A 57,671-nucleotide genomic window follows, 5' to 3' on the forward strand; every position below is an offset into this window, starting at 1 on the left:
ATCATTTTAATATGTCGAATCATGAACGCTGGCACCTTTTGTTTTTAAGGTTGTCACCCATCCCACGGTTAATGGTTGAATTTCAACCTCATCACCAGGGGAGAAACAGGCGAAGTTTTGCATATTATGGATGTTAACAACCGTTACTGTTTTTTTATTCTCCAATTCGATTTGATTATGGCATCTGCTAATTCCAGTTTCGTCTGCTTCGCAATCCGTATCTGTTTTAACGGTGCCCTTCAATAAAGTATCCACATTACCCTCGAGTAATTGAGTAATGTACCGTTTTTCTTTACCGTTATTTTGCCAATCATAAGTTTTTTCATCAAAGGAAAAGGAATTTGAATTATTAGAAGATCTATTCGTAAAAATGCTGCCAACTCCTAAAACAACAATAATGATGAATAACGATCCTACTGCCCAAACCGTCTTTTTTCTCAATATCTAGCACTCCCCGTTTATAGATCAGCTTATTTTACATAGGGCTTGCTGAACGAACAAAAAATCCTTATTCCACAAGGGATTTGAGCTACTTTTGTCGAATTTATCTGCAAGGAAAACATAGAAAATTGGCAAAAAACCTTGCAGATGGAGTGAGCGAACGTGTTCGTGCCGAATCGGGATATGGCAGATCTGTTGGAAAATTTCTACTTACCCTTTGGCGGGAAGCTTAATCCTGGGAATCGCTGGGTACAGCTTGCCGCACTCATCCCTTGGGATAAAGTGGAAGAGAAATACTTCCAATCCTTCTCATCGATCGGCATCGGTCAAAAAGCATATTCGGTTCGCATTGCACTCGGTGCCCTCATCATCAAGGAGCGCCTTGGTTTAAGTGATCGGGAGACCACGCTGCAGATCCAGGAAAATCCGTATTTGCAGTTTTTTCTCGGCTACAAGGAGTACGTGGACGCAGAGCCGTTTCATCATTCGCTTATGACGCATTTTCGGGAACGACTCAGCATCGAGATCCTTGCGGAGGTCAATGATTGGATTGCACAAGCGGCATTGAAAGCGGAACAAGAAGAAGCTGCAACATCTAAATCCAAGAAACCATCGAGACGAGACAACGATGACGACGACACCGGCGGTTCTCAGTTGACCATGATGGAGTCAGAGAAAGCTCTCACCATTCCCGAGGAAGTTCATGCCCCGGCTAAGAATCACCGCAACGCGACAAAACGGTTCCATGATTTGCCGCCCGCGTGCGAGCCGACAGCAAACGCCATGAATAAGGGAACCCTCATGCTGGACGCTACATGCGCACCTGCGGACATCAAATATCCAACGGATCTGGGGCTCTTGAATCATGCCCGAGAAATCCTCGAAGATATCATCGATGTGTTGCACCATCCCCATATCGGACAGATGGAAAAACCGCGAACCTACCGCAAGCAAGCCCGAAAAGCGTTCCTGGGCGTCTCCAAACAACGCAAAGCGTCAGGCAAAGTGATTCGAAAAGCCGTTAAGAAGCAACTCGGCTATGTGGGCAGAGATTTGCGAATCATTGAAGAACTCATAAAGCACACGCCGCTTGCGGTACTGTGCAAAAGACAATATCGCTTGCTTCTCGTGATCTCGGAGCTATACCGGCAGCAGCGTGACATGATGGAGAACAAGACGCATACCGTACCGGATCGCATTGTGAGCATCGAACAGCCGCATGTTCGTCCGATCGTCCGCGGCAAAGCCGGCGCTAACGTGGAATTCGGCGCTAAAATCGCCGCCAGTCTGGTTGATGGCTACGCCTGGATCGAAACGGCTGGGTGGGACAGCTTCAACGAGGCGACCACGCTGCAGGATTCGGTGGAAGCGTACAAACAGCGGTTCGGATATTTTCCCGCCGTCATTCTGGCCGACAAGATCTACCGCAATCGCGATAACCTGAACTACTGCAAGGAACGTGGGATTCGTCTTAGCGGACCGAAGCTTGGCAGGCCATCCAAAGAACAACGTGACGCCGATGATCGAAAGCAAGAGAAGCAAGACGCTGCACAGCGCAATGCGATCGAAGGAAAGTTCGGCGAAGGCAAACGCAAGTTGGGTTTGGGCCGAATTTGCGCCCGCGGTGCTCATACAAGTTTAACTGTCATCGCTATCCAGTTTCTGGTTATGAACCTGGAACGGCGACTGCGGGTTCTTTTTTTCTCTTTTTTCAGATTCATTGCGTTCCGTCCGATTTTTTGCATGAAAACTGCAAAGAAAATCACGGTCTAGGCTCATGCGTTGCGAGCAGCTTAAATTGATCTTGTTCAGCAAGCCCTACATAAGCATCGATCTCGTTTTCGGCATTATTTTTTTCTGATCCATCGACCTCTATAAACATTCGTAATGGCAAACAAATGATGGCTTCTTTGGGTTTGGAAATCAGTCCGAAAGTGAAGCAAATCTTCTGCGGACAATCGGATTCGATGACTTCAATGCCTTTGTCATGGATCTTCAGGATATCATAACCTCTTTCTGTTTTCACTTCGATAATTTGGGGTTCATCAGTAAGCTTCACCGTCTTGAAGATCTTATTATCCACTCTAATCGTCGCGTAATAATCCTCGTTCATGTTCGTTACGGCATCATTTGTAAGCCATCTGGCTCCCAATATAAATGTGGCCAGTAGTATAATGCAAACAATTAAGATTAAATCACCCTTTTTAAGCTTATGGTTCATCAGCTTATGGTTCATCTGTTGGTCATCCCCAAAATAATATCTCTTTAAATTGTATCTGAAAGATAGTGTAAAATCTCTGTGGGTGTAGGAATTGGAAAAAGCGGATATAGAAAAAGAGCTTCTCCCTTGGTAAAGTGATGTTTGACGCACAAAACACCAAGAAGGAGGAAGCTCCTGTGAGCCACTTTACCACAATAATGCCGACGATGAAAGAGATTGAGCAATGGATTTTCCGGAAAATGCAGGAGGAATTCGCTCGTGCGATGAAGCAGGTACTGGAGGCGCTGGATCAGCAGATCCTGGAGCAACGGGACCGAGAGCGTTATCGAGTAAAGGACGAGCGTGAAACAAGCGTCAACACAGTGTTCGGGAATGTGCGCTTTAAGCGGAGATTGTACTGTGACCGTAGAAGCGGCAAACACGTGTATCTGCTGGATCAGCTGTTGCAATTCGAAGGGCGCGGGAAAGTCAGTCCGCATTTGGAAGAGACAGCAATCGCATTCGCAAGCCAAGGACCGTCGTACCGGGACAGCGCAAAGCGGCTGGAGCAGCTTTTGGGCTACAATGTGCTGAGCCACCAAGCGATCAGGGAAAAACTGATGGAGCGTGCGCAACAGCCGATGCCAGCGGTGAAACGGCGCGCTGCCCGCGTGCTGTTCGTGGAAGTGGATGGGCTGTACACGAAGCTGCAGCGGAGCAAAAAGCGCGGGATGGAGAACGCAATTGCAGTCGTACACGAAGGCTGGGAGAAGAACGGCAAGCGGGTACAGCTGAAGAACAAACAGCATTACCTGCATACGAGCGGCGGCAACTTCTGGGAAGGGTTCGGGGACTTTCTGGTGGAGCGTTACGAAATCGACGAGAACACGTGGCTTGTGGTGAACGGAGACGGCGCGGCGTGGATCGGGGAATGTACATCCTACTTTCACCAATGTCTGTACATGCTGGACCGCTTTCATGTGGCGCGTGATTTGAAACGCTTTGTTGGTCATTTGCCGCAGGTGTGGGAGACCGTGAGACGGTCTTTGGCCAAACAGGATGCAGCCGCGCTTATGGCGGTCCTGGAAGGCGTGTCGGAGCAAGAGATAGCGGAAGAGAACCGGAAGGATTGGAAGCCGTATAAAAGATTTCTAAAGCGGCATGAGAAGCATTTGGACGACTACCGAAAAACACTCCAGGCGAAGGGGATCGACACAAGCGGTATGCGCCCGATGGGAAGCGCGGAATCGCAGATGCGTATATTCGCCAAGCGGACGAAGCGTGGCGGGTACAGTTGGAGTGAGCGAGGCGTCAGGGCGATGCTGAGGACGATGATGAGGATTCAAGAAGCGGGCACGGTGGTAAGAACGGTTGAAGGACAAGCGAGTAAGCAGGCAACGCCGCAGCAGTCGATAAACATGCGGCAATTGCTCAAGAACGTGACGCAACCGGTCAAGGGTTGTATCGCTGGAATGATTCGCATGCTGCAAGGACCGAAGCAAAGCAGCACAACGGGTATGGCACTCAAAGCACTTCGCGGATAACGGCAAAAAATTCTGACAAATCACTTGTGTTTGATGAAAGAACGAAGCAAAGCGCTTACAAGGAAGAGGTTCCTTCGGGGTTCGCGTTCCAGGCATCTTAAATGACTGCCCACGCTAGCTTGACACTGACTATCTGAAAAATATGTGTTTTCTTTGTAGAAATGATGTGATATCCTGAACAATTTCTAATCATCGAATTTCTGAATAAAAAAACTACACTGGAGCATAATACCTCATGTATTTCAACTAATTGGAATGGAAGGTGAAAAGTTACAAATGTCTCACGAACAGTTTCAACATTGCATCGATGAGTGTCTGCGCTGCATGGTGGCATGTAACCATTGTTACACATCCTGTTTAGAAGAAGACAATATCGGGATGATGAAAGAATGTATACGATTGGATCGGGAGTGTGCTGATATTTGCGCCTTCTCTGCGCAAGCGATGTCCATGAACAGTTCTTATGCGAAACAGATCTGTAAGATCTGTGCGGATGTTTGTGAAGCATGCGGAAACGAATGCAAAAAGCATGGTCCAGAACATTGCCAACAATGTGCCGAAGCATGTTTTAGATGTGCCGAAGCATGCCGTAAAATGGCCGCATAATCATCAAACCCTAAAACCCGTTTCTGTCGGGCTTTAGGGTTTTATTCGTCTGGAATGTTATTGAATTTACATGATAAAAAAATCTACAGCCAGAAAAAAACAAATCGTCGTAAACATCCAAGCGGGATTGGATAGAAGGAACGATTTCTTGTAAAGATCTTCGGGGGCGATTTCACCTTGTAACAAAATAAAGACCAGGAACAGGATTGCGATCGTAAACAAAGAAATAATATTCAACATGGTATGGGTTGAAGATGGAGGGATCATAACCAAAAGCATTGTTCCCATCATTCCGCCCATGACTCCGGATAGTAATCCGTCTATTACCGCCATAAGACCTTTTGGCCATCCAATAAGCGTACCGGTAAGGCCACCTGCTAACATACTAAACAAAGTTGTTATGAAGAAGTCGTCTGAAATTATTACTGCCAGAAGACTGCCCATTCCTAAACCAACAGACATTCCCACTGCCATCGCTGTCATCATGCCGGTCATACTACTTAACCGTGTACGAAAAGAAATGATAAACAAATAAACCCATGCCGTTAGAAGAAAAAACAATGCAATTATTGGGAAGAAGATCAATGCTTATACCCCCTAGGTCTATATTATACTTCATGAATATGGCTTGTTCCGTTAGAATATGCGCTTCACTTATATAATTGCAATAAATAGGGGGAGGGAGTATATTATTTATAATAATGTGGAGGTGGGCAATATGAATTCGGCGACAAATATTATGAATCAAGCAACGGAGAATGACAATAAAGATTGTTGCTCAAATACAGATCGAAAAAGTCATCATTCAGAGGGTACAAAAAACGATTTAACCAACCGTTTGAATCGGATCGAAGGTCAGATTAGAGGAATAAAAGGAATGATTGATCGGGATACCTATTGTGATGATGTACTAAACCAAATTGCTTCGGTACAATCTGCTCTAAACGGTGTTGCAAAATTGTTATTAGAGCATCATATGAAGAGTTGTGTTATTGAGCGGATCCAGGAGGGAGATACTAATGTAGTGAAGGAACTTATGGTGACAGTGAACAAATTAATGAAGTGATGAGTTGGTTGAAGAATAAATCTAACTGAATAAAATAATGGCAATTGATCACACTGTAATCGTATCTATTTCACGAGGAGTATTGATCGATGTATCGATTACAACCACGAACAATTGTCCAAGATATGACGGTAGTTTTTTTCTCTTCCTTAGCAATGATTATCTTCGAGATATTTCTTTCCCGATTCTTTTCTGTCATTTTGGATTATAATTATGTTTTTTTAATTATTTCTTTAGCTACATTAGGGATAGGCGTTGGTGGTTACCTGGCTTATAAATGGAATGAACGATTTCTTGAAATGAACACTTCGATTTTGGGGATATTTTCAGTTTCAATGATACTCGTGGTTTTGGCCATGTATGCATTACCATATCAGGGCATTGTTTTTTATGCATTATGCGCCATACTGCCTTTTATTTTAGGTGGGCTTATTCTGGCTGGCACTATGCAATCCAGCAAGAATCAGGTCCATATTTTATATTTTGTTGATTTAGTTGCTGCAGGAATAGGATCTGCGGGAGCCATATTCTTGATGAATGCAATTAACCCTATTCAAACTATAGTTCTAATAACATTTGTATTGATTCTTGTTTATTTAGTTGTAAGCTATCGTAAAACAGGAAGATGGTCAAAGCTCATTTACACTATCGTTTTGATGGGGCTCGGCCTTAATTTGGTGTATCCCCTTTTGGACCTCATCGAATTTAAAGCATATCGAACCAGTCCATTTACCGTTTTTTCAAAGAGACCGGATGCAGAAATTGTTTATACACATTGGGATGCGTTTTCCAGAACGGATGTTTACGACACTAAAGATGAACTGCTTTATATGACGATTGATGGAAGTGCGTTGTCACCAATTTCTAAGTATTCCAAAGAACTCAAAGAAGTGGACTACTTACTAACTACAACCGGTGCACTTGCATTTCAGCATGGTCCTAAGAGAAGTGTATTGATTATCGGGGCAGGAGGAGGTCAGGAAGTATTGACTGCTCAAATGTCCGGCTTTCAAGAAATCGATGCAGTCGATATTAATAAGGGGAGTTTTGATGCGGTTCATGCTCTAGCAGGGCTTTCAGGTGATATTTTTCGTCAAAACGGCGTTAAGGAGATTATTTCTGATGGGCGAAGCTACATAAAAGAAACCACCAAAAAATATGACCTCATTTATTTATCTCTGGTTAAAAAGCAATCCGAAAATGGGCTTGGTCTGGCTTTAACTGAAAACTTCATCTATACGCAGGAAGCATTAAAGGATTATATGAATAGACTGAATAGCGATGGCAGACTTGCCTTCTTGCTTCATGATGACACGGAATTGAATAAAATGATGTATGCTGCGAAGAAATATTATCAGGGGCAGGGTATGTATGAAAAATCTTTTAAAAACTATATTGCTGTGGTGGGAACTTACCAGCATTTAGGCCATGTTCTTGTTGGCATGAAAGGGCCTGTCATAAATCGGCCGTTACTTATACTCCAGAAACAGCCTATGGATAGAGAAATGGGTCAGTCGCTATTGGATTCAACTTTACATATTCAACAAATTCCGATTCATATCCCTTATGTAAACGATCAATACGGGACACTACAAGCATTATTTAACACACAACATGTCAACGTGAATTCTAATCGGGACAACAGGCCCTTCTTTTATAATAAAACTAATCACTTCCCTATGGGACTTGTCGTTGCGATTATGATTGCCACATTAGTGGCAGCGTTTTTACTGCGTAGACGGGTATTATCTTCGGGACAAGCCATTTATTTTTCCGGTATTGCTATTGGGTTTATGTTACTTGAAGTTACATTTATCCAAAAACTAAGCTTGCCATTAGGCCATCCAACTCGATCCTTTGTCACTGTTCTAGGAGTTCTTTTGGTAGCCGGCGGAATAGGAAGTTATTGCTCAAAGCGAGGGAAAACCATTTATAGACGGTATTCCCCATTATTAATCATTGGATTTTTAGCTTTATTGGCAAACACGCTGGTTGGTTTATTCGATCATTCTTTGGAAATCCCGGAAACTTACCGCATGTTCATAATTGTCGTACTGCTTTTCCCGCTAGGTTTCTTTATGGGGATGCCTTTTCCCCATGGACTTGCTCATTTGCAACATGAACAAGTTGCTATGAGTTGGGGAATTAATGGAGTCATGACCGTAGTCGGCTCATTACTTGCCGCAGCGGTATCACTAACCTTTGGGTTTACAGTCACCATATGGATAGGAGCAGCCATATATATCCTTTTGTTCATATTCCAGCCTACAGTAAAGTCGGTATAACAACTTTACACAGTCTTGGCGATTTTTCCCAATACACTCAAATCTGAACCGAACATGCACATTGCATCACAATTCTGACGTAGTTCAGAAAAAAAGATATAAGAAATCGGGAAATGCACGCCTTGTTGGAAAGATGGTCTTAATAGTTGGGCCTTTATTTCCTTTTCCCTTTTTTCAGGGGCAACAAGATATAGGCGGCTTTCATGACTTGTTATAGATATGGAGAGGTCATGTAGTCTAAGAATTCCGGAATAAATTGATGTACTTTTCTCCACTTCAAACGCACTTACTATTTGATTTCTTTCATTTATCCATAAAACATCGATAAGGGAGATCGTTTGTGCCGTTTGTTTTGGCATAGCGGGCAGATCCAATATAGGGATCGAAAATTCACCAAGCTTTATACCATTCCACTCCCTTTTATGATCATTTTGAGCAATCCAAACTTTATAACCCAATGCCGAACCAACTTTAGCTAAATGTGCTTGCATTTCAGAATGTTCATTTTCTTCTAGGATGTTCTGAACTACTTCTTGGTGTCTTTTAGTCCAATTATCGTTTTGGGCATTCTCCAAAGATGCAACAAATTTTACGGCATCCTGCTCAAAAATGTAACGACCAGAGCCAATTTCAAACAAAAGACCACTAATAGCTCCCAAATCCTTAGAAAAATGTATTCGGTATTTCTCATTTATTGAGATAATAGTCTCCCTCATTTGCAAATAAGCACTCCAGGATCCTAACTTTATTTTCATGTCAAAAAGAGTGTTAAACCCATTAACAATGGCAGTAATAGGAGCTCGGAATAAAGGCATCGATCTGAGTCCTACTGAGGGGTGAAAGTACGGAAACAATGCATAATGCGTGTGAATGAAAGCAGTTTTCAAAAATACGCAAGACAAACAACCCTAGACGGGTAAGTTTCAAAAAATATGTAGAGTTCATCTTTACGCCGCCTGTGCGGCCCCAAGCCATTCATGAATGGTTGGAAGTTGCCCATGCTTCTGTGCTTCTTTCAACCAGGCGTCCGCATGTTGGCACATGGCGATCAGATAGACGCGGATGCTCCAATGACGTGAGCTACGACCGCGAGAAGCTTCCAAGTCATAATCGATCTTTTGTCTCTTGATGCACCGTTCTCCGCCTGTGCGTAAGGCGTATCGCTTGCTCCAGTCTTTGCTGTCGCGGCGGATGCGAGGGAACAAGCGGGGGTTGTCCGCTGTCGAGGTGTAGAACGTTCTGCCGTAATCAGATGGCGAGCACGGATGAGGACAAGACCACTTGCCGACCTTGGCGGGGCAGCGCCACTTGACCCGTTGGCGTCCCGGACACTTGCCCCAACAGATCATTTCGCGTCCAATGGGACAGACCGGAACACCATCGGAATTGATCTCCATATCGTTGTATACCAATTTGCCGGAGCGCCTGTTGTTCAGGTCGATGATGGCAGAAACATCATCATGCTCCAGCATGGTATAGATGGGAAGCGCGTCGTGGGCGGAATCCAGAATCGCTTCTCCCAATTTCCATTGCGGATACCAGTAGCGGAACTCCTGGTATCCGCAAATCCAAGACACTGCATCATGTTGGCTCGCCTTGAACAAGCGAGGATAGACAGGCAGATCATATGGGCTGTCAGCTGCAGTAAACATGTACAGGGTGCGACCGAAGTAATACTTTTCACGGTAGCTATCCCAGCCCCACGTCGCATCGGGGTCGGAGAATTGGCGTTTGCAGGTGCATTTCCAATTTCCGGACTTCCGGCAATCGCACAGGAATTTTCCAAAGGAGCGAGCACCGGTCTCGACCGGCGTACCATCGCCGATGACCCGAAAGGAGGACGTGTCGCCAAGCAGTCCGCGTTCGGCTGAGGGCAGGACAAACAGGGTTTTGAACAACCACTGTAAGGTGTCATGCGGCTTAGCGCTGTAATGAATGGTGCTGCTGCGCAGGACTCGCTTCACGAGATTCTCGGTGATCATGGGATTTTTGGGTTGCTGCTTCTCATTCTTCTTGCCCTTTTTAATCGGCTTGCGCAATCGGCGTTTGATCCGACCTGTCTTGTGAGGAGATGAAGCGGACCAGAGACGGCGCATGAAATCGTAGAAGGTACCTACTCCCGGAACGTCCGAAGGCGAGAAACCGCTGAGGATGGCGTAGATGGGAATGGTGCGAAGCGAACGTACCCAGTCATCCACGCCCATACCAAGCTTGGTCATGAGTAAGTGAGATCGCAGCATATCGGCTGGATCGCGGGGCTTACGCCCCTTGGTCTTTGAAGAATAGCTAGAGCTCATCATTGAAGTGGTCTTGGATAGGTCAAGCGCTCCGACCCAGAAGATAAGCTCACTGAAGAATTGCTGAAGCAGTTGCAGTTCCTCCGGTGTTCGATACGCGGCCTTCAAATGGTCTCGGACGAACAAGAGATAATCGGAGTGAGTGCGAGTAGTAAATTTCAAAATCATCACCCAAATCATTAGAGATAGGCATATGAAAATGCCTTCTCGGCGATTATTTAGGCGATTTTAATTTGTCAAGAGAAAATTTGTTCCCACCTCCATTTTGGGGGTGAAACAATAAAAGACCCTGGCCGAGAAGCCAGAGTTATCAACGGAATGTGAATTCCGAGAAGCTATGCAGTATTAAATGGAGGGAAGAGAGCGGGGTGCAAGAAATAAAGGATATTAGCTACAGCAGGACCAAGTCCTTTAATTTGAAGTTGATCAAGTTTCACAATCTCCTGAAGAATTTGTCTTTCATTGGTGGCTGAAATGCAAGCTTTCAAAAAACGCCCGAATGCTAACTGATTATTTTCATTTTCATAAATGTCGGGTATACGAAGTTTAGGTTTCCAATAAAAAGCATGGGCTGCTCCAGTAAATATTTGTTTTTGCTCAGAAATTGCTGTAATAACTGTTTCTAAAAGCGAGCCTTTAAAATCATTTCCGAAAGTTCTATTTTCTATGGCGTTAATCACTTCGAATAACCCATTTCTAATCGTGCGAAATGCTTTTAATCTTTCCTCATTATTCAGAAACCATATTTGGTAAACGGATTCTTTATCTAGCTTATATTCATTAGCTAATTTTGTAATCAATTCGTTCATAACGCCCTCCGATGGTAATACAAACTTCTCCCATTATACTTCTCCTTTTCAAAAGTGGGCAATACTAAGGAATGTCGATAAAAGGAACACCAACAAAATAAAAATAATGCATTGACATAGGATACCCCAGTAGGGTATATTTTGATTAAGCAATTACTTGAAAAAAACGAGGTGGATCGGACATGGCAAGCAAACAGGTTTCGTTGCAGATCTCTGGTATGACATGTGCTGCTTGTGCTACAAGGATTGAAAAAGGATTAAACAAAGTGAACGGAGTAGAATCGGCTAATGTCAATTTAGCATTAGAGAAAGCAACGATTCACTTTGATTCGGATAAAACCGACGTTGAGGCTTTTGAAAAGAAAATTTCTGATCTTGGATATGGCACTGTAAAGTCTGCGGCTGATTTCCAAATCGGGGGAATGACATGCGCTGCATGTGCTACACGAATCGAAAAGGGGCTTAATAAGCTACCGGGAGTAACTAAGGCTAACGTAAATTTGGCCATGGAATCGGCTCACGTGGAATACACTCCATCCGAGGTTACAGTGGAGGATATGATCCAACGGGTACAGAAGCTAGGTTATCAGGCCACGCCGAAAAGCGAATCAAAGCAAGAGGACCATAGGGCCAAGGCGATCCGGAAACAAAAAGTGAAACTAATTATCTCCGCAGCACTTTCCTTGCCTTTGCTATGGGCAATGATCGCGCATTTCCAATGGACTTCCTCTATGTGGATTCCAGGGTTTCTGTTAAACCCTTGGGTTCAACTGGTATTAGCCGCTCCGGTGCAATTTTGGATCGGGAAAGAGTTTTATACGGGAGCGTATAAAGCACTTAGAAATAAAAGTGCTAACATGGATGTTCTAATTGCCCTTGGCACATCAGCGGCTTACTTCTATAGCGTATATAAGACTTTTGAATGGCAGTTTATGGGGGGGCATCATGGAACGGCTGAGCTTTATTTTGAAACAAGTTCCGTCCTCATCACATTGGTCATCCTGGGTAAATTGTTTGAAATGCTTGCCAAGGGGCGTACTTCTGAAGCGATTAAAACTTTAATGGGATTACAGGCCAAGACGGCTTTGGTTATACGTGATGGTCAAGAAGTATCTCTGCCGGTGGAGCAGGTCATCGTAGGCGACTTGATCATGGTTAAACCGGGAGAGAAGATCCCGGTTGATGGAGTCGTTGTTGAAGGCACTTCGTCGATTGACGAGTCCATGATCACGGGTGAAAGCATTCCGGTTGAGAAAAATCCCGGTGAAGGTGTCATTGGAGCCACAATCAATAAAAACGGTTCTTTGAAGATTAAAGCTACCAAGGTGGGCAAAGAAACTGCCCTGGCTCAAATTATAAAGGTGGTTGAAGAAGCCCAAGGCTCGAAGGCGCCTATTCAAAGAGTGGCCGACCGTATTTCTGGCGTGTTTGTGCCAATCGTCGTAGCCATTGCTGTAGTAACGTTTCTAATATGGTATTTCTTTGTAGCTCCAGGCAACTTTGCGGAGGCGCTGGAAAAATTGATTGCCGTTCTTGTAATCGCCTGCCCTTGCGCCCTCGGGTTGGCTACGCCAACCTCGATTATGGCCGGCTCCGGACGCGCTGCAGAGGCGGGGATATTATTCAAAGGGGGTGAACATTTAGAATCAACGCATAAGATTAATGCCATTATTCTGGATAAAACAGGAACGGTCACAAAAGGAAAACCTGAGCTTACGGATGTTATATCAGACGCATTAAACGAAGATGAGTTCTTGCGTTTGGTTGCGGCCGCCGAGAAAAAGTCGGAGCATCCGCTTGCCGAAGCTATCGTAAACGGTGCGGTTTCCAGAGGAATCAAAATTCCGGAAACGGAGCAATTTGAAGCGATACCCGGACATGGAATTCGCGCTGTTGTAGATGGCCGTGAACTGTTGGTTGGAACCCGAAAACTCCTAGCTTCTCGGAACATCGATTATTCTGAGGCGGTTTCCAATATGGAGGACCTGGAGACGGGAGGCAAGACGGCAATGCTGGTAGCCATTGATAATGCCTACACTGGGCTGGTTGCGGTTGCCGATACGATTAAAGAAACCTCAAAAGCAGCTGTCTCAAGATTGAAACAACTGGGTATTGAAGTGGTTATGATTACAGGGGATAACCAAAGAACGGCAAATGCCATCGCCAAAGAAGTAGGTATTGAACACGTATTAGCAGAGGTTTTGCCTGAAGGTAAGGCAGAAGAGGTCAAGAAGCTTCAAGCTCAAGGCAAAAAAGTAGCGATGGTCGGAGACGGTATTAATGATGCCCCTGCTCTTGCTACTGCGGACATAGGCATGGCTATTGGTACAGGTACCGACGTGGCCATGGAAGCGGCGGATGTTACCTTAATGCGGGGAGATCTAAACAGCATTCCGGATGCGATCTATATGAGTCGTAAAACCATGAGCAATATTAGACAAAACTTCTTTTGGGCTTTGGCATATAACTCTTTGGGAATTCCGATTGCGGCTCTTGGTTTCCTAGCCCCATGGCTTGCGGGGGCGGCGATGGCTTTTAGTTCGGTATCCGTCGTACTTAATTCGCTTCGTCTACAAAGAGTAAAATTATAAAAAGTGAATTCAAAAATGAAATCAAAATATGGAGGTAACAAACATGAAAGCAAATTTAATCGTTGAAGGTATGCACTGTGGAGGCTGCGCTAAAAAGGTGGAAACATCAGTGAAAAATGTTGGTGCATCTTGTGAAGTTGATTTAGCTTCCAAATCCGTTGCAGTTGAGTTCGACAACAATAAAGTCACTTTGGATGAGATTAAAGAAGCAATTAACAAGACAGGGTACAAAGTAAATTAAAAAAATTACAAACTATTCCCGTGAATAACATTTTTTAACAAGCACTCGATTGAGTGCTTGTTTTTATACGTTAGTATCACTTTCTTATTTAACTCTCAGGTTAATCTCATAACAAACTCATCTTTGTTGATTATAATAACTGGCATAAAGATGAAATTTTTGAAAGCGGGGAACTCCATGAGCATTTATCAATGGGGAGGTACTTTATTAATCCTACTGTTTATTGTCGGGAGTATCGGTTTCTTATTTAGGAAAAAAAAGAAACACCACATTATTCTCAGCCCATCAGGTTATCAAGAAGTAAAGATCCGCGTGAATGGAAAGTACATGCCGAATACGATTGTTGTACAACGAGGTAAACCTGTCCGTATGGAATTTGTCAGGGAGGAAAAGACGGCTTACTCAGAATTGGTCGTGTTCCCCCACTATCATAAGAGTATAGTGCTGCCGTACGGGCAAAAGGCAACAGTAGAACTGTTTCCTAATGAAGCAGGGAGCTACCGGTTTACTAGCCAAATGGGAAGGTACCAAGGGACAATGGTTGTTCGAGACACAACAGAAAAGTATAAATAAAAACCTTCGGACTACAATAAATAAAGCAGACAGTCATGGGGTAAGTGGAGAGGTGAAAAGTTAGTGGGTACCAAAATTCTTATAATAGATGACGATAAAACGATATCTACCATGATTCGAAGGGGATTAACATACGAAGGATATGAGGTCACTGTTGCGAACGGAGGGAAAGAAGGCCTTAATTTGGTGCTGGAAGATGAGCCAGATTTAATCATTCTGGATATCATGATGCCTGACCTTGATGGGTTGGAAGTTTGCAAAAGGTTACGAAAAGATGCGGGCATTCCAATTCTTATGGTTACCGGCATGGATTCCATTGCAGATCGGGTCCATGGCCTTGAGACAGGCGCTGACGATTATTTGGTTAAACCTTTTGCGTTTGAAGAGTTGGTTGCAAGGGTAAAAGCTTTGTTACGGCGACTGGATCATAAGAAGAAGGAAGACGAAAAACTGATCTTTTCTGATCTGGTAGTCGATCTTTCAACGCGTCAGGCATTTCGAGGATCGCGTACGATTGAATTTTCCACAACCGAGTTTAATCTGCTTTGTTTTTTTATGAAACATCCTCAGCAAGTTTTGACCCGGGAACTGCTTATGGATAGAGTTTGGGGATTCGATTTTCGAGGGGAGTCAAACGTTTTGGAGGTATATGTAGGCTATTTGCGGAGCAAGCTGGAAGCGCAAAATGAACCTCGCCTTATTCATACTGTCAGAGGCGCCGGTTATGTATTGAGGGAATAGTACGATGCCGATAAGAATGCGCTTAACCCTCTGGAGTACCCTTATTTTTGGAATATTGTTAATCGGAATTACGTCATCCATCTTTTTTATGCATCACGCTTCATATTATAAAGACCAGGATCGATTGCTTGCCAGTGTATCCTTACATATTCGGGAGGAACTGGAGAAAGGGTTAGTAGAAGGAACCCCTTTAACCGAAGCAAATTTTTCCTTCGAGGAGTTTTCTTTAAATGGCGTTTATGTCATCGTTAGGGATCAGACAGGAACAAATATTGCGAAAAGCACTAATCCTTATCGAGCTCCAGATACTCCATTCACCGATTTCAAAAAGACACAAGATCGTCTGCTAACTTATACAGATCAAGAAAATAATCGTTTCCGTGTGATGGTGACGCCGATACGCTATCGGCAAAATATTGTCGGCTATATACAAGCTGAGGTTTCTTTACAGCAAGTTGACACTTCCTTGGTCCGTTTGGGGTGGTTAATCTTTGGAGTAACATTTACAGGCTTGCTTCTGGCAGCCATCGCCAGTTGGTTCATGGCCCGAAAATCTTTAAGAGGAGTGGAAATCATCAGCCAAACGGCTCAGGCTATAACGGAATCACAAAGTTTTAATCAAAGGGTTGTATATTTGGGGGCCAAAGATGAACTAGGCCACTTGGCGGAAACTTTTAATGAAATGTTAGATAGTTTAGAGAAAGCCTTTGTCAGCCAACGTAGATTTATCTCTTATGCATCACATGAACTTAGGGCTCCTTTGACAGCGATACGCGGAAATTTGGATATCCTGCAGAAGAACGTAAATATTCCTTCTGAAGAAAAATCCGAGATCTTGAGCGACGTGTCCAAAGAAGCTAAACGGATGTCGAAACTTGTAGGTGATTTGCTATCTCTGGCTCGGGCGGATGCCGGCCATGAGATCCAAAAGGGAATCGTTGATATATCCAATATTTTAAATGAATTGGAATCACGAATTCAATCGTCCAACCATAAAGTGGAGATTACTTTTGAATATCAACTTTCAGTAATGGCCTGGGGCAATGAAGATCTACTCAAACAATTGATCCTTATATTACTTGAAAATGCGATAAGATATACGCCGGAAAGTGGGAAAATTACCCTATCGACATTCCAGGATTCGGATTATTGCGGTGTTCAGGTTACCGATACAGGCATTGGAATCGAACCGGATGATATGCCCCATATATTTGACCGTTTTTACCGAAGTAAATCGGCAAGAATGCACACATCCGAAGGTACAGGTCTTGGATTAGCACTTGCGAAGAGTATCGTTGACCTCCATGACGGCTCTATTGGGGTAACGAGCGTTCCAGGTCAAGGAAGTCTTTTCAAAGTGAGTTTACCCAAAATCAAAACTTGACAGTAACTAATGCTCTATCTGTTTTCGGGTGGAGCGTTATTTCATTAGAAAATTCTTATCAAACTCTAAGGATAATCTCAGGGTTATCTTAGTTATTTCTAGTAATCTGTTGCTAGAATCTATTAAGGAGTGAGAAAAAATGAGCAAAAGTTCGGATACTTTAGCCTTGGAAAAAGGACTATCTAGAACGACAACCAGCTTTCTATTTACACGATTACTCCATCAAATCCGGCTGCGTGAACGACAACCGAGAAAATTAGGGGCGGTAGGTTCATTCACTCCGAGCGAAATTCATATCATCCAAACCATCGGTATCGGTAGAGGAATGATCATGGGGGAAGTAGCTAACCGAATTGGTGTAACCAGTGGAGCTATTACGCAGATCGTTGAACGGATGGAAAACAAAGGTCTGGTTCGGCGTTTCCAACTTATGCGAGGTTCAAATAAGGTCAATGTAATTTTAACCGATAAAGGGGAATCGGTATATTTTGCCTACGAGGAATTTTTTGTTAAGCCATTTGATCAATGGATCCGAGATGAGCTAAATGAAAATGAACTTAAGTCTTTTGAAAAGGGAGTTAAAAAACTAATTGAATTTTTGAACGAGTAGCTTCAATAACTAACGTAGATAAGTTATTTCTTCGTACTTTCTACATTCTTTCTCTATATTTCCTAATTACAATACTCAACTTTCGCAGCTTAATTTTCCGAACAAAGCCTTGATATAATTGGGCAAACTCGCAATCCATTGCTGGAGTTGACATACAACGGCAGACTGATCCCGTTTGGATTTTGCTTCCGTGAACGCCATGAAAAATGCGATCAGATGCTGCAAAGCCGTTTTGAGATCCAGGTCTCGAACTTCGTCGGAAAACAGGAAAAACAGACCGCCCAACGACCGCGCGTCGTTGTTGTGACGGCGTTCCCATTCCATTACGAGATAACGGGTAAACACGATCGTGGTGTGGCTGATGAGCATATCAAACGAACGACCTTGAAACTCCGTTCCCAGCTTCAGGTACGATTTGGCAAATTTGAAGAACGTCTCAATGCTCCAACGCATGCCGTAGATGCGAACGATCTCAGCCTCTTCCAACGTCAAATCGGTGCTAAGCAGAACCAGCCAATCCCGCCGCCGATGGCGGTTTTGTACAAAGACCAATTTGATCGGCAAACCGCAGGCGGTTTGAACGATGACCGAGCCAAGGATTTCTTTGTTTTTCTGCTTTGGCAAAAGGGCATACAGTTCATGGAGCGTCAGGCTTTTTCCGTCGAACCGGTATCGTTGTTTCATCGCCTTGACCATCCCAATGACATGCAGACCTTTCGCCATCAGTTCACGCAACAGAGGCGCTTGGGTAAACCAACTGTCCATCAGGACAAAGTCAGCGCTAAATCCAGCCTGAATCGCTCGATCAAGCAGAGCCGCCACGGCATCCGGTTTGCGTGAAAGCGCCTCGATGCGGCGTTTGTAGCCTTGGGTACGCTTGGACAGACGTTCCTTCATCTCGCAAAAGCGATTCGTCAGCTTGGCCGAGCTGAGCATGACAAAATCGATGGGCGCAAAGCTGAAGCCATCCGACCATCCGAGCGTGAGCATGTTGTAGCCGCGAGCATATCTCCCCGTCGTATGATCGAAGATGCGGGCAAGCAACTCGGCTTTCTTGCTGCGATCCCTGCGAAGAACCGAATCATCAATGATGAACGTCCGAACGCGGGACGAAGAGGTTAAGGAATCAAAATGCTGAACGACCTTCAGACTCAAGGCATGCAAAAATCGTCGCCAGGCAAAGCGTGGATGGTTTAAGAATCGATAGACTACATCTTTGCCAGGCAACGACTGGCGGCGGTCGCTATGCAGAAGACGAAACCAATTGCGCCCTTCAAACACGAGCGTAAAGATCAGCTGAAAGATGGCAAGACTGGACAATCCGAACGACTTGGAAATGCCGGCTTTGCGCAACAGTTGTCCGATTTGCAAAGCGGAAAATAAAGTCGAGATTCGTTCTTGGCCCTTTTCAGACAGGAAGTTGTGTTGTACCATAGAGTTACGCACCTTTCTGTTTGGGATGGGAAGACTATCCACTTCCATTTTACCAAACGGAAAGGTGTTTTTCTGTCAAGAACGAGATTTTTCAATAAGAAATCCTAGTCATATCAAGGCTTAACACTAATTTTCAAGGTGCGAAAGTTGAGTTACAATACTAATATGAAATGAAAATAAAAAAACATAAGAAAATGGGGAAATATAGTTGAACTTGAGAAAATGGTTATCTGCGACTGTATTTGTGATTTTTGTCACTTTATTGTTTCTCCCTTTGGATCAAATTTATGCCAAAACCGTTAGCCAATTAGACAACGAGTTGAAACAACTTCAAGAACGGGCGAAAATAGCTGAGCAAAAGCAAAAAGCTGCAGAAAAACAGCAGCAGGAAGCGAAGCATTATGTCAATAAAAATAAAAACTATATCAAACAAATATTGATTGAGATCGAATCCGTAAGCGAAGAATTGACTAAAATCGCCATTGATGCTGAGCAAGCAGAGGCAGAATTACGCCAGACTAACGAAAAGTTGGACAAAACCAAGCAAAGAGTCGAGGAGCGCTCCAAATGGCTGGATTCTCGAATCCGATTGATGTATACAGACGGAAATGTTTCTTACTTGGACGTATTGTTGTCCTCGACAAGTTTTATTGACTTTTTAGAACGTGCCGAAGTATTGCAAGCAATAGCCAATCAGGATCGAATGTTATTAAATGAATATAAAATGGACAAGGAGCTTCTATTAGAGCAGCAACGGAAATTGAAGGAGAGTTATGAGAAAATAGAGGCCTTGTATGTTGAAGCGGAGTCGCGGAAAAGTGCTTTGGAAAACAAAGAGGATGAGAAGCAGCAACTGATTGCCCGATACAGCGAGGAGATTGAAGAATCTGAAGACATTTCAGAAGAGCAGGAAGCCTTATTGATCGAACTCGCTACAAAAAGAGCAATACTTGAAAAAGAAAAAAACAAGCTGAAATCGGAGCAAGTTTACACATATAAAAGTACAAATTCCAATTCTTCATCAGGAAAAGTGAAAAGTGGTTCGGGAGCCATGTCCCTACCGATTCCTGGGGCTCGTTTATCTTCAAAATACGGCACTCGAGTACATCCGGTTACCGGGGAAGTTAAAATGCATAAAGGTGTTGACTATGCAGCCCCTCAAGGAACGGAAATTCAGGCTGCGGAAAGTGGTGTTGTCATTGTTGCAGAATGGTGGAGCGGTTATGGCAACACGGTTATTGTCGACCACGGGGATAACGTTTGGACGCTTTACGCTCATATTCGCAATAATGGAATTAAGGTGACAAAAGGGGATAAGGTAAAACGAGGACAAAAAATTGCTGAGGTCGGAAGTACAGGAACTGCAACGGGGAATAACTTGCATTTTGAGGTGCGAATTGACGGGAAACCAGTGGATCCGTTACCTTATTTGAAATAATCTTTACCATAAGCAATGAGGACGCTAGCGGTAGCCTTGCCAGGCTACTGCTTTTTGTTTAGGTGATCTCAAGGGAATATTCGGTTTTAAAAATGAAAATTCTAATATCGGGAGGTATGTCTGAGATGAATGGTTCTATAATGGTCTTGATGTGCACGATCATGTCAATCTGTTTACTTATTCTAATCATTGCTGTTGGCGCAACAGTTTATGTAGTAACACGATTACTCATAAGGAAATATAGAGTTGAAGACGGTCCCATTATGATTTTAAAAGAACGTTATGCCAGAGGTGAACTCAATGATGAGGAATTTAATCATAAACGTGAATTGTTGAACAACGAAGGTTGGAATATAAAGTAGAGGGCTGAGTTTAGAGCCTTACCCAAACTACTTATACCCCATGGGGGTTCCAGAAAAATGTAGAACCTTTTGTAAAAAGGTTGTACAAAAAGAGTCGCCTTACCGAAAAGTGACCTTCCCCGTACAATAAGGTCAAGCGCGCGCCCATTCATGAATTTGAAGGGAGCAAAAATTATGGGGAAACACGAAGTCGTTAATGCGGGGCAGTCTTTCAGGGAAGTTTCTCTTTCCGAAATGGATAAACCGAATTTGCCGGCGCAATGTCAATCAAACAAACCAGAAAAGCGAAGAGGAGTTAGTTATTCGCCTGCCTTTTACGCCCAATTGATGCGTCACGACTGGTATGGTAGAGTCCGCCACCGTATCCGGCAACGGGGGTGGGGGCAGTGAGCCGACCGATCCCGTTCACTCGCGTCGAAAACTGGTTATTCGCCTTACCGGTTTGGAAATCGCAGTTGGAGTCAATGCGGGAACAGTTGTCACGTATCCCGGGGCTTACGCAAAAATTCGATTTGGTCCCGATCTACGGCAAAGGCCAGAAAAACGAAGCAATATTAAACGAGGTAATCCGCCGGTTACAATTGCAAAATGTAGAAATCCCTTTAATGGAACTGAAGATTGATGTGCTGGAAGCCGCGATTCACTCCTTGCAAGAGGAAGATCAGCAATTTGTGGAAGAGCGTTACATGCGCCGTCTGCCTTCCATGCTTGTCATGGAAAAGCTGGGCTTTACGCACCGCATGTACTATAAGCGGCGGAAACGATTGCTCAGTCACATTTACCGCTTTGTAGGCGGAGAGGCTTCCATTTTATTCGTGGATGATAAAGAAGCGAATTCGGATGCGGATTCATCGGACGATTCCGAGGAATAAGGTCAGGTCAATCGAAGGTCACATAATGATTAGGAACCTTGTTCTCATTGAATTATGGTAGCGGTTGGCAATCCGGTGGTAAGTTCAATACTGGTGCTCTTCAGACGAACGGTTGGGCTTTCCGCTTGTGGTGGATCATGGCTCTGTCGTCCGTTGGAACTTGCTAAATGATTGCCGTGAGTCGGGTCAATCTTTACCCAATTTTCCTATTTTCTCAGAAAGAGTTAAACTCACTAGAATTAACATATTATATAACTTATCACTATCTAGATGTTTTTATAAAATATCTTCTATATTTGGATAACGACATATAATATTCAAAATAATTGCATTTATGCTATAACAGAACTTGATATATTGGGATATAATGGAATTGTCACAAAATAATAATTGATCGCTGGCCAGCCTTCAAAAAATGGGAGGGTTTCGAATCTAAATGAAGAAGATATTCTCGTCTGCTTTGTTTTGTATTATGCTCGTAGTATCTATTGCGACTAGCGCATATGGTATGGGTGAAACCACTCAAGTTGCCGGTACAGTTTATGAAGAGCAAGTGGCTGGTAAAGAGGCAAAGATAACAACAGCACCATTACAAGAAATGCTTCCTGCCCAATTTCAGGAAGATGGAGTTGTCCTGCAACGTGATGCAAACGGCAACTTCCATGCAACTATTCCTTTAGTAAAACCTAATAGCTCAATTACCGCTAGTGATGTTGTCTTTGGAGGATTAACTATGAGTTTGTACAACTATGTTGGTACAAATAAATATGAATTGTTTTATACGATGGTTGTAACAGGTGATTGGTTGAAAGGGTTAAAAGGGAATTTTACTGTTACAAATACTTCTGTACTTTCACCTGCCACATACCTTGATAAAGATGTAAATTCAACTTTTACGGCAACAAGACTACGTACAGCAAAAGTTGGTGACGATTTTGTTATACCTTCAGATGTTGAAAAGGTTCGAGTAAGGGCCAGTGATTTAAAGGTCTCCTTTTTAGAGACAGACCCTCTATCGCCCGCACCTCTATCTATTATTTTTGAAACTGCTAATGCTAATTAATTAGGGAGGACTTGGGTGAATTAACGACTAAGTAGTTAGTTCACCTATTTCCATTTTTAAAGAAAATGGTGAGGATATGAAAAAGATAAGTTTTAACGAAATGAAAGAAAACCACACTTCCTTTTTTTCTCCAAACCAGCTCGTTGTTCGTAAACTGCCTGTTATTTCAACGACTGATGAAGAGCAAATAAGAGAAATCCTGATCAACATGATTAATATTCAAGGGATTCTGGCTAGGCATTATTTTTATCGAAGAGAACTAGGAAGCTCCAGTATAGAAGATTACTCCTTCTTTATCACTAATAAAGTGGATGATGAAGCTTTAATGTTTAGCATGATTTTTGATTCTGTTACTGTAACAAAGACCAGATACGGGGAACCATGTGGTCTTCAAGTTAATGACGCCAAAGATATAGCTTATAAAGTTTTTGAAAGAATGATTAAAGAAAAACAGGTTAACAATGAAATTGGCCACTTTATTCTAGGTAGAAAATTTCAGAATGATTATCGCCAGCTAGGGTGTTTTGAAATAGAAGGTGATGAAGGGGAGGTTATTGAAAATGAGTTTTTTACTTATTTGATCAAGAGTTCATCTTTATCCACGTCTGTATATCCTGCTTATCTCGATGTAAGTGGTTTGAAAATGGATGAAATAGAAAAAGATCAGCTAATACTTCAGTTAGCAAATCAAGTTAGTAAACTCTATTTAATGGTTTATGATTATGAAAATACTGAAGGGGTTCCTTTCTTTCGAAAAGAATTAAGATGGTATATTTGAGTTGGATAAGTGAGTCAGTTCCATAATTCGATTCGAGTAGAGGGCTAAAGTTACCAAAAATCAAAAAGGTCAATTGAAGGTCACAAAATGATCAGAAAAAGGGACAAGACAAGGTCATGTAATCCTGTTAATCTGATAGTGTCAAAAAGGTGTGGACAGGCTCCCGGGCATCCCGGACGGCCTGTCTTTTTCATTTTCAGGGCCGATCGGGATTACCGGTCGTTCCTGAAGGGAAAGGAGTGGTGGATCCATCCAATATCTCGACAATTGAGGAGCGGAAGATCGAGGGGAGGGGAGCAGCGATGCTCTCTTTTTTATTTCCAAGCTGGTGCGAGCCCGGTCAAGGTCAGCACAAGCGAACGCTATGGTTCGAAATTCAATCCTCCCTTGATGCCACACCTATGGACTTTGCCAAGGCAACGCGGTTTGCCCGGCATATCAGCGGACTCGGGTATGCCCGGTTCCAGCGTCTTCGGCATGGACAACTCTATTTTCGTTTCCTGATCCAGTGTGCAGGACCTGCTGGACGGGTACGGATCTACGTTTCTGTCCCCGACATTCGCTGGATGGGATTTCGTACCGGGTTCCACACACAGGTGTCCGGAATGTATTTGCTTCCGGTCAAGACACCCGTGTTTACCGCTGGTTCGGGCAAAAACGTGATCGTTGCCGAAGGCCGTCCGGCGTATAAGGGCGCTCTTTCCGTTGCAAGTATCCATCCGGTCGGCAAAGATCCGCTAAACGAAATGATCGCCGCGATGGGTGCAGGCGAACTGGCGGAAGGCGAGGAGGTGTGGCTGGAGCTGGCCTTTGCGCCAGCGGGCAAGCGGCTCCTTCAGCGCCGTGTCCGCAGAGCCGAGAACTGGCTGCGTTCCCCGGCCAATGAGCCGGTGTCCCTGCAGTCCATTTGGCGGGAGATGAACACGAACCAAAAGGCCAAATCACGGCCACGGGAATTGACCGCCTACCAGCAAAACGTGATGCGGACGCTGCAAAGCAAACATGATGAAGATGAAGTCGGGCTGTGGACCGGATTTCGCGTGCTGATTCGTTCCTCTTCGGCGAAAGCGCGACTGCAAACGATGAACGATATGCTGCAATCGATGCGAAGCGGTAATGGCATCGTCCTCCGTCCGGTAAAAGGCAGAAAGCAGGTATTAGCACCGGGAACGCCATCCAAGCAGTTATTGCTCGCTTCGGAGGAACTGGGCTACTGGCTGCGCATTCCTGCCTTTGGCGATCCGGTCGCCGCGCATATGGAGAAGATGCATGCAAAAATTGTACCGGCTCCGACTGGACTCGACCACGGCCTCTACATCGGGAAAAGCAACGTGCCGGGCCAGGAACGGGACCTTCGTATGCCGCTGGGTCAAATGCTCAAGCATGCGTTTCTCGCCGGCACAACCGGTTCCGGGAAAACGTCTACGCTGCTCTCGATCATGACCCGTATGGTTGAAGATCTGGAGAGGAAGCCGGACCAAGCACCCGGTTTTACATTTCTCGACCCGCACGGCGGGGCGATTGAAACGCTGCTGAGTTATATCCCGAAAAAGTTGTATCCGAAGTTGCACCTGATTCCTCTCGGGGCTACCGAACGGCCGCGCGGCTTCAACTTGTTTCAAGACGCGCATGCGGATGTACGGGAGTCGTTGACCGGGGAGTTTGTGACCACCTTGCAGCAATTGTTCCCGGGTTCGCGCCCGCGGGCGGAGCATTATTTACGGAATGCCGTGTTGAGTTTGTTGTCGGTGCCGCCGCAAACGGTACTGGGCATTATGGATATTTTCTATAACGAGAACTACCGGAGAAAATTGCTGCCGAAACTCGACGTGCATCTGCGCCATTTTTGGTTGGACGAGTTCGCGCAAATCAAAAATCTGGGGGATCATCTCGGTCCCATCATGAACAAGCTTGGTGCCTTAACGACGTACCCGACCGCACGGCGGATGCTGGGGCAAGAGCGCAGCAGCATCGACACCCGGCGGGCGATGGACGAGGGCCATATCGTGCTGATCGACGGCAGTGGCTGCGTCCCGGATTTACTGAAGATTCTGGCCAGCCTGTTTTTCATCGACTATCATTTCACCTGCCGCAAGCGGCCACAGCACAAGTCCAAAGCACATTTTTTCTTTGCTGACGAAGTCCATTTGTTTGCAACGGACATTTTAACGAAAATACTGGCCGAAGACCGCAAGTTCGGCTTGTCGGTCTTTCTGGCCACCCAGTATTTGACCCAATTGTCCGATCGCATTCTGGAGGCGATTCTCGGCAATGTCGGAACGCTAATGTTGCTGCAACTCGGCGGGCCGGACGCGGACAAATTGTCGCGTTGGCTGAAACCCCAGGTGACAAATACCGATTTGATGAACCTGGCCGAGCTGCACGCCATTGTGCGCACGAAAGGACACGAAGGGCGTCTTGAGCTGTTTACGGTGAAAAACGAGATCGTGCCTATGAAGCACGAAGCCTGGATTCGGGAAGCGTGGGCGCATTCGGACAAACAGGATGGCCGATCGATTGAGACGGTCGAGCGGGAAATGAATATCGGAGAAGGACCGCAGTCCCCGCTAAACGGTTGGCGGCGCGACGATCCGGAGTAAGGCTCATGCCTAATAAAGTCAGAGATCAAGACTGAGATCAAGTCTGAGATAAAGATGGAGATAACCGGTCAGATGGAAACATCGCTGCAAGGCCGCAACCGGCGCATGAGCCGGCGGTTGCGCTGATCCGGACTTGCTCTCATCTGCGCGGAAAGGAGAGAGACATGTACGAAGCGGCAAAAAAGGAGCTGCTTGCGCTCATCTACCGATACGGACCAATGACCGCCAAACAGGCGGCGATCGTTCTGAATTACCGGTTGCCTACGCTTTACGCGATGGCCAGTCAATTGAACCGGCAAGGGTTAATTCGCAGCATTCCGCTTCCCTTCCTTCGGCTCAATCATGTAGGATACGGCCTGACCGCCCAAGGGGCAAAAACCGCCGCCCTGCTTGCCGGCGAAGAAGACGGTTTCCGTTCTAAAGCATGGGAGAAGTTGCCGATGCAACTGGAGCATGTGTACGGAACCAACGCATTTTTTGTTTCGCTCATTGAGCACAGTTTGCACCATAAAGGCGAAGGTATAACGGAGTGGCAGTCAACCCGGGAAGCCGCAGAACAATACGCCCATTTCAAAGAGTCCGGTAAAAAAACGATGCTGCTTCGTCCGGACGGATTATGCACGTATGTGCTACCTGGGCGGGGGAGGCTTGTGCTGCATGTGGAGTACGATACCGGCAGCGAAAACCAATGGAAACTGCAGGACAAGTTGTGGTTGTACGGACGGGTGTTGTCCGCCGCGTGGCGGTCGGTTGCGGCTGTGCATGTCCTGTTCGTGACCAAGATCGAGTCGCGTCCGAAGCGTTTGTTGCGTCTTTGGGCTGCGCTCGGCGAAGGGCCGCTGATTGGTCGTCCGTTGCCGAACGTCTGGGCAATCAGCGAGAGCGAATGGAAGCGAAAAGGCGTAGAGGAAGCACTTTGGTGGGGAGTGGGGGAGTCGCGCATCCGGTTGAAAGAGATGCCGCTGCTGCCGCCCGCAGAGGCAGATTTGCCGCTTCTCGGCAAACAGCCGCGTGAGCCGTCCCCGATCGCAGGGAGGTGAATGGACTTGGAATTTCGTTGGCTGCCGAAGCTGCTCCTGTGGAGCATGCTAATGTTTTCCTGTTTGGGGGCGGTTTCTACGCTGTTTCGCACGGAAACCGATCCAGTCCCCGCCTTGCTCACACGAACGGCCGAGCAGCAGATGGCGATCCAAACGGCGCTCGGGTTTGCCCGGGAATGGATGTTCTGGGACGGCGGGGAATTGCCGGAAGAGCGAGTGCAGCGGCTGCAGCCCTATGTCAATCCGGATGCGCTTGCCCGTGTCACTGCCTTACAGGCCGAATCAAACACTCGAAGTCAACAGGTGATGGCATCGGAGTTTTTGACCATCGCCGCTAGCGGCGGATCGTCCTATCGGGTCCGGGTTCGCGTTATTGTTGCCAATCCGGAGCGGATGATGTGGGAGGTTGAAGTGCCGGTTTGGGTTCAAGCAACAAAAGGGGCGGCGGTCACCGATCCGCCGATCATTCGATCATTACAGGAACCACCAATCGTCCCGAAGATTCCGCAAGCAGCAGCGGCATCCGCCGCGGTGAAAGAGCGGATGCGTCCGGCCATGGAAAGTTTCCTGAAAACGATATGCGAAAGCAAGGATGCTGGCAGCCTGCTCAATTATGTAACGGCAGACGCCAAAATGGTTCCGCTAAATGGCCGGTTGCGTTTTGTAACGTTAGATCGTTTGGAAGCGATAGGAGAAGGACCTTACGACGTAACGGTTTCATTTACCATCGAGGATGCATCGACCGGCTTTCGTTTGGCGCAGGTGTGGCGGATGAAGGTAACGGAAGAAAATCAAAAGTTTTTTGTGGCGGCTATGCAGTAATAACTTACCCAAAATCCGAGCCATCAAAATGATCGCGTGGACCACGATTCATTGGTTAGACCTGGAGGTGAGGGATATGGATGGAGATTTTGTCCAAACCGGTTTGCTTGTGCTGAAACGATTGCTGCAGGCGATTTTCTTGACGATCGCTATTTACCGGGGCGTCAAGATGTATGCCAACGGGGAAACGAATCGGCTTTGGTCGCACATTATGCTTTCAATCATTCTCGGTATTTTTGTTTTTGCACCCGGTATTGCCAAATATTTAGCTTTTTATGTGCTCAAAACGCTGGGCATTTCGGTGGACGGGCTGACGGATACGACGGGGGGCTGACACGATGAACGAGCAGGAGAAAGCGGAATCGTATCGTGCCTTATATCGGGTTCGTCCGCTCATCTACCATATTGGGGATATAAGGTTATGGATGCCGATCCGGCAGGATGGCGTCGTCATGTGGCTTGTCTATCTTTTCGTCTTTTTCATTTTTTGTTACATCTTGCCCGTACTTACGGTGCTTCCGTTTGATCGGGCGATCACGATGACGGTCGGCCCGGTCGCTGCGGCTTATTATACGGTCAAGCTGGATCCGGCGGGCAAAACGGTGCCCCGCTATTTGCGGGACATTGTTCATTTTCTGGTTCGGCCCAAATGGGTGGTCCGTTGGCAGGCGGTCCGCCAACCTGGCGGTACCCATCGGGTTCGGTTTATCGGGCACTGCCGTCCTTATGAACGGCTGCCGCTTCAACAAGGAGGCGAGGAGTGGCGCGGCCGCAAGGGACAATTGGTTGGAACGGTGGAAGGTTTTCGCGTTCTCTTCCTTCCCGCACTAGCACGCATACGCTGGAAGGTTAGATCAGGCCGATTGTCGATCACGCTGCTCAAACGGCAGCCGAAACAGGCTATTGTACCGCCTGCCTGGCTCGAGGGACATCGTGTGTTGTTCGGGAGTGCGGCCACCCCGCTCCAATTGGAGCGGGAGTTCAAAGAGAATGGTAAAGAACAATGGAAGGCTCAAGTCAGAGCCGACAATCTTGCGAGGTGAAACCGGATATGGGGAATTGGCGTCATCATGTGTCGATCGGCATCGACGATATTCTGGAGGATGATAAGGCGAGTGTGGAGCAAAAGGGGCGTATGATCGCGGATCGGCTCAGCCGTGAAGCCTGTTTCCGTTCGTTCCCATATGTAGCGAATTTTCGCACGGCGCAGACAGCGGACGAACTGGATCAATGGCTCGAGCGTATGTACGATTTTGCCGACCGTCACCGCATCTGGATCCGGTAAGTGCCCTCCTTTTATGACAGGAGGTGAAGTAAGTTGAAATGCCCCGTGTTGTACTGGGAGCAAAACCTGCTGTTCGATTCGCTTCTGAAACCGTGGGCGGTGTATCGCATACCGCTGAAGCCGTATGCCTACCAGTCCGCGGAGAAAAAGCGCGGCACGGTCAGCCAGATGCAGCAGTTTTTGCATAGCTATCATGGCTATGGACAGTTGTTGTCGGTAACCCGGATGATGGATGCTAACCATTGGCAACGGCAGCGAACAGGTCAGGGCGCGGAGCACGAACGGTATGTGAAAGCGGTCATGCAACGGTTTGACGCACGTCGACCGTGGCAGCGATCGCTTTATTTGATTGTGCAGCTTTCCGACGTGCAAAAACAGTTTCCCGAAGTTGATTTGTCCGGGCTTCGAAAAACAGGCGAAACGATAAAAGAACTTACCAGCGCTTTTCTGAGCCAAATCCAGGAACAGTTCTGGTACCGTCAGCGCGGCGAACTGGAGGAAGAGCGCCTGCATATGGCCAAATCCGCCGAGAGCCTGCAGTTCAATCACGTTTACCATCATTTAAACGGTGAACGATGCGGTCCGCAAGAAATCGAGTGGTTGTTGCGCCGCGGCTTTTTCCGGGGGCTTTCCCAGGAGCCGGAGCTGATTTTGACGCCGGAGGCGATGCGCGAAGTGCGGGTAAGGGGCGACAGAGTGCTGCTCCGCCCGAAAAAATCGCTGCCGATTTTGCTCGCTTCCGATTTGGTGAGCGAAGAGAAGATGAAGACGCTGGTTGTCCATCATGACGATCAGGACGAAGAAAGCTTAAGAAGTTATCAAGCATTCTTTTCGGTTGTCGATGTGCCGGAAGAGATTTTGGCGATTGGCGACGAGTGGCTGTATGCACTCGAGGACTTACCGTTTCCCGCCGAAGTCAGCCTGCACTTTCAGGTGCAAACGCCGCACGAGGCGGCCGGCGGTCTACAGCGCAACCGGAAGGTGCTGAAAGACCAGCGCCGGGAATATGCCGAAGCGTCCGAAGAGACGCCGATCACGTTGGAATGGGCGGGCAAACGCGGGCGTGTGTTGGAGAACAAATTGCAAAAAGGGATGCCGCTCGTCTGGTCGTCCGCATGGCTTAATGTGTCGGGAGGCTCTCGTAAGGAACTGGAGGAGCGCGCAGCGCAGTTGCTGCAGCTGTACGCGACCAAGCAAATTCGCATCGTTCGCTCTCCGGCGGATCAGGCGCGGGCGTTTCAACTTTTTTTGCCGGGAGCGGCGATGGACAAGCAAAACCGCATCCCGATGGACCCGAAGTTTTTGGCGGCGGGCATGCTGCACGGATCCCGGGAAATCGGCGACCCGGACGGGGACTACATCGGACGGACATTGCACAGTATCCCGGTGCTGCTCGACCTGAAGCGTCCGATGTCCAAGGAATTAAACCGGTCCGGGGCAATCGTCATCGTCGGTACGCTCGGCTCGGGCAAGTCGGTGCTGAAGAAGTCGTTGTTTTACCACGGCTACAATCAAGGCGGCATCGTCTTTTCCATCGATCCCAAGGATGAGGATAGCTGCTTCGCGCTCATCCCGGATATTCAAAAAAACATGGTGCGGCTCAACTTTTCGGCTGAATCGACAACAAAATTCAATCCGTTCCGAATGTCGAAAAGCGAAGAACGCGCGCACAGCATCGTGTTGGATTTCCTCAGCCTGCTGTTGGAGGGCACTCGGAACGACGAGCGGGCCGACGCCATTATGGAGGCCGTGGAGCGTACGTTCGAGCAAGACAAGAGGGACTTACATGTCTTCATACGGGAAATGGAGCGGATTGCGAACGATTCGCCGGTTGATGCGATCCGGGTGGAAGCGCGGCGCTGTGTGAACCGGCTGTTGTCCTATTCGCGAAGTCCGTTCGGCAAATTTATTTTCGCCCATGACGGGGAAGAAAACGCGAATATGAGCGGCGCGCGGTTTATCGTCATCACGCTTGCCGGGTTACCTTTGCCGAAGAAACGAACCGAACGGCTGCAGCAGGCGTTGACGCCGAACGAACGGTTCGGCATTGGTATTATGTATTTGGTTGCGGCACTAGGGCGTGAATATATGTTTCACCGTCCAAGCGATCAACTTAAAATCTTCGGCATTGATGAGAGCTGGATTCTCCGCGCCTTTCCGGAAGGCGCCCTGCTTATCGATGAAATCATCCGGATGGGTCGTTCCTTTCAGGTCGTGCCCTTACTTGCGACTCAAAACCCCGGCGATGTGGCGGACGAGGAGACGAGAAATAATCTCGGCTCCATTTTTTGTTTCCGGACGGAAGATCCGCGTGCGATTGCGGACAATTTGACGCTGCTCGGTTTGGATCGGGGGGACGAGGACATGATCCAGGCATTCCGGGAGCTTAAAGCCGGTGATTGCTATATGAAGGATATCACAGGTCGAATCGGACGGGTGCATATTGAGCCGACACCGGATGATTTGCTCACCATTTTTAATACAACGCCGAAAGCCGGCGATATGGAAGGGAGGGAGAACTGTTGAGACGACGATGCTGCTTTGGGCTATTGACGGTGCTGCTCATTGCTGGACTGATTGTGTTTCAGAGCTCCATTCCTGCCTATGCCGATGCACCTGAGGATATGTTCGATCAGTTGTTGCCCGGCGAACGCGAAATGGGCATCGAACCGGGAGATCGAACATTAGATTACCGCCAGTATCCGGTCGACAGCTATATCTGGGACTTAGGTTACGATTTGATTGAGTGGTCCGGATGGAAAATGAAGCTGAATGACCCTTTTTCGTTGCTGCTCAACTGGATAGCGAACGGACTGTTTATGCTCAATGCGTTCATTACGCGATTGTGTATTTTTCTTATGCAACTGGGGTTTCATACGGATTTGGTCAATGAACAATTGTCGCTGATTTTGCCAGTGATGGACGGCATGCGCACCGGACTGTTCAGCAAGTTTTTACCGTGGGCGCTTGTCCTGCTGGCTGCATGGATGGTGAAAGTGGGCTACTGGAACAACCAGACGACAAGATTGACGTCCGGCGTAATCGGCTCGATTGTCGTGCTGGTCGGCAGTTACTGGTTTTTCACCAACGCGGGACAAAGCATTCGCGCGGTATCACAAACGCTGGACCAACTGACGCAGGTGACGATGGGGGCGCTTGCCGCACCGTATCAGCGTGTGACCGGGGAGGAGCTGAAGGCGGAACTTGCCGGCGCAGCGGACCAGCAACTGTTGGCCACATCCAACCGGCTTTGGCAGCTGTTTGTTGACCGTCCCTGGTTGATCGGTCAATTCAATCGTCAGGACTCGGACGACGTTCGCATGACTGCCGAGGAAGTCGAAGCCGTTCAGGACCTGGCGGAAGAAGAAGAGGTAACGATCGATGCACAGGTCGGGGATGAATGGGCGCACTTGATGCGTCAGTATGCACCTGGTATGGATCAACGGAACATTTTGCGGAAAGTCATGGGCGACGAAAACGTGGATCATGGCGACCATGCGGATACGGCGCTCTTGTTTATGGGCGGTTCGGCGGCCATCCGGTGTTTGGTTGCGATACTTGCCCTTGTCGCTACGCTGACCCTGCTGCTTTTTGTCGGAACCGTATCTTTCATTCTGGTCTTGGCACAGGAAATGGCGCTGGCCATTCTCATCCTCGCACCGGTGGTGTTGCTCCTCGGCTTGTTTCCGGAGCGCGGCTTTGCTTTTGTCCGCCGTTGGGTAGGTTGGCTGATCGGGACGCTTGGCACGAAAGTGATTTACGGCTTCTATATGGGGTTCACGCTGCTTGTCGCCGATGTGGTGGCGCGTGGCTCCGGCATTTTGATCCTGCAGCAAATCTTTGTGGCGCTACTCTTTTTCTGCGCCTTCCTGTTCCGCAAAAAGATATTAAAACAAATGCTTAGTATCTTCCAGGCCCCAACACCGCATGAGATGTATGACGTTTCAAAACGCGAGATTGTTTACCATGTTGGAGAAGTGAAGCAATCGTGGCAAAAAACCAAGGATCGCGCCAAAAAAATCATAAAAAAATTGAAATAAAGGAAAGGGGAGCGGACGATGGAACGACTGGCCGATTGGTTGAAGCGGGAGCTGAAGCTGGATACGGTTCGTATTGTGGAACGGCAAACGCATGGGCATTTGCTCATAGGAAACGTACAAGGGCGGGACATTGATCTATTGGTCATATCCTCAGGCCATGTATGGGTGAAGCATCCGGCTGCTCGCTCCTGGAGCACGACGGGGATTTACGTACCGGAGCGGGTTGGATTTTGAAAGGAGGAGGATCGTATGCGTACGGATTTTGACCCGGTGAAGATGGAACGGCTCGCCCGCCGAGATGCGATGATTCGCTTTGTCGTGGAGGATTTGGAGAAGCGAGGGCATAGTCGAAAGAAGGCCTTGGAGCTTGCGTTTAATGGCTATGTGCTCGACAATTCGGCCATGATCCGAGAGTACGAGAAAGATTAATCTAACTATGTGCCAAAGGTGAAACGGATGGAAACGGGGAGCTTACTTAGAAAGCGAGTCATCTGGTGGATCGTCGGCAGCTTGGGCGTGACCGGCATCGCGGCCCTATTGCTTGGTTTCATTCTTGTTTTCGCTTTGCTCGGGTCGCTGGTCACGACATCAGATGCCTCGAAAATGGCGGGCATTGAGGTACCGGACAATCCCGAATTCGATATTCCTTTATTCCTGCTGCCAATTTACATCCAGGCCGAACAAGAGCACGCCTCCTGGGCGCGGCTTGCGGCCATTCATCAGGTGACAACCGATTTTGGGGCGAAGAAAGCCAAACGAAGCGACACGATCGGAGCCTTAGGATTTCCGCGTTCATTGTGGGAGGGTTATCGCGTGGATGGGGACAGCGACGGGAAGATCGATCCGGATAATCCCTACGATGCGATTTTTTCATTGGCAAATTATTTGCAATTGACCGCCCAGAACCAGGATGAAGCGCTCGCTGTTTGGTTCGGAAGCAGCGAAGAGGTGGCGTTGGTGTATCGGAAAGAAGAGGAATATGCGGCCATGCTGTCCAGATCGGGAACGTGGCTATGGCCGGTGGCAGGGTACACGACGATTTCCAGTCCATTTGGTTATCGGGTAGATCCGGTTACGGGAGAGCAGGGAGCATTTCATGCAGGAGTCGATATTCCCGCGCCGCGGGGTACACCGGTGTTAGCCGTGCAAAGCGGAACGGTGACGCAAGTCATCCGCGGCAGCACCGGATACGGCAACGCGATTCTGTTGCAACATGCAAACGGTTTGGTCAGTTTGTATGGACATTTGACGGACATTGGCGTACGTCAACGGCAACAGGTGCTGCAAGGCGAAGTGATTGGATGGGTGGGCAGTACGGGAAAATCAACCGGTCCTCACCTACATTTGGAAATTCGGGTGAACGGGCAAAAAGTGGATCCACTACCTTATTTCCGGCAATTGGATGAGCCATGAATAAAGAAAGAAGGGGATGACGTGCGAAACATTGAGATCTATGTGATTGAAATGCGTGGTGTGATTCAGATCATCGGTTTGCTGCCGGGCGTCAATTTGTTTGATCTCGGATGCCGGAAAGAGCGGCAACAGGCGGTCCGGCACGCGCTGGATCTGGCACAGTTGCTCGAGGTTCCGGATTATCGGCTGCATATTTTTGGTCAAACGGCAACCACGTTGCTGGCAACAGGCATGGAGGCGTTGCTTTCCTCTGGTTAAAGCCGGGAAGGATCGATGTTTGGTGAATATTGAAGGGAGCGTGAAGCTGTGCTGAAAAGTCCCATCAGGTGGCAAGGCGGCAAATACAGGCTGCGTGAAGAGATTATCCGGCGCTTTCCACCGCATGTCGTTTATGCGGAAGTATTCGGGGGCGGGGGCTGGGTGCTCTTTGGCAAGGAACGATCCAAAGTGGAAGTTTATTCCGATATCAACGCGGAACTGGTCAATTTTTTTCGGGTGATTCAAGAAGATTGGGAAGGGCTTGACCAACGGTTTGAGTGGGCACTCTATGCCCGTGATGAATTTGAACGTATCATGAAACGACGGGATCAGGAACGCGACCCGGTTACCCGAGCGTATGATTTTTACTACCGTGTCTACTCGCATTTTGGCGGGAAGTACAACGACGCCGATGATTGGGGGTACACACGGAGCAAGCCGGCATACGATATGTCCAACGTCAAACAAAAATTTAAAGTTGCTCATGAACGGCTGATTGGTGTTTATATCGAAAACCGATCTTTTGAAGAGGTACTCGCCCGGTACGATTCGGCGGATACCTTTTTTTATTGCGATCCCCCTTACTTGGGACTCTCCGGCTATCTGTACAAATTCGACGAATCCGATCACCGGAAGCTACGTGAGCTCTTGGGCGGCATTAAGGGCAAATTTTTGCTGAGTATTAACGACCATCCGACCATTCGGGAGTGGTACGCCCCCTTTGTAATTGAGGGCGTTGAAACCCGCTATTCCATTGCGAAGCAAACGAAAGGACGGCAGCCGGTGAAGGAACTGTTCATTATGAACTATACGCCTAATTTGCAAACGGAGGGATGAACTTGAGAGTTGATGTCCGCGTTTTTAATCGATACCGTAAGCAACCTTTTCTTCCTCATTACGAGATGAATGCGGAAAGACCGCACGAGACTTACGTTTCCGCACCCGTTTTTGTGATTACCGAACAACGACTGGAGAATATCATTGCCCTGGAATCGGATGAACTGATCCGGCAGCATTGCCGTGAGCCTATTCTTATCTTTACAGATCGTAAACGGGTACTTGCCGTTGACCCTCAGGGGTACGATTACGCCCGCTATGTTTGTGTCATCGACTATCGTACCGTGGAATCAATTCTTAAACGGATTTAATCCTATGGACAAGATTCAAATTGCAGATCAAGGAAGTACCTTTGCCGTCTTGTTTGTTCAAGACGGGAATCCGCATGAGATGGACAGGCGCAACACATTTGCGGATGCGGAAGAATTTGCGTTCTATTTGGCTGCACGCCTGAAAGTGGACGTCTATTTTCAAGACAAAAGACTGGAGCCGCGGAGGAAACGGTGATCGATATGGCAAGGAGGTGCTGGAGTTGCGGGTCGCACTATTTCGTCTGAGTCAACGACAGATGTGGGTGGAGCGGCTTCGCCGGTCGGGCTACGAAGTCAAGTTTGTTCATGATCCCGAACGGATCACGTCGGAAATGAGCGTTGTCGTGGTAGATGCCATGGTGGGGAAATGGAAGGACTACGTACGGCTTGTCCAGGGAAGAGAAGTGCCGGTCGTGTTGCTAGTAGAAGACCATAGTGACTGGGGAGAGCAACAAACCAAATCGTTGGGGATTGCCGGAACGGTGACAGCGGAAGAAGAAACGAACGGACTGTTTTCCCGGTTTATACCGGCGGGCGAAACCGAGCTGGATGCCACGGCTGCCCTTTCGAGCTTGGGAAGAACGCTTGTTTTTCAGACGGAAGAAGCCCCTTTCCTATCAAATACGGAAATGGAGAAGGCTGAATCACAACATGCATCCATAAATGTTCCGCTCTCGCAGCGAAAAGCGCGGCAACGGTTCGAAGTGGAACCATCTCCACCGAAAGCTTTATCCGCCAGGGTTATTCCCACCCCTGCTTTTCATGAGATGACGGAGAATGGCACTTTTCCGTATGAGCTATTACAGACGGACAACCAAACAAAACCAGCGGATAAATCAATGGGAAGGAAGAGCGGGCTTGAAACGGAGGACACTGGAAACGAACCGGAACCGGACTTCACCCCAAACGAACCTGGTCTGACGTCGCACATGTCCTGGACACCTCCGGACCTGCCATCGGTTGTTGCCGCTTATGCTGCGAAAGGCGGCGTGGGAAAAACGACGCTTTTGCTCCATTTGGCCGCTCGGTTATCGAAGGAAGGGCTTCGAGCTTGTATTCTCGACTTGGATCCGAACGGCACGGTCGCCACTTTCATGCACATACAGCCGAAAAAAACGGTCGTCGACCTTGTACGCCGGATCGACGATCTGAAAGCCAGACGGGCCTGTCTTCTTCAAACGAAGGCGGGCTTTTCCATTGTCGCAGCGCCGCTCCTGCCAGGGCAATTCCTACTGCAACCGGAAGAGCTGCGGGCCATCCTCCGCTTTTTGAAGGAAGAAACGAATGTTGTGTTGCTTGACCTGCCTGTTTCGTTGGACAGGCTGACCCGATTGGCCTTGGAGCAGACCGACCAGTTGATGTTGGTCACGACGGACGAGCCGACCAGCCTGTTCAATTTGGATCGGGTGAAGCCGTTCCTAACCGGCCTTCGCCCGACACCGGAGTTGTATATGGTATGGAACCGGCTGAAGGAGCCTGCTCCCAAACTAGATTGGAAAGAACGGCTACCGTGGCCGGTAGTACTGGAGTTGCCGGAAGATCCAACCGTTTACCGGTCCGTGCGAAGCGGGGAGTGGACCTTATCTTCCCCGAGCAGCCCTTATCATGTACAGGTGAACCGGCTTGTGGATCGGTGGATGGGACGGGAAACGGCGTCGCTTCGTGAAAAACGAGGATGGCTACCTCGGTTGGCGTCACATCTCAAATCAGGAAGGTGAAGAGACGAATGAAGGTCCGAGAAACACGGGTCATATACCCGATCAACGGTCGAGGCGGTCTGTATATCCTCATTGAAGGTACGCAAGAGGAGGTATATAAAGGTTCGGCGGATAGAATGGCCATAGAGACGGCGAATCGAAATGGGTGGAAGGGAGATGGAGAAGCCAGTATCGGCATCCCTACACGGGTCGGCGTTCAGTTGTATACGCGTGCATACTGGTTTCACGAAAAGCAATAGGCGGTTTCACCATGTTGAATGGAGAGGAGAAGGTAGGCGATGTCTTTACTATACCGTTACCGGAAACCGATCGTCATCATTGCGATCGGTTTTAGTTTTGTTTTGCTCCTAGTTTCCACCATATTTGTTCTCCAGCATCAAGCGGAGCAGAAACGGCTGCAACAACAGATGCGGGCTCATTACGAACAACAAATCGAGCAATTGAAAACGAATGAACAACAAGGCAAAACGCGAATCCTGGTAGCTGCAAGGCCGATCCCTGCGGGAACAACGCTTGGAAATGGGGATATTCAGGCGGTGGAGGTCGTCCATGCCTTGGTGCCTTCGGACAGCTTCAAGGATCCGCAGATGGTGGTCGGAAAGATCGCCAAAATCGATCTGCAGCCGAATACGCCGCTCATCGCTTCCATGCTGTATGAAGAGGGGCCGATCCCAAGGGATTTGCGGATGCAAGAGTTTAATGTCATCCAACTACCGACCCATTTACAGAAGGATCAGGTGGTCGATGTCCGAATCAACTTTCCGACCGGCGAGGACTATATCGTGCTGTCCAAAAAGAAGGTTCGAGACCTTTCGGGGATGATCGTCCGGCTGGAAATGAACGAGCCGGAAATCTTGATGGCTTCCAGCGCCATCATCGATGCGTATTTGCAAGGGGCCAAGCTGTACGCGCTTCCTTATATCGAACCGGGTCTGCAGGAAGCGGCAATCGCCAATTACCCCGCCAACCCGAAGGTGCTTGATCTGATGGACAGGGACCCGAACGTACTGGAAAAGGCCAAGACCGAACTCGCTCGCCAGTTGCGCAGTAGGTTGGATAACAATTTGAAAGCAATGAGCGATGCGGACAAACTGCGGGTGGTCAGCGGCAGCGTCACCGTTCAGCAGCAGTTGCAAAACGATCGGATCGTTACTCAACAAGGCAATGCGATGCAGCAATCGGCGCAACAGCAAGCTGCAGTGGTGGAACAAACGGAGCAAGACGGTCTACCACCATCAGACGATAAGCCCGCGTCTACTTCTGAGCCGAAAGCGACAGAACCGGCTTCCCATCTGCAGCAGGGTACTTCCGAGTCCGGTACGCCCCCGCTCCCGAAGTCGCCCACTTCCAACGAACAGCCGACCAACTCGGACAAGCTGGACGATGTCTTCAACCAGCCGCCGGTATCCTGAAGGAGGTTGTCATGAAAAAAATCGTTTTTCTCGGTGCGCCGGATAAAAGCCATTTGCTGCTCGTGCTGGGTAAACTGCTGGTTGCCGCTGGGCAAAAGGTGCTTATCGTCGATTCAACGATCGCACAATCGATACTTGGGTTTATGCCATCTCCGGATGAACGGCAGGCTTCTTTCGTTACCGAATTTGAAGGTATGGATATCGCGGCAGGGTTCCTTACGTTCGGCCAATTGGACCATTTTCTGAAACAAACGGAAACGGAAGGGGGATGGGCGAATTACGATGTGTTCCTGCTCGATACGGATCATACCGAATTTGTGAAAGGAAAAGATCTGCCATCCTTTGACCAAAGGGTCTGGTGCAGTAATTTGGAGAAGCTGGCGATGTTGAAAAATGCGGAGTTGATGCGTCGGCTTTGTCTTACCGAATCCACCATTCGGCCGCTGCCGTTTTTTAAGTTGGTAAATCCGTTCGTACAGTCGACAATAGCGGAGTCGTACATCGATTCGCATGTGACAACGGAAGCTGTGGAGTGGCAGGAGCCGGTGTTTCGCATCCCGTACGATGAGCGGGATGTTTCGGTCCGCATCGATCACCAGCATCATAGCCGCATTGAACTAAGAAAGCTGTCGCCAGCATACCGACATACGGTCTTTTCTATGACTAAGCATATATTCGGCCTGGATGAGCGAACGATCAAAGCCGCGTGGAAACGAGCGAGGAGGGTTTTTCGTGGGTCATAACATCGTCTTCTGGAGCCCGGTACCGGGTCAAACGGGCAATACGACGAATCTGATCGCCGTCGCGGCGCTGCTCGGACTTGAATATTCCTCCCGAATCGTGTTATTCGGCCATCTGCAAAGCCGCCGTGCGGCAGTCGAGCAAGCGCTTATCAAGCGGAGATCCGAAGATATGCTTGCCTTTACAGCGGACTCCGGCATCGATGCCTTGGCACGGCTTGCACAAAACGGCAAACTCTCGCCGGAAATGATTCGCGATTACACGTTGCCACTCCTCCAAGAACGGCTTGATTTACTGCCCGGTTCGAATAAGGCGGACAAAGCATTGATCATGGGCATGAAGGATATGCTTGCCCCCCTACTCGATTCGGCCAAGCGCTATTACGACTTGACTTTGATTGACGGTGGCAGCGGTGTCGGGTCCGGTTGGACGCAGTTGCTTCTTCAAAACGCCGATCTTGTCATCGTAAGTTTGAACCAAAACCGTTTTGTATTGGAACGGTTCTTTCGGCATCGTGAGGATTGGCTCAAAGGGAAAAAGCTGTTGTTTGTTTTGGGGCAGTACGACCGTGATTCCGCGCTAACCGCCAAAAATATGGTACGGAAATATCGGGTGAAGATGCCGATTTATCCGGTCCCGCATCAGGCAGGGTTCATGGACGCAGCGCAGGAAGGCCGGGCGATCGATTTTCTGTTTAGAAACCGTAATGTACCGCGTGATCATGCCCATCATGCATTCATGCAGTGCGTACGGGCGCTAGCCCAGGCGATCATCGAACAAGCCGAGTTAAACAAACCGTTTTTCGGCGGCAAGGGGGTGTGAACGATGATCGTTTGGATCAACGGCATCATGATCGTCCTGTTGCTTGGGCTGGCCACTGCGCTGATCTATTTTCGCATGAGCGGGCAGAAAGCGGAAAAGCCGCCGCAGGAACGAGCCTTTACGATTGAGGCGATGACCGCATTTGTAATGCAGACGTTACACGATTTGACGAGCGGTAACATACATGACCTCGGACTATCCGAGGAGGAGTTTCGCCGCCGGAAAAGCAAGCGGGCTGAACTGAAAAAAGCGCTGCGCGGCTGTACATCCGGAGACATCCGGGACAAAGCGTACGTCAAACAATATTTGGCGGATTTACTGGTTCAGCAGTATGGGGTTAATGAAACGAACATCGACCGGGTAATCGCGTTCGACGACCCGTATGAACTTTCACCTCAGGACCAGTTCGAAATTTTGCTGTACCTGTACAAAAAACGATACCGGTATGATGCGCTCGGGGAGTTGATTCGCAAGTACGAGCTGGACCGGCCCAAACTCGGTATTGAAGATGGCCGGACCGAATCGTATCGGATTACCGCCGATGAAATCCACGAGATTTACAAAAAAGAAGCGCGGCGGCTGCACTTCGACGACAAACTTAGCATTGTCGTGCAACGCATTTATCAAATGTACAAGGGCTTTAGTGTCGTGGACGAGATCCGGGATATGAAGATCGACGGCGTGTCGGGAGGCGTATCCGGTTTGCCGCCCTCCGTATGGGAAGGGGAATGGGAGTTCCAGGCCGACTCTTTATTGCGGGAAGTGCCGAAATCTCACGACAGTGTTTGGGTTTTTTACAAAGGGAAATCCATTCACTTTAGCTTCCTCTCCTTCGGCTCGGAGCAAGAACTGAAGCGTGTCTGCCAAAATATTTACAAGTACAACTATCCCGGCCAATTGTCGGAGAGCAACGGCTATAAAGTAAACGAGATGGCCGACGGCTCCCGCGTTGTCGTACTGCGTCCCCGGTTCAGCGAATCATGGGCGTTTTTTGTGCGCAAATTTGATGTGCAAAGCGCCACGCTGGAACAACTCATCCGGGATCAAAATGCTGAGCTGCCGATCCGGCTCATCCAGTATCTCGTTAAAGGAGCCCGAATTACCGCAATTACCGGTGCGCAGGGCAGCGGGAAAACGACGCTCTTGATGGCGATGGTCCGATACATTCCCGCTACGTACACGATTCGGGTCCAGGAGATGAACTTCGAATTGAACCTGCGGAAAATCTATAAGGACCGCAACATCCTGAGCTTCCGGGAAACCGAGACGATTTCCGGCCAGGAAGGGCTGGATATTCAGAAAAAGACGGATGGTACGGTCAACATTCTCGGCGAGGTGGCCACGGACCCGGTTGCGGCATGGATGATTCAGATGGCGCAGGTAGCCTCGCTGTTTACGCTGTTCACCCATCACGCCAAGACGCTCCGCGATCTGGTGTTTTCTTTACGGAACTCACTGCTGAAAACCGGTGTATTTCAAAACGAAAAAATCGCCGAACAGCAAGTGATCAGCGTACTTAACTTCGATATCCACTGGAAGCGCGATATGAACGGCCACCGTTACATTGAGCGCATTACCGAATGCGTACCGCTCGATCAGGAGAAGGCGTACCCCGTCCATTTTCGGCAAGGTGAGAAGTTAGAAGACAAGATGGCTGCATTTATGGAAACGGCCGTTGAGTTTTTTCAGCGTTCCACTGACCGGAAGCTGTACGAGGAGCGAAATGTGATCGAATTTCAAAACGGAGCCTATGTGGCGATTCACCCTATATCCGCTCAAAACGTAAACGAGATGCGGGAACAGATGTCGGATGCGGATCGCATAGCATTTGAGGCTTTTCTCGCGGAGAACTGGAGGAAACGGTATGGAACTTAACCAGTTGCTTTCCCTTGTCTTTGGCGGGGCGGTCGTGCTGCTTCTAGCCGCGATCCTGCTATTCCAGTGGCTGTCCCGCAAAAATACGGGCGCGGGTTCGATCCGCGAATATGAGGAACTGCGGCTCCCCGGCAAACCGACGAATCGACAAGCGGTTTACAGCATCTTGCAACACATCTATTTGGCTTGCGAACGGGTCCTATTGCTTCGTGCTTACCTGAATACGATCCGCAAGCGACTGATGGTGCTAGAGCGGTACGATGAATGGAAGCTGCGGCTAGAGACGATCAAGATTGCGCTTGCGGCATGGGGGCTGTTGGCGTTCACTCTGATTCCGCTGATCGGCTTTGTTCGTGATCCGGTGACTTTGATCATGATGGTCACAGGCATTTGGGCCATACATGGCATGCTTGCGGATCTGTTCGTGCATCGTGCGGAAAACCGGCTGCTTCACCAGCTTCGCCACTTTATAGCCGATGTGCGGCATCATTACCATCGGCATGAAATGGTGGAGGAAGCGGTCTACGATGCGACGGAAACTGCGCCCTATGAGATGGCGTTGCACGGGCAGGAAGTCTATGAGGTGCTGACCGCCCACGAACCGGACGAGAGGCTGGAACGTTACGAGGAAGTGGCGCCGAATCGCTTTCTGAAAGGGTTGGCCGGGATTTCGCATTTGATTAAGGAATACGGGGACAAGAAACTGCAGACCGGTTCGCTCTACTTGAAGGCGCTTGACAAACTGACGACCGAACTGAACCTGGAAATTTTGCGGCGGGAGAAGCTTAGCTATTTGCTGCAAGGGCTGACGGCGATTGCGCTTTTTCCGATGTTGTTCACAAAGCCGATTGAAAGCTGGGCCAGCCACTATTTTCCGATGATGGACGAATTTTATGCCGGTAAGCTTGGGTGGATCACGAAAGTGGCTCTTCTACTGGTCATTCTGGTTTCCTATGTGTTGCTTCGCAACATGCGGGAGTTGGAGGGCGAAACCAAACCGCGGCGTCGCAAGCCTTGGGAGCAAAAAGCGTACGAACTTCAGTGGGTTCGCCGGCTGATTGACCGAATCGTTCCACATCCGGAAACGCGGGAAGCCACGCGCTGCAAGAGGCTGCTAGCCGAAACAAACTCGCCGCTCCGCTTGGAATGGTTTTGGGTGCAGCGCGCGACAGCCGGCATACTCGCGTTTCTGCTGACACTCGGGCTTTTTGTCACGTTGCATGCAGTCACCAAACACCAACTGTTATATGCACCGGTCAAACCGGATATGATGTTTGGCCGCTTGTCCGCCCGGGAAGAAGCGGAAAGCCGGGAGAAGTCGGTGCTGGATCGCCGGATCATGACGGAAGTGAAGGGGGTGAAAACCGGACTTCCGGAAGCTGTGCGGGCCGCTTTGCGCAGCGACCCGCAGTTACAGCGGGAAGAAGCGGAACTGTTCGCTGCCGCGCAGCGCATTCTGTCCAAAATGGAAGCTATGAACCACGAATATTTGAAATGGTGGGAGGTGATGCTGGCGTTGTTTGGGGGCTGGGTCGGCTACTACGCTCCGGTCGGCGTTCTACAGTTTCGCCGGCGAATGCGGCAGATGGAAATGAAACATGAAGTGGACCAGCTCCAGTCGGTGATCGCCATGCTGTCCGAAATGGACCGAATGTCGGTAGAGCACATGCTCGAATGGATGGAGCGCTTTGCCCACATCTTCAAGACACCGATTCAGCATTGCCTGCTTCATTATGAACATGGCGCGGAACAAGCGTTGGAGAATCTGAAAGCGGAAGCCCCGTTTTTGCCGTTTGTTCGCATGGTGGAAAAACTGCAAATGGCGGTCGAACGGATTCCGATCCGGGACGCGTTCGATGACCTGGAATCTGAGCAAACCTACTTGCAGGAACAGCGTAAGCAAGATTACGAACGGCTCTTGGATGCAAAAGCCGGGTGGGGGAAAATGATCGGCTTCGCACCGATGATGGTCCTTATCTTCGGTTATCTTGTTTTTCCGCTCGTCTATGTCAGTCTGTCGCAGATGACCGTCTATTACGAGCAGATTCAGAAAATTCAATAACAGCCTCTAAGGCCGTTTCCGGCTCTTGCATACCGCGAGGGCTTTTTTTCGTTCTCATCAATTTAATGTAGAAGGAGAGGGAACTCCATGTCCAACGCTCAAAAAGCGATCGTCATGGCGGCCGGCATTTTGCTTGCCGTCGCACTGATCACCTTGGCCGTTCTGCTGTTTATTTCCGCGCAGGATTCGACGAAAACGGCACAAAGCAATTTTTCCAACCTTCAGACTGAACTGTCGCAAATGCAGTTTACCGTCTACGACAACACGGTGCTGTCCGGCAGCCAAACCGTCAATGCCATTCGCAAATTCAGCGGGGAGGACCAGTTTGGTATCCAAATCATCACCGGGAAAAATCCGGCCGGCCAATGGTACGGTAAAGTCATCAATACCGGCGTGTCGATGGATAGCATCACCTACGGAACCGTCATAGGGGCCGCCCCCGGTCAGCTTGATCACACGATGGATGAATCTAACGTCAACTATGTAAACCCAAGCGGCAAGTTCAGGGCACAACTGATCAAGGACAAAAGCAACGTGATCCGCGGCATCATCTTCCGGCAACAGTAAGAACGGACCGGCGAACGGCATGCCTTTGACCTGAAAGCGCAAAGGCATGTCCGCTTCGCTTTGCGGAAAGGAGGACGGCTTATGGGGCACTCCGTACGAACCATGATGGATATGAGCTTTGCATGTCTTATATTTGTGATGGCAGCCACTGCTGGGCTGCTCCTGTTTCAAGGCGGGGCGGCCGCGCTGAATGCGGCCGTTGTTTCAGAGCGAATACAGGAACGAAATGTCCACCAAACGTTTTTCCCGATAGCCGGGGACGGCAGTGTATCCGGCGCGGAAGTACTGCAATCGCTTGTCCAAATCGGGGACATTGGGGTGGAAATCGTTGTGAATGGCGTTGAATATGCAACGACGATGGAGCGGGATGATATCTCAGCATCAAGCATTCGGTTGGATAGCCGGTATGAACCCTCGTACGAACGCGGTCCGGACGGGCAGTTGCGGCGGATTGCCTATGTTTTGCGAGGTGAAGGATGAACAGTCTGCTCAAAGTGTTTGCCGTCCTGATCGCAGTTCTTCTATTATATATCTTCCCGGTTTCCGCCGCTTTTGATCAGCAGGATGATGTATCCGAACTGGTGGTCTTGCGGGCGACAACTGCGTTTGTCGATGCGGTCCGGGACAAGGGCTACATTTCCCCGACCATGTATAACGATTTTATTCAGGCGATCCATGCGACGGGAAATACCTTTGATGTTCAGATGGAGCACGGACAAAAGCGGTACAACCCGGTTTATGACAATCCTACGCTTCCGGAAACGTTCCGTAGCGAATACGACGTGCATTACGATACATTTTACAATGCACAAATCTTGAAGATGCTTTTTCCGGACAGCGCGGCGGGCAAAGGCGATCCGGCACGCCGCTACCGGCTGCATGTCGGAGATACGTTCTCCGTTGTCGTGAAAAACACGAACCGGACGAATGGAACTATCCTACATGATTTTTTGAATCATGCGATCAGTCCGAATGAGAAAATCTTCGTTCCGTATGGAGGCATTGTCCGAAATGAAGATGATTAATTGGGCGGTCGTGGGCGTTCTGATTTTATTTCCGTTGTTCGTTATCAATCGTATCGAAACGGATACCCAGCGGCGGGTATTGCTCACCGAACTGCGGTACGATGCAGCGTTGGATACAGCGGTAGATGATGCGGCGCGGGCGCTTTTGATCAATGCCGACCAACAACAGGAAGCACGCTATGAATCGGTCAAACAGGTACGGGTGAACAAGGAGGAAGCGATTGATACGTTTTACCGAACCCTGTACATGAACTTCGGCATTGCCGAAGATACGGTAGCGCAAGGCGTTCTTCGCCGTTATATTCCCGCGATCATCGTGATGGATTATGACGGGTTCTGGGTATATGCGGAGGAAGAGTTTCGTAATGCGGCCGGAGATACGGAAATTCGTCCGGTCTGGGGAGCGAAAAAGCCGTATGCTTATGCCGATAGCCAAGGGAACAGTTTGTCCTTTACGTTGGACGATTACGTCCTTGCCTACGAAGCCGGAAACGGGATTTGGCGGGAAGGCTTCCGATCGGAAATCCAAGCGGAGAATACGATTACTCTCTTGCGGGATGCGGCATTGTTCGAACAGGTGCGTCGCAGAACGATCGTGGACGCCATTCAGAATGAACTGGCCTACCGAATCAATCGGCATAATCAATACGTTTCCCGCTACGGCATCTCCTACACGTTTACGCTGCCGACGATCAGTGCCGAAGAATGGAATAACACGATCAACGATATCGGCGTAATGGCGTTTGTGCAAGGGATTCCGATAGGGAGCAAAACGTACAACAATTACGCGCTCGGCGGCAGCCGGGTGCTGAAAAAGCCGGCGATTGTCGGCGCAGTGAAAGAAGGCAGAAAAGTGTATTACCGCAACACATGCGATTACACTTACCCGGTTGAAGAGACGTTTGCGAGTGAAAAGGAGGCTGCGCGGAACGGATATTGGCCGCTGAAATGCAGCAATAACCATTGAGGTCCAACGATTTTATCCAAGGGTGGACAGGTTGGCACAGGGATTATAAGATGGAGACATAACGTTGATTTCTTCCTAATATTCACATTTTTTCTCGAATAAAGGAGTGAACCGGACATGAAAAAATGGGTAAGTATGAGCCTCGCGTTTATAACGTTGTTCGGCCTGGCAGCAGGCAACTCCAGCGCGGCAATCAAAGCGCCGACGTTTGTCAGTGTTGTGATGGATGGCGAAAAAATCTGGTTCCCCGATGCCCAAGCGTTTTCTGATGAGAACAACCGGACGCTCGTTCCGGTTCGCTTCGTCGCCGAAAAGATGAAAGCGAAGGTAGGCTGGGAACCGCAGACCAAGACCGTCCCGATTGAACAGGGGGATCAGCGTATCCGCCTGACGATAGGCGAGAATAAGGCGACGGTTAATGGCAAAGACGTGACCTTTGATACGAAGGCGATTATGAGCGGACGCCGAACCTTTGTCCCGTTGCGCTTTGTCAGCGAGGTACTGGGTGTAGAAGTCAATTGGGATGGGGCGACATCAACCGTTGTGATTTCCACAAAGGAGAAGGAAGCTGGTGCCAAGTACGATGAATGGGGCCGGCTCATTCGCACCACCAACCTGCCGAAAAATGCGCAGGATTACCCGTATATTTTGGCTGACGTGCCCAATGAAATGTATGAGATGAAATATCCGTTTTCCAACCCCGATCCCGAGGAACGGTCGGTCTCGGCCGATATGTATGCGAATTGGCCGGAGTTCAAGAAAGAGAACATCGACATCTGGATGGAGCGGCTTAAAACATTCGGGGCGTTATGGCTCAATGTCGACTATCGTACAATTGACGATACATGGGCCGAAAAGCTGGCCGCAGTCCAATCGGATGGCAATACCGGAAAATTGAAGGCAGCCAAGGAATACGTGGACTGGGTGAAAAAGAACCAGATCGTTCTTGAGGGATACTTGGATCCGGAACCGTCCATGATTTATCAGGATGGATTCGGCGGGTACCATGTGCGATCCAAGTTCAGGGTTAAATTCAATCAATTTAAGCAACATAAAACGCTTATCTATGATACGTGGTTCCCAGGGGAGATGAAGCTGGAGAACGATACGTGGGTTCCAAATGATACTCCTTTTAAAAAGGGAGTTTGGTATGAGGGCTATTCGGATATTGCCTTGGTAACCAATGTTGGCGGGAACTGGGGAAAGGCGTTAAAGGTCAGTGCGAATGCAAGCTTGTTCTTTAACCATATTATTCGAGAGGCTGAGTAACGGATGAATACAGGAATAAAAATCGCTTTGTGCATGCTGCTGGCATGCACTTTTTTATTGTCTTCCTGGCCTTTGATTACTCATGCAGATGTCCCGGACGTTCAATTTAGTAAAGGAAAAATAACGTTCAATATTACCAGTACAACCGCCTCATCCGGAATACGTTTTAAAACCATCGGTTGGACAGTACGCCGGGAAAGTTCGCCATCGTGTACGTATGATTCGCAAGGAAAGCACTGTGACCCGACCGGCCCGGGATCGGCGCGGGTCGTAGGGTTGGAACAAACGGGGCAGTACCCGCCAAACCCCGCGCCCGGCACTCCCGTCACCACGTTCTTCGAAGTGCCGGAGGCGAAGGTGTCAAAAGCGTTGACCGATAACGGCCTCGAAGGCATTAAACAGAACGACCAGCTCTATCTCTATGCAATCATGGTCGTTACCCGGAACGGAACTCAGATCGGAGGGCCTTACTATACATTAGATGCGATCAAGAAGGCGCAGCCGTGGGCTCATCCCGACGATCTGGACAATTATTTTGGGATTCCCGTAACCTACGACAGTCCGTCCTTTCCGGTTGATATCGTCTGCAAAACCGAAGCGGGGACGATCATCACGGACCCATCGTGCACGTTCCGGAAGGGCGAGTTTTTAGCTGGAGAAGAGATTGAGCATACGTTCGCCGAAACCTTGGAATCAAACGGAAAATCGTATGAAATCGTCCGATCGTATGTAGTTTCCAAAAATAATCCCGAGAAAAAACAATATATCCGGGAAATCGGGCAAGACAATTTGCTTGACCGGCATATTAGCGTATTCATTAGCGGAGCCGATATTGTCGCCGAGTACAGAGAGTCAACCCCTTCCTTGGTTACTGTAACTTCTCGGATTGAAGCACCGGCAGAGGTTGCCGGGTCGGTTAACGAAGTCGAGGGGGATTTTATCTTTGAGGCGAAATCGCCGAAGTCGTTAAAGTCATATGAAATCACCAGTATTCAGAATGCGGCGCTAACGCAACCGGCCGATAACTCCGGAACGCTTACCGGTACAGCGGCTACCAAAACGCTTCCGATCAAAATCCCGTTTACTTCCGGAAACAGCGTTACGGTAAAAATAACGGTTATGGTGAGAGATGTGGACGGCAATATGAAAGAGTCCACCTCAGAGCACACGGTACGCAAGTCGGGAAGTGACGGTGGGCCGACCCCGGGTGATTCAAAGGAAGCAAGCGTGATGGATCCAGAGGTGTCCGCTGTGATTCAGGCCGATACGCGCGGAGCCGAAAAATTTGATGTTCTTAAGGGCATACCCACATCGGAGAGTCTGTACGTCAACGCTGTGGCGAAGTCGTATTTGTATCGAAATACATTCCAGGAAATGACCGGGACAAAATCTTACCCGATTCAAGTGAGTAAGACGTACATGTTGCGGTGGACGGAACAGGTATCCGGTCCCCCGGATGAGAACGGGAATCCGACGACGAGGACGGTATCCCGTTCGGATACTCAAACGGTTACCAAAAATTACACGGTGCAACGAAAATACAGCTTCTGGCTGATTGATCGTCTTGAGGTTTATAGCATTCAAAAAGCCAACTTCACCAATTATGCTCTTCCTTCGGGTGGGGTCATATTGCAACCGGCTGGTTATACACCGCCGTCCGTTTCCGCAGCACACGACGCTTCGTTGAATGCGCATATAACCGATCCCGTTTATTCAAATGTGAGATTGCCCGGAGAGACCATTTCCGGCGGAAGCAGCCGCCCGTCCGTTCCGAATGAGGATTGGAAGTCGGAAGCGGAGGAGGCCGTAGGAAAAATCAAGGTAAAGAACGATTCACTCGTCTTTAATGGAGGGACCATTATGGACAATCGAGTCGTCGAGGAAAAAGCGCCGACTCCCGGAGCGATTCCGGCTCCGACGACAATCGGGCAGAATGTGCTATACGGATCAGGGTACTTGATTGATTCATCGAAAACGAACAAGGCGAATCAGCCAAGTTCGGGCACCATTTCGTACGCCTTAATCAAAGGAATCGGCGGCGGTGAAAACAAGAGCTTTCCGATAAAAGGCATCAACCCGGTGACCGTGCATACGCCGGTGGTGAACTATGCTTCCGTTTCGGATGATCAGGCGCACAACCAAAAAACAAAACCGACGGCAGGGCGTTCCGCGCTTATTTTGGATCGACCGTTTACGCTGACCGTACCGACAAGCGGACAGCACCGGGAGATCAAGGGCTACGGCAATCGGGATTACGCCAAATATACGCGGGACAAGCAGGTATGGTTCCCGTTTGATGTGTATGCTGCGGACCGTAAAACCTTTATACCAAAGGAAACGTGGACATCGATTCCGGTGGCCCAGACCAAGACGACGTTCTATTTACCGGTATGGGTCGATGAAGGCCAATATGAGGTGCTGTTTCGCACCTTCGCGGAGAACTGCCCTTCCGGATTTACGACGCAGATGAATGCCAATTTGGACCTTTCGCATCATGTGGCTACTCAAGTGGTTCCGGTAGAAGTGATCGGCCGGTTGTATGATTTCCGCATAACGGATATCGCTGATTTTCAATGGGAGACCGTATTCCGAAAGCAAAAAGGCAGTGCGACGCCAACCGGGAACGCCTATTGGGTCGGGATGAAGGACATAGACGGTGCGGCCCGCGGCAATAAGCAGCCGTTCACGCTGCCTGTTCGGCAGGGCAGCCATCCGGAGACCGGGAAGAAGAATGTGGCGGTCAAGACGGGATATCATGTAAAGTTCGAAGTCATGACGAAAGGAAATATGTTTGGCTCGGGTGACGGGATCAGGATTACCCCGACGTTCTATTTTGTAGACCGGCAGGGAAAGAAACGTCAAGAAGTTGACTTGTACTATCACTCTGACACAAAAAAATTTGTCCGGATTGGTTCGAGCGAGGATGTTGAGCGGCGCAATATCACACTGGATACCCGGTTGCGAAATGTAGCCAAGCAGGAGTTAATCGACACAGCCGGCTCACTGTGGGCTTTAAACGGTAGTACCGGAATGAAAGAATCCTTCATCAATCAATATCTGAAAAGCGCTCAAAAGCCAACCTATGTTGGCGGGTACGATATTATGCTGCTGCCTTCACAGCTTCGGACGTTTGTCGGCAACATAAACGTACCATCCGGTGTCAACGCAGCGCGCGCGAATGCTTCGGTACAGCACTGGTTCGGCGAGTACAGTATTCCGGCCGCGGCATATGCCGTACCGAAAGGATTCAATCTGGCTGAGTACGGACGTAAAAACGGGTTGAACGACAAGTCTTCGATTTTCCTGCGGGACGGATATATCATCGTAAATTTCAACCTGGAAACGATTCGTAACAAGGACCTGAACAACCCGCATCTGCAATACATTCATGGCCCGCTCAACAACCAGTGGCAAATGGAAGGGTTCCAGCGCAGCTTTACCGACCCGTATAGCGTGACGTTCCAACTGAAGGATGGCGACGTGGTATTCTATCATGCCAATTTGTCTTCCTATGACGATTACGGAACGGGTGGTACCCATTAACCGACGAGGAGGTGCTGCGATGCAAAGACAGGAATGGGAAGTGACTATCAAGTGGAAGGATGGGACCGAATCCTGGTATGTCTACGAAGGCAAAAAGGAAGATGCACGTCGCGATGCGTATCTCAGTTCACCCCAAGGTGATATACGGAACGTGACTGTAAAGCCGTATCGTCTTGATTAAACCATGATCAGGAAAAACGGTCCAGGTCTAATTCTCATTAGTACAAGGAGGAAACTGATGTTTCGTGAAAAAGGAAGCGTTTGGATGGGACGACGATTAGTCGGGGAAGTTGACGGCTATTATGTGGAGGCACAAGTGTTTGACGAGCCGTCCACTTACGGGATTGCATTTGGGCGAATAAGCCGGTTGGACGTGTATCCGGATCGCTCATCCGGATTTCGAAGTAGAATAGCTTGTTACGAGCGAGGCTGGGACGGCGGCCCGCCGCAAGATCGCCGCATACGCCGGGTAGTTGAGAAGACGGTGGAACACTTTGATCGGAAACAAGTGGACTGGGCGGTTGAAGAAAAACGTTATCGGGAAAGTCGGGAGTGAATCTCTAAAAGAGCGACTTGCCAACCATGGCGCGTCAGAGTTAAGATCGACACCAGCCTAATGATCAGGAAGGAGAGGTTGGTGTGGAAACGTTGTCGGGTTGGCTAATGGCGGTATTTCAAAAGCGTATGGATGTTCTGGATTACCGATTCGCACAGCAGAATCGTCAGACAGAGGAATATAAACGGATTGCGGAACTCCGCGATCAACTTTGTCAGAATTTGTCGAAAGAGCAATTTCAAATTCTGTCCGAGTGGGAAGATTATAAGAACGAACGTACTTCGGCTGAACGGGAGGCGTGGTACCTTTGCGGTCTTTCCGACGGGCTGGGGATGTTCATTAGTATGGAAGAGCTTCCGCCGTTCGCTCGACGAAGTTAGCTTGTATTCTAAATGATCCCGTCTGTCGGCGGGATTTTTTCATATCTACATTCTTTGACATTTTGATCCAACACGTAAAAGAGGTTCCTATGAGGAGCCTCTTTTACTTTTCTGAGAGAAACCGATCCTATTGTGCCATCTTCGCGAAAACGGGCTGTGAAGTCTCTTTTGAAAAAGCGGCCCGCTCCCTTATAATGAAAGGAGAGATGAGGCGTTGCGCAGCGCGGAAATCTTGATGTATTTGGAACAAGTCAATGAACAATTAAAACGACAACAGTTGCACGGCGAAATTTGCTTATTTGGCGGAGCGGTCATGTGCCTGGTATTTCAAAGTCGGGACAGTACTAAGGACGTCGATGCCATTTTTGCGCCGACTCGCGAATTTTATACGATCATCAAAAATGTTGCGGATGAGTATCGCTTGCCGGCCGATTGGTTAAACAATGCGGTAAAAGGATATGTTTCGAGCCGTCACGACGTTCAGCTTTATCGCAAGATGAGCCATTTGGACATTTTCGTCGCTTCGCCGCAATATATGCTGGCCATGAAATGTTTGGCCGCGCGCACGTATGAAAGCAAGGATGTGGACGATATCCGCTTTCTGCTGCGGTATTTGAACATTCTAACGGCTGAACAGGCGCTATCGATTGTGGAACGGTTCTATCCCCATCAACGGGTGCTGCCGAGAACAGCTTATTTGCTGGAAGAATTACTGAATCACTAATTTGGAAAGAAAAGAGGGATGGACATGACAGTCTGGGACATTGCTCGGGAAACAGCAGCAGATATCGATCAATTCGCCATTCATTGCGGTAATTTCCTCGATGCTTTTTATCGGGCTACGCCTGAACAAAGAAAGCGCATGGTGCAGCGGGAGCCGGAAGCTCATCCCGACTTTCCGGACTACATGCTCCCATTCCTGGCGGCCATGACCCACAAACTTTGTAACGATTATCAGCTGGAGTGCCCGGCTTGGGTCCACCGGAAGCAATATACACTGAATGAGCCGCACTTCTGGCTCAATGCAACCGGCAATCTCCGGCGTGTTCTCTTGGAAGAAAGCCCAACGGAGTTTAAAATCCGGAATTTGTTTGTGACGTCGAATACGCTGTCTAGAGCATAAGCGGTTTAGACAAAAAATAAACTTGCTTGCTCCACTAGTAAGCCAATTACAAGTCATACGGAACAGTTGAGCCGTCCCATCGGGGCGGCTTTTCTATGTCCAAAATCGAGGTGGCAGGTGTGGATAGAATTAAGTTTACTTGTTCGAAATGCGGAAAAACGATCCAAATCGACCCTGAGATTTTTGTTCGCATATACCAAGGTCATGATCATTGCTTGTCTTGCCGGAACAAATAAATTAAGAAACGGGAAGTAAACGTTGGGGTGAGGTGCAGAATGAATCAACTTTATGAATGTTTATTAGTAACCGAAGGATATCGTCTTAAAATTTCAGTCTATTCGGATGGTGTATTCTCGGCAGAACGGATGGCGCGGCAACGGGCGGTGCGGCTTCTCAAAGAGAATTACGGGATACGGAGAAACGAAGAGGCTTTTAAAATTGTGGATGTACAAGAAAAGAGTCAGCCGATTCGATAGAAATAGCGGGGAGGGAGCCGGATGAGCAGTAACGTTATTCCCATGTTTCATAGTAAAAGTCCGTTTGCCAAGTCGAAGCGACGCCGAAATGCAATAACGGAAATGAAGTTCGAAAAAGGGACAGAAACCACATTGTCGTGGGATGAGGCGGTTGAACTTTTTATCGCGGCCAAGCGTACGGAAACGGAAGCGGAGCGGACAGTGGAATTTGAACAGGAAAACTTGGACAGCTATCGCAAAATCATGGTAGAGCAAGGAATCGAACCACAGGTGGAGGGATTGACGGTTGATTTCCTTCGAAACCATTTCGTGGCGTATATGGTAGATGTGAAAAATTATGCGTTGAATACGATTAACAATCGAATCAAGACGATCAAGCGATTTTTTGCTTTTTTACACCAGGAAGGGTGGATTCAGCAGAACCCGGCCAACTTGTTAAAAGTTCGAAGCGGACAAAAGCCGATCATCTATTCATTTACGGAAGAACAAGTCGTGAATTTGCTGGCACAACCGGATCTGACGACGTTTACCGGATACCGGGATTATTGCATGCTCTATCTGATGTTGGATACGGGCCTCCGCTTAGGCGAAGTGGTTAGGTTAAATCTCATTCAAGTCGATCTCAAACAAAGCTATTTGATCGGTGTATTGGGCAAAAGCAAACGGCCGCGTGACGTCCCGTTTTGCGATGAAGTGCGCAAAGTATTGCTGAAATATTTGAAAATACGCGGGGAACTGCCGGAGCCTGGTTTATTTGTTACGGTAGACGGCACTCGCTTAAGCGGGAGAACGTTCCAGGAAACGATGAAAAAATATGGGGAGCAGGCAAAGATCCAAGGGGTCAGAGTCAGTCCTCATACGTTGCGTCATTCCTTTGCCAAAATGTATATCCTCAATGGCGGCGATCCTTACAGCTTGCAAGAAATCCTCGGCCATACCACGCAGGACATGGTCAAAGTATACGTGAACCTTTGGAAGCCGGAAAAGAAGCTGCAGCATATGAAGGCATCTCCGATGCGGAATTTGGGACGGAGGAAATAAAATATGCGTATGGGGGTAAAGGGACTTGAGGTATCGTTTTTCGGGTCTATATTTTTCATTCACAACTTTGGATTGGCGGATGGCAAGGTGGATGTGCTGGAGCTGCCGGTGGACAAAGTCTGAAAGACAACGAAAATCTAAAATGTTAAAGTATGAAGGAGAAGAAGTTGAACTCTCCTTCATACTAAATTTCAATACTCCTCGGGAATTGCTTTTTCAAATTTAAGTCTAAAGCGTATTTCTAATTCTTGGATACCTAAGCGTATAGTACTTCTAAAGTTTTTGTAAATTTGTGAGTAGTTGCTGTCCACCCAATCTCCTTGATTATTTTTATAGATAATGTGAGGCCGTTTTTTTGCGTTAAGTTCATCTAAAAATGTGTTGCAAGCATCGGTCATACTTCTCAAAATAGTCTTAGTTGCGTCTGAGAATGCACGGTCACCGAGTAAAACAACGATAAAATTTTTATTTTCTATCGTTGAGGTAGCGCATTGTTCCGGCATTTCCATTTCAATAGGATTTGTAAGAAGTCTCTTTGCCTCCAGAAAATAAAATAACTTTTCAATTCCCTGTCGTTCACTTTCAGTGATTTCCCACGATAAACCTCCAAATGGGGCACTGATTCCTGTAATTTTGATACCCAAAATTGCATCCCTCAAATAAGCAAACCAATATTTACCATTATGGTATCATTGAACACCCTAACAATTCAATAACAGGTTTAATAGTAGCAGTAATACGTAGACCGCAAGTTTTATTACGTTTTGGACACAACTCGGTTTAATCCAATAAATAGGCCCCGAGTACTATTTATGTTGTCGAGTTAAGCAGGGGAAATGGAAAAAATGTAGAAATATATCATAAGGCAAGTATTTGATTTGAAGAGGGAAAATATGAAAAGATGTCGAATGTACATCAAAGTACTTAGAAAGTAAATCCATCGGCTCATTTTTATAGAATAGGTAGGTGATAGCTGTGGCAATGCTTAGTCCAAGCGAGCCGGAAAAACAATTGATTATTGATAAAATTCATAAAATGAATCCTACACCTGAACAGATTGAGAGAGTTTGTCGTGTCGTACTTGAAGAACATCCCAATGATGTTTATCCGAAGCGATCAACTACGTTTCAAGCTCTAAGTGCAATAGTAGATCGATCCGTACAAAAAGGGGTTACTTCAAAGTTAATTGAGGAGTTCGAGGTATCGATCCACCAAAATGGAAATAAAAGCTCAGGGATCCGACCAATCGATACAGATCTAGCCAATCAATTCGGTAAGGTGTTTACTTCGTTACTGCAAGCGCTTGAGCAGATGGATGATGCTGAATTGGAACAATATACTGCAGATATTGACAGTGCAGATATGACTGAGTTCAAAGACAAGCTTGAAAACAAAGCAAAGTTTTCTAAGGATAGGCAAGAACATGCGATGAGAAGTCGAACAGAGATTTCAGTGCTTCAACGCTTGGCAAAAAAATTAGGATATCGCAAATATAATAATCTTAAAAAAAAGGTCATGTTTTTATATTTTCGCATTTGCGATAATTACCCAGTGAGTCAGTATACAGCAGATTTTAGATTTGAGCGTTTACTTGAACATTTATATGCGCAACTGCCGCCTCAAATTCGGGAATACTACGATGAATGCCTTGAGCAGATAACGGGAGTTATTTTCGACACAACATACGATTGTTACATTTTTAATGAATGAAGGTGAAAGATTATTTTTAAGCGAAATATTGAGCAAGAGTTGGCTACATATGATATTGAAGAGAGTAGTTCAGTCAATGGATTGATATTACTTATAATACTAAATTACATGCCGAAATGCTCCATGAACCAATTGGCTTGCGCACTATACCTTGTACGCTTCTCTAAGGTACTCTCCAAGTTTTTAAGCAAGGAAGAAGAAGTTGATTTTCTAAATAAAGTCCCCGAATGGGAGCTTGGAAATTTAGATGCTATGCTGGTACCGTATATTAACCAAAAATACGATATACGTTTTATTAGGGGTATAAAAGAATTGTTTGCAAAAGGTCTTATTCAAATTGAAAATGAATTTGTTCAACTAATTTCCAAGAAAGGAATCTCATCAGGCAGCGAAACCATTATGCGGATTCAACACAAAGCTGATTATGCGAGTCGCTTGGTGAT

General features: G+C 48.0%; 61 protein-coding genes (1 of these 61 only partly in view). 53 read left to right on the top strand and 8 right to left on the bottom strand.

What is annotated here, in order from left to right; translation table 11 throughout:
- Window positions 1-6: 6 nt before the first annotated feature.
- Window positions 7-441, bottom strand: a complete 435-nt coding sequence (locus tag ACL02P_RS00260) for a hypothetical protein (RefSeq protein ID WP_412836573.1) — start codon at window positions 439-441, stop codon at window positions 7-9.
- Window positions 442-624: 183 nt separating this feature from the next.
- Here ACL02P_RS00260 and ACL02P_RS00265 point away from each other — a divergent pair, with 183 nt between their 5' ends.
- Window positions 625-2,214: an IS5 family transposase gene (locus ACL02P_RS00265; RefSeq protein ID WP_051425225.1), complete on the top strand. Its 1,590-nt coding sequence runs from the start codon at window positions 625-627 to the stop codon at window positions 2,212-2,214.
- Here the strand turns inward: ACL02P_RS00265 and ACL02P_RS00270 are convergent.
- The gene (locus ACL02P_RS00270) at window positions 2,204-2,677 is read right to left on the bottom strand and encodes a NusG domain II-containing protein (RefSeq protein WP_412836574.1); all 474 of its coding nucleotides are present in this window, start codon (window positions 2,675-2,677) and stop codon (window positions 2,204-2,206) included. The two genes, ACL02P_RS00265 and ACL02P_RS00270, sit on opposite strands and share 11 nt — an antisense overlap.
- 161 nt (window positions 2,678-2,838) lie before the next feature.
- On the opposite strand from ACL02P_RS00270, the gene ACL02P_RS00275 reads away from it, so the two are divergent.
- Both ACL02P_RS00275 and ACL02P_RS00280 read left to right on the top strand, forming a co-directional pair.
- Window positions 2,839-4,185, top strand: a complete 1,347-nt coding sequence (locus ACL02P_RS00275; RefSeq protein WP_412836575.1) for an ISLre2-like element ISTco1 family transposase — start codon at window positions 2,839-2,841, stop codon at window positions 4,183-4,185.
- A gap of 276 nt (window positions 4,186-4,461) precedes the next feature.
- The gene (locus tag ACL02P_RS00280; RefSeq protein WP_127575656.1) at window positions 4,462-4,791 is read left to right on the top strand and encodes a four-helix bundle copper-binding protein; all 330 of its coding nucleotides are present in this window, start codon (window positions 4,462-4,464) and stop codon (window positions 4,789-4,791) included.
- Between the two features lie 66 nt (window positions 4,792-4,857).
- Here ACL02P_RS00280 and ACL02P_RS00285 read toward each other — a convergent pair whose 3' ends face one another.
- The gene (locus ACL02P_RS00285; RefSeq protein WP_127575655.1) at window positions 4,858-5,376 is read right to left on the bottom strand and encodes a hypothetical protein; all 519 of its coding nucleotides are present in this window, start codon (window positions 5,374-5,376) and stop codon (window positions 4,858-4,860) included.
- A gap of 154 nt (window positions 5,377-5,530) precedes the next feature.
- Between ACL02P_RS00285 and ACL02P_RS00290 the strand changes: the two genes are divergently transcribed.
- Both ACL02P_RS00290 and ACL02P_RS00295 read left to right on the top strand, forming a co-directional pair.
- On the top strand, window positions 5,531-5,857 hold the full coding sequence (locus ACL02P_RS00290) for a metal-sensitive transcriptional regulator (protein ID WP_127575697.1): 327 nt from the start codon (window positions 5,531-5,533) through the stop codon (window positions 5,855-5,857).
- Between the two features lie 89 nt (window positions 5,858-5,946).
- Window positions 5,947-8,142: a spermine synthase gene (locus ACL02P_RS00295; RefSeq protein ID WP_412836576.1), complete on the top strand. Its 2,196-nt coding sequence runs from the start codon at window positions 5,947-5,949 to the stop codon at window positions 8,140-8,142.
- Between the two features lie 5 nt (window positions 8,143-8,147).
- Here the strand turns inward: ACL02P_RS00295 and ACL02P_RS00300 are convergent, their stop codons facing one another.
- From ACL02P_RS00300 to ACL02P_RS00310, 3 genes are all read right to left on the bottom strand, one after another.
- Window positions 8,148-8,957 (bottom strand): hypothetical protein, encoded by an 810-nt coding sequence (locus ACL02P_RS00300; RefSeq protein ID WP_412836577.1) that lies wholly within the window; start codon window positions 8,955-8,957, stop codon window positions 8,148-8,150.
- 132 nt (window positions 8,958-9,089) lie between these two features.
- Window positions 9,090-10,601, bottom strand: coding sequence for a DDE transposase (locus tag ACL02P_RS00305; protein ID WP_412836578.1), 1,512 nt, complete (start codon window positions 10,599-10,601; stop codon window positions 9,090-9,092).
- A gap of 173 nt (window positions 10,602-10,774) precedes the next feature.
- Window positions 10,775-11,248 (bottom strand): hypothetical protein, encoded by a 474-nt coding sequence (locus tag ACL02P_RS00310; RefSeq protein WP_412836579.1) that lies wholly within the window; start codon window positions 11,246-11,248, stop codon window positions 10,775-10,777.
- A 182-nt stretch (window positions 11,249-11,430) separates the two neighbouring features.
- Here ACL02P_RS00310 and ACL02P_RS00315 point away from each other — a divergent pair, with 182 nt between their 5' ends.
- The 6 genes from ACL02P_RS00315 to ACL02P_RS00340 all read left to right on the top strand — a co-directional run bounded on the left by ACL02P_RS00315 (window position 11,431) and on the right by ACL02P_RS00340 (window position 17,388).
- Window positions 11,431-13,839, top strand: coding sequence for a heavy metal translocating P-type ATPase (locus ACL02P_RS00315; protein WP_009224874.1), 2,409 nt, complete (start codon window positions 11,431-11,433; stop codon window positions 13,837-13,839).
- A 43-nt stretch (window positions 13,840-13,882) separates the two neighbouring features.
- A complete protein-coding gene (locus tag ACL02P_RS00320) occupies window positions 13,883-14,080 on the top strand; it encodes a heavy-metal-associated domain-containing protein (protein WP_412836580.1) in 198 nt (65 codons plus the stop codon).
- A 177-nt stretch (window positions 14,081-14,257) separates the two neighbouring features.
- Window positions 14,258-14,653, top strand: coding sequence for a cupredoxin domain-containing protein (locus ACL02P_RS00325; protein ID WP_009224876.1), 396 nt, complete (start codon window positions 14,258-14,260; stop codon window positions 14,651-14,653).
- Between the two features lie 63 nt (window positions 14,654-14,716).
- The gene (locus tag ACL02P_RS00330; protein ID WP_009224877.1) at window positions 14,717-15,394 is read left to right on the top strand and encodes a response regulator transcription factor; all 678 of its coding nucleotides are present in this window, start codon (window positions 14,717-14,719) and stop codon (window positions 15,392-15,394) included.
- 4 nt (window positions 15,395-15,398) lie between these two features.
- Window positions 15,399-16,778: a sensor histidine kinase gene (locus ACL02P_RS00335; RefSeq protein WP_412836581.1), complete on the top strand. Its 1,380-nt coding sequence runs from the start codon at window positions 15,399-15,401 to the stop codon at window positions 16,776-16,778.
- A 139-nt stretch (window positions 16,779-16,917) separates the two neighbouring features.
- Window positions 16,918-17,388, top strand: coding sequence for a MarR family winged helix-turn-helix transcriptional regulator (locus ACL02P_RS00340; RefSeq protein WP_412836582.1), 471 nt, complete (start codon window positions 16,918-16,920; stop codon window positions 17,386-17,388).
- A gap of 75 nt (window positions 17,389-17,463) precedes the next feature.
- Here the strand turns inward: ACL02P_RS00340 and ACL02P_RS00345 are convergent, their stop codons facing one another.
- Window positions 17,464-18,822 (bottom strand): transposase, encoded by a 1,359-nt coding sequence (locus tag ACL02P_RS00345; protein ID WP_103110947.1) that lies wholly within the window; start codon window positions 18,820-18,822, stop codon window positions 17,464-17,466.
- Window positions 18,823-19,036: 214 nt separating this feature from the next.
- Between ACL02P_RS00345 and ACL02P_RS00350 the strand changes: the two genes are divergently transcribed.
- From ACL02P_RS00350 to ACL02P_RS00545, 40 genes are all read left to right on the top strand, one after another.
- Complete coding sequence (locus ACL02P_RS00350; protein WP_412837294.1) at window positions 19,037-20,260, top strand: murein hydrolase activator EnvC family protein; 1,224 nt, start codon at window positions 19,037-19,039, stop codon at window positions 20,258-20,260.
- A 125-nt stretch (window positions 20,261-20,385) separates the two neighbouring features.
- A complete protein-coding gene (locus tag ACL02P_RS00355; protein WP_412836583.1) occupies window positions 20,386-20,622 on the top strand; it encodes an SHOCT domain-containing protein in 237 nt (78 codons plus the stop codon).
- A 386-nt stretch (window positions 20,623-21,008) separates the two neighbouring features.
- A complete protein-coding gene (locus tag ACL02P_RS00360) occupies window positions 21,009-21,494 on the top strand; it encodes a hypothetical protein (protein WP_412836584.1) in 486 nt (161 codons plus the stop codon).
- Between the two features lie 436 nt (window positions 21,495-21,930).
- Complete coding sequence (locus ACL02P_RS00365) at window positions 21,931-22,557, top strand: hypothetical protein (protein WP_316141263.1); 627 nt, start codon at window positions 21,931-21,933, stop codon at window positions 22,555-22,557.
- Window positions 22,558-22,633: 76 nt separating this feature from the next.
- Window positions 22,634-23,335: a hypothetical protein gene (locus ACL02P_RS00370; RefSeq protein WP_412836585.1), complete on the top strand. Its 702-nt coding sequence runs from the start codon at window positions 22,634-22,636 to the stop codon at window positions 23,333-23,335.
- A gap of 302 nt (window positions 23,336-23,637) precedes the next feature.
- Window positions 23,638-25,935, top strand: a complete 2,298-nt coding sequence (locus tag ACL02P_RS00375) for a type IV secretory system conjugative DNA transfer family protein (protein WP_412836586.1) — start codon at window positions 23,638-23,640, stop codon at window positions 25,933-25,935.
- Window positions 25,936-26,099: 164 nt separating this feature from the next.
- On the top strand, window positions 26,100-26,975 hold the full coding sequence (locus ACL02P_RS00380) for a replication-relaxation family protein (RefSeq protein WP_009226886.1): 876 nt from the start codon (window positions 26,100-26,102) through the stop codon (window positions 26,973-26,975).
- A complete protein-coding gene (locus tag ACL02P_RS00385) occupies window positions 26,976-27,797 on the top strand; it encodes a conjugal transfer protein (RefSeq protein ID WP_412836587.1) in 822 nt (273 codons plus the stop codon).
- A gap of 76 nt (window positions 27,798-27,873) precedes the next feature.
- The gene (locus tag ACL02P_RS00390; RefSeq protein WP_036646570.1) at window positions 27,874-28,131 is read left to right on the top strand and encodes a hypothetical protein; all 258 of its coding nucleotides are present in this window, start codon (window positions 27,874-27,876) and stop codon (window positions 28,129-28,131) included.
- 4 nt (window positions 28,132-28,135) lie between these two features.
- Entirely contained in the window at window positions 28,136-28,840 is a 705-nt protein-coding gene (locus ACL02P_RS00395; protein ID WP_178020409.1) for a TcpE family conjugal transfer membrane protein, read from the top strand.
- A gap of 8 nt (window positions 28,841-28,848) precedes the next feature.
- Window positions 28,849-29,082, top strand: a complete 234-nt coding sequence (locus ACL02P_RS00400) for a hypothetical protein (protein WP_036646572.1) — start codon at window positions 28,849-28,851, stop codon at window positions 29,080-29,082.
- Window positions 29,083-29,115: 33 nt separating this feature from the next.
- The gene (locus ACL02P_RS00405) at window positions 29,116-31,608 is read left to right on the top strand and encodes an ATP-binding protein (protein ID WP_412836588.1); all 2,493 of its coding nucleotides are present in this window, start codon (window positions 29,116-29,118) and stop codon (window positions 31,606-31,608) included.
- Window positions 31,605-33,122: a hypothetical protein gene (locus ACL02P_RS00410; RefSeq protein ID WP_412836589.1), complete on the top strand. Its 1,518-nt coding sequence runs from the start codon at window positions 31,605-31,607 to the stop codon at window positions 33,120-33,122. The genes ACL02P_RS00405 and ACL02P_RS00410 overlap by 4 nt, the downstream gene beginning before the upstream one ends.
- Window positions 33,123-33,140: 18 nt before the next feature.
- Window positions 33,141-33,356, top strand: coding sequence for a hypothetical protein (locus tag ACL02P_RS00415; RefSeq protein ID WP_412836590.1), 216 nt, complete (start codon window positions 33,141-33,143; stop codon window positions 33,354-33,356).
- A gap of 15 nt (window positions 33,357-33,371) precedes the next feature.
- Window positions 33,372-33,551, top strand: a complete 180-nt coding sequence (locus ACL02P_RS00420) for a hypothetical protein (protein WP_412836591.1) — start codon at window positions 33,372-33,374, stop codon at window positions 33,549-33,551.
- Window positions 33,552-33,578: 27 nt separating this feature from the next.
- Window positions 33,579-34,535 carry a M23 family metallopeptidase gene (locus ACL02P_RS00425; protein ID WP_412836592.1) on the top strand — a complete coding sequence of 319 codons (957 nt, stop codon included), beginning with the start codon at window positions 33,579-33,581 and terminating at the stop codon, window positions 34,533-34,535.
- Window positions 34,536-34,556: 21 nt separating this feature from the next.
- Window positions 34,557-34,793: a hypothetical protein gene (locus ACL02P_RS00430; RefSeq protein WP_009226896.1), complete on the top strand. Its 237-nt coding sequence runs from the start codon at window positions 34,557-34,559 to the stop codon at window positions 34,791-34,793.
- Between the two features lie 48 nt (window positions 34,794-34,841).
- Entirely contained in the window at window positions 34,842-35,630 is a 789-nt protein-coding gene (locus tag ACL02P_RS00435; protein WP_412836593.1) for a DNA adenine methylase, read from the top strand.
- On the top strand, window positions 35,627-35,941 hold the full coding sequence (locus ACL02P_RS00440) for a hypothetical protein (protein WP_009226898.1): 315 nt from the start codon (window positions 35,627-35,629) through the stop codon (window positions 35,939-35,941). Before ACL02P_RS00435 ends, ACL02P_RS00440 begins: the two co-directional genes overlap by 4 nt.
- Before the next feature lie 4 nt (window positions 35,942-35,945).
- Window positions 35,946-36,137 carry a hypothetical protein gene (locus tag ACL02P_RS00445; protein ID WP_412836594.1) on the top strand — a complete coding sequence of 64 codons (192 nt, stop codon included), beginning with the start codon at window positions 35,946-35,948 and terminating at the stop codon, window positions 36,135-36,137.
- Between the two features lie 25 nt (window positions 36,138-36,162).
- Entirely contained in the window at window positions 36,163-37,659 is a 1,497-nt protein-coding gene (locus ACL02P_RS00450) for an AAA family ATPase (protein WP_412836595.1), read from the top strand.
- 8 nt (window positions 37,660-37,667) lie between these two features.
- Window positions 37,668-37,898: a hypothetical protein gene (locus ACL02P_RS00455; protein WP_412836596.1), complete on the top strand. Its 231-nt coding sequence runs from the start codon at window positions 37,668-37,670 to the stop codon at window positions 37,896-37,898.
- Window positions 37,899-37,937: 39 nt separating this feature from the next.
- A complete protein-coding gene (locus tag ACL02P_RS00460) occupies window positions 37,938-39,071 on the top strand; it encodes an SAF domain-containing protein (protein WP_412836597.1) in 1,134 nt (377 codons plus the stop codon).
- A gap of 11 nt (window positions 39,072-39,082) precedes the next feature.
- Window positions 39,083-39,814 carry a hypothetical protein gene (locus ACL02P_RS00465; RefSeq protein ID WP_412836598.1) on the top strand — a complete coding sequence of 244 codons (732 nt, stop codon included), beginning with the start codon at window positions 39,083-39,085 and terminating at the stop codon, window positions 39,812-39,814.
- On the top strand, window positions 39,804-40,634 hold the full coding sequence (locus tag ACL02P_RS00470) for a hypothetical protein (protein WP_036646587.1): 831 nt from the start codon (window positions 39,804-39,806) through the stop codon (window positions 40,632-40,634). Before ACL02P_RS00465 ends, ACL02P_RS00470 begins: the two co-directional genes overlap by 11 nt.
- A 3-nt stretch (window positions 40,635-40,637) precedes the next feature.
- Window positions 40,638-42,509 (top strand): ATPase, T2SS/T4P/T4SS family, encoded by a 1,872-nt coding sequence (locus tag ACL02P_RS00475; protein ID WP_178020388.1) that lies wholly within the window; start codon window positions 40,638-40,640, stop codon window positions 42,507-42,509.
- Window positions 42,499-44,571: a hypothetical protein gene (locus ACL02P_RS00480; RefSeq protein ID WP_178020387.1), complete on the top strand. Its 2,073-nt coding sequence runs from the start codon at window positions 42,499-42,501 to the stop codon at window positions 44,569-44,571. The genes ACL02P_RS00475 and ACL02P_RS00480 overlap by 11 nt, the downstream gene beginning before the upstream one ends.
- An 87-nt stretch (window positions 44,572-44,658) precedes the next feature.
- Window positions 44,659-45,138 carry a hypothetical protein gene (locus tag ACL02P_RS00485; RefSeq protein ID WP_009226907.1) on the top strand — a complete coding sequence of 160 codons (480 nt, stop codon included), beginning with the start codon at window positions 44,659-44,661 and terminating at the stop codon, window positions 45,136-45,138.
- Between the two features lie 81 nt (window positions 45,139-45,219).
- A complete protein-coding gene (locus tag ACL02P_RS00490; protein WP_178020386.1) occupies window positions 45,220-45,618 on the top strand; it encodes a hypothetical protein in 399 nt (132 codons plus the stop codon).
- Entirely contained in the window at window positions 45,615-46,163 is a 549-nt protein-coding gene (locus ACL02P_RS00495; protein ID WP_178020385.1) for a hypothetical protein, read from the top strand. The genes ACL02P_RS00490 and ACL02P_RS00495 overlap by 4 nt, the downstream gene beginning before the upstream one ends.
- The gene (locus tag ACL02P_RS00500; protein WP_412836599.1) at window positions 46,150-47,130 is read left to right on the top strand and encodes a hypothetical protein; all 981 of its coding nucleotides are present in this window, start codon (window positions 46,150-46,152) and stop codon (window positions 47,128-47,130) included. The genes ACL02P_RS00495 and ACL02P_RS00500 overlap by 14 nt, the downstream gene beginning before the upstream one ends.
- Window positions 47,131-47,247: 117 nt before the next feature.
- Entirely contained in the window at window positions 47,248-48,399 is a 1,152-nt protein-coding gene (locus ACL02P_RS00505) for a copper amine oxidase N-terminal domain-containing protein (protein ID WP_412836600.1), read from the top strand.
- A 276-nt stretch (window positions 48,400-48,675) separates the two neighbouring features.
- Window positions 48,676-51,942, top strand: a complete 3,267-nt coding sequence (locus ACL02P_RS00510) for a DUF5704 domain-containing protein (RefSeq protein WP_412836601.1) — start codon at window positions 48,676-48,678, stop codon at window positions 51,940-51,942.
- A gap of 19 nt (window positions 51,943-51,961) precedes the next feature.
- Window positions 51,962-52,123, top strand: coding sequence for a hypothetical protein (locus tag ACL02P_RS00515; protein WP_412836602.1), 162 nt, complete (start codon window positions 51,962-51,964; stop codon window positions 52,121-52,123).
- An 84-nt stretch (window positions 52,124-52,207) separates the two neighbouring features.
- A complete protein-coding gene (locus tag ACL02P_RS00520) occupies window positions 52,208-52,498 on the top strand; it encodes a hypothetical protein (RefSeq protein WP_412836603.1) in 291 nt (96 codons plus the stop codon).
- Window positions 52,499-52,581: 83 nt separating this feature from the next.
- A complete protein-coding gene (locus ACL02P_RS00525) occupies window positions 52,582-52,878 on the top strand; it encodes a hypothetical protein (protein WP_412836604.1) in 297 nt (98 codons plus the stop codon).
- Between the two features lie 214 nt (window positions 52,879-53,092).
- Window positions 53,093-53,602, top strand: a complete 510-nt coding sequence (locus ACL02P_RS00530) for a DUF6036 family nucleotidyltransferase (protein WP_412836605.1) — start codon at window positions 53,093-53,095, stop codon at window positions 53,600-53,602.
- Between the two features lie 24 nt (window positions 53,603-53,626).
- On the top strand, window positions 53,627-54,001 hold the full coding sequence (locus ACL02P_RS00535) for a hypothetical protein (RefSeq protein WP_412836606.1): 375 nt from the start codon (window positions 53,627-53,629) through the stop codon (window positions 53,999-54,001).
- A 275-nt stretch (window positions 54,002-54,276) separates the two neighbouring features.
- Window positions 54,277-54,477, top strand: coding sequence for a hypothetical protein (locus ACL02P_RS00540; RefSeq protein ID WP_412836607.1), 201 nt, complete (start codon window positions 54,277-54,279; stop codon window positions 54,475-54,477).
- A 21-nt stretch (window positions 54,478-54,498) separates the two neighbouring features.
- The gene (locus ACL02P_RS00545) at window positions 54,499-55,518 is read left to right on the top strand and encodes a tyrosine-type recombinase/integrase (RefSeq protein WP_412836608.1); all 1,020 of its coding nucleotides are present in this window, start codon (window positions 54,499-54,501) and stop codon (window positions 55,516-55,518) included.
- 191 nt (window positions 55,519-55,709) lie between these two features.
- On the opposite strand, the gene ACL02P_RS00550 is transcribed toward ACL02P_RS00545, so the two are convergent.
- Window positions 55,710-56,162 carry a DUF6650 family protein gene (locus tag ACL02P_RS00550; protein ID WP_412836609.1) on the bottom strand — a complete coding sequence of 151 codons (453 nt, stop codon included), beginning with the start codon at window positions 56,160-56,162 and terminating at the stop codon, window positions 55,710-55,712.
- 331 nt (window positions 56,163-56,493) lie between these two features.
- On the opposite strand from ACL02P_RS00550, the gene ACL02P_RS00555 reads away from it, so the two are divergent.
- Window positions 56,494-57,228 carry a hypothetical protein gene (locus ACL02P_RS00555; RefSeq protein WP_412836610.1) on the top strand — a complete coding sequence of 245 codons (735 nt, stop codon included), beginning with the start codon at window positions 56,494-56,496 and terminating at the stop codon, window positions 57,226-57,228.
- Between the two features lie 123 nt (window positions 57,229-57,351).
- Window positions 57,352-57,671, top strand: partial view of a hypothetical protein gene (locus ACL02P_RS00560; RefSeq protein WP_412836611.1) — the 5' portion only. It continues 94 nt past the right edge of the window; 320 of the gene's 414 nt are visible here — the first part of the coding sequence; it begins with the start codon at window positions 57,352-57,354; its stop codon lies beyond the right edge, outside the window.

Origin of the sequence: Paenibacillus sp. MB22_1 (genome assembly GCF_047200555.1) — a bacterium.
Taxonomy (GTDB): Bacteria; Bacillota; Bacilli; order Paenibacillales; family Paenibacillaceae; genus Fontibacillus; species Fontibacillus phoenicis.

Bases quoted from the DNA above. Each gene is read 5' to 3' on its own strand.
- ACL02P_RS00545 (WP_412836608.1), top strand. From the start codon at position 54,499: ATGAGCAGTAACGTTATTCCCATGTTTCATAGTAAAAGTCCGTTTGCC.
- ACL02P_RS00300 (WP_412836577.1), bottom strand. From the start codon at position 8,957: ATGCCTTTATTCCGAGCTCCTATTACTGCCATTGTTAATGGGTTTAAC.
- ACL02P_RS00460 (WP_412836597.1), top strand. From the start codon at position 37,938: ATGTCTTTACTATACCGTTACCGGAAACCGATCGTCATCATTGCGATC.
- ACL02P_RS00520 (WP_412836603.1), top strand. From the start codon at position 52,208: ATGGGACGACGATTAGTCGGGGAAGTTGACGGCTATTATGTGGAGGCA.
- ACL02P_RS00495 (WP_178020385.1), top strand. From the start codon at position 45,615: ATGAACAGTCTGCTCAAAGTGTTTGCCGTCCTGATCGCAGTTCTTCTA.
- ACL02P_RS00445 (WP_412836594.1), top strand. From the start codon at position 35,946: ATGGACAAGATTCAAATTGCAGATCAAGGAAGTACCTTTGCCGTCTTG.
- ACL02P_RS00500 (WP_412836599.1), top strand. From the start codon at position 46,150: ATGAAGATGATTAATTGGGCGGTCGTGGGCGTTCTGATTTTATTTCCG.
- ACL02P_RS00455 (WP_412836596.1), top strand. From the start codon at position 37,668: ATGAAGGTCCGAGAAACACGGGTCATATACCCGATCAACGGTCGAGGC.
- ACL02P_RS00320 (WP_412836580.1), top strand. From the start codon at position 13,883: ATGAAAGCAAATTTAATCGTTGAAGGTATGCACTGTGGAGGCTGCGCT.
- ACL02P_RS00325 (WP_009224876.1), top strand. From the start codon at position 14,258: ATGAGCATTTATCAATGGGGAGGTACTTTATTAATCCTACTGTTTATT.
- ACL02P_RS00490 (WP_178020386.1), top strand. From the start codon at position 45,220: ATGGGGCACTCCGTACGAACCATGATGGATATGAGCTTTGCATGTCTT.
- ACL02P_RS00280 (WP_127575656.1), top strand. From the start codon at position 4,462: ATGTCTCACGAACAGTTTCAACATTGCATCGATGAGTGTCTGCGCTGC.
- ACL02P_RS00315 (WP_009224874.1), top strand. From the start codon at position 11,431: ATGGCAAGCAAACAGGTTTCGTTGCAGATCTCTGGTATGACATGTGCT.
- ACL02P_RS00270 (WP_412836574.1), bottom strand. From the start codon at position 2,677: ATGAACCATAAGCTGATGAACCATAAGCTTAAAAAGGGTGATTTAATC.
- ACL02P_RS00365 (WP_316141263.1), top strand. From the start codon at position 21,931: ATGAAGAAGATATTCTCGTCTGCTTTGTTTTGTATTATGCTCGTAGTA.
- ACL02P_RS00355 (WP_412836583.1), top strand. From the start codon at position 20,386: ATGAATGGTTCTATAATGGTCTTGATGTGCACGATCATGTCAATCTGT.
- ACL02P_RS00475 (WP_178020388.1), top strand. From the start codon at position 40,638: ATGATCGTTTGGATCAACGGCATCATGATCGTCCTGTTGCTTGGGCTG.
- ACL02P_RS00415 (WP_412836590.1), top strand. From the start codon at position 33,141: ATGGAACGACTGGCCGATTGGTTGAAGCGGGAGCTGAAGCTGGATACG.
- ACL02P_RS00515 (WP_412836602.1), top strand. From the start codon at position 51,962: ATGCAAAGACAGGAATGGGAAGTGACTATCAAGTGGAAGGATGGGACC.
- ACL02P_RS00540 (WP_412836607.1), top strand. From the start codon at position 54,277: ATGAATCAACTTTATGAATGTTTATTAGTAACCGAAGGATATCGTCTT.
- ACL02P_RS00400 (WP_036646572.1), top strand. From the start codon at position 28,849: ATGGGGAATTGGCGTCATCATGTGTCGATCGGCATCGACGATATTCTG.
- ACL02P_RS00265 (WP_051425225.1), top strand. From the start codon at position 625: ATGGCAGATCTGTTGGAAAATTTCTACTTACCCTTTGGCGGGAAGCTT.
- ACL02P_RS00385 (WP_412836587.1), top strand. From the start codon at position 26,976: ATGGACTTGGAATTTCGTTGGCTGCCGAAGCTGCTCCTGTGGAGCATG.
- ACL02P_RS00535 (WP_412836606.1), top strand. From the start codon at position 53,627: ATGACAGTCTGGGACATTGCTCGGGAAACAGCAGCAGATATCGATCAA.
- ACL02P_RS00370 (WP_412836585.1), top strand. From the start codon at position 22,634: ATGAAAAAGATAAGTTTTAACGAAATGAAAGAAAACCACACTTCCTTT.
- ACL02P_RS00310 (WP_412836579.1), bottom strand. From the start codon at position 11,248: ATGAACGAATTGATTACAAAATTAGCTAATGAATATAAGCTAGATAAA.
- ACL02P_RS00485 (WP_009226907.1), top strand. From the start codon at position 44,659: ATGTCCAACGCTCAAAAAGCGATCGTCATGGCGGCCGGCATTTTGCTT.
- ACL02P_RS00425 (WP_412836592.1), top strand. From the start codon at position 33,579: ATGGAAACGGGGAGCTTACTTAGAAAGCGAGTCATCTGGTGGATCGTC.
- ACL02P_RS00335 (WP_412836581.1), top strand. From the start codon at position 15,399: ATGCCGATAAGAATGCGCTTAACCCTCTGGAGTACCCTTATTTTTGGA.
- ACL02P_RS00440 (WP_009226898.1), top strand. From the start codon at position 35,627: ATGAACTTGAGAGTTGATGTCCGCGTTTTTAATCGATACCGTAAGCAA.
- ACL02P_RS00465 (WP_412836598.1), top strand. From the start codon at position 39,083: ATGAAAAAAATCGTTTTTCTCGGTGCGCCGGATAAAAGCCATTTGCTG.
- ACL02P_RS00390 (WP_036646570.1), top strand. From the start codon at position 27,874: ATGGATGGAGATTTTGTCCAAACCGGTTTGCTTGTGCTGAAACGATTG.
- ACL02P_RS00380 (WP_009226886.1), top strand. From the start codon at position 26,100: ATGTACGAAGCGGCAAAAAAGGAGCTGCTTGCGCTCATCTACCGATAC.
- ACL02P_RS00420 (WP_412836591.1), top strand. From the start codon at position 33,372: ATGCGTACGGATTTTGACCCGGTGAAGATGGAACGGCTCGCCCGCCGA.
- ACL02P_RS00290 (WP_127575697.1), top strand. From the start codon at position 5,531: ATGAATCAAGCAACGGAGAATGACAATAAAGATTGTTGCTCAAATACA.
- ACL02P_RS00375 (WP_412836586.1), top strand. From the start codon at position 23,638: ATGCTCTCTTTTTTATTTCCAAGCTGGTGCGAGCCCGGTCAAGGTCAG.
- ACL02P_RS00395 (WP_178020409.1), top strand. From the start codon at position 28,136: ATGAACGAGCAGGAGAAAGCGGAATCGTATCGTGCCTTATATCGGGTT.
- ACL02P_RS00340 (WP_412836582.1), top strand. From the start codon at position 16,918: ATGAGCAAAAGTTCGGATACTTTAGCCTTGGAAAAAGGACTATCTAGA.
- ACL02P_RS00345 (WP_103110947.1), bottom strand. From the start codon at position 18,822: ATGGTACAACACAACTTCCTGTCTGAAAAGGGCCAAGAACGAATCTCG.
- ACL02P_RS00480 (WP_178020387.1), top strand. From the start codon at position 42,499: ATGGAACTTAACCAGTTGCTTTCCCTTGTCTTTGGCGGGGCGGTCGTG.
- ACL02P_RS00295 (WP_412836576.1), top strand. From the start codon at position 5,947: ATGTATCGATTACAACCACGAACAATTGTCCAAGATATGACGGTAGTT.
- ACL02P_RS00505 (WP_412836600.1), top strand. From the start codon at position 47,248: ATGAAAAAATGGGTAAGTATGAGCCTCGCGTTTATAACGTTGTTCGGC.